Source organism: Streptomyces sp. WAC05374, from assembly GCF_004353505.1.
In the GTDB taxonomy this organism is placed as follows: domain Bacteria; phylum Actinomycetota; class Actinomycetes; order Streptomycetales; family Streptomycetaceae; genus Streptomyces.
In genome coordinates, this window is sequence record NZ_SMNQ01000018.1 from 1 (window position 1) to 56,147 (window position 56,147).

At 73.3% G+C, this 56,147-nt stretch carries 54 protein-coding genes (1 of these 54 running past the window's edge); 21 read left to right on the forward strand and 33 right to left on the reverse strand.

The features are described 5' to 3' along the window. Nucleotides 1-454, reverse strand: a 454-nt coding sequence (locus E2B92_RS26420) for a methylmalonyl-CoA mutase family protein (protein ID WP_235023991.1), incomplete at its 3' end; no start/stop codon positions are given. Nucleotides 455-487: 33 nt separating this feature from the next. Further along, nucleotides 488-1,072 (reverse strand): TetR/AcrR family transcriptional regulator, encoded by a 585-nt coding sequence (locus E2B92_RS26425; protein ID WP_126885384.1) that lies wholly within the window; start codon nt 1,070-1,072, stop codon nt 488-490. A gap of 95 nt (nt 1,073-1,167) precedes the next feature. Here E2B92_RS26425 and E2B92_RS32755 point away from each other — a divergent pair, with 95 nt between their 5' ends. Beyond that, a complete protein-coding gene (locus E2B92_RS32755; RefSeq protein WP_160159788.1) occupies nt 1,168-1,305 on the forward strand; it encodes a hypothetical protein in 138 nt (45 codons plus the stop codon). 73 nt (nt 1,306-1,378) lie between these two features. Here the strand turns inward: E2B92_RS32755 and E2B92_RS26430 are convergent, their stop codons facing one another. Continuing rightward, nucleotides 1,379-1,933 (reverse strand): anthrone oxygenase family protein, encoded by a 555-nt coding sequence (locus E2B92_RS26430; protein WP_126885385.1) that lies wholly within the window; start codon nt 1,931-1,933, stop codon nt 1,379-1,381. Nucleotides 1,934-2,249: 316 nt separating this feature from the next. Here E2B92_RS26430 and E2B92_RS26435 point away from each other — a divergent pair, with 316 nt between their 5' ends. Next, nucleotides 2,250-3,659 carry an MFS transporter gene (locus E2B92_RS26435; protein WP_126885386.1) on the forward strand — a complete coding sequence of 470 codons (1,410 nt, stop codon included), beginning with the start codon at nt 2,250-2,252 and terminating at the stop codon, nt 3,657-3,659. Here E2B92_RS26435 and E2B92_RS26440 read toward each other — a convergent pair. Together E2B92_RS26440 and E2B92_RS33550 are read right to left on the reverse strand one after the other, a co-directional pair. Continuing rightward, a complete protein-coding gene (locus tag E2B92_RS26440; protein ID WP_126885387.1) occupies nt 3,652-5,109 on the reverse strand; it encodes a multicopper oxidase family protein in 1,458 nt (485 codons plus the stop codon). The genes E2B92_RS26435 and E2B92_RS26440 overlap by 8 nt on opposite strands. 160 nt (nt 5,110-5,269) lie before the next feature. Further along, on the reverse strand, nt 5,270-6,022 hold the full coding sequence (locus E2B92_RS33550) for a helix-turn-helix domain-containing protein (protein ID WP_126885388.1): 753 nt from the start codon (nt 6,020-6,022) through the stop codon (nt 5,270-5,272). Between the two features lie 220 nt (nt 6,023-6,242). Between E2B92_RS33550 and E2B92_RS26450 the strand changes: the two genes are divergently transcribed. The 4 genes from E2B92_RS26450 to E2B92_RS26465 all read left to right on the forward strand — a co-directional run bounded on the left by E2B92_RS26450 (nt 6,243) and on the right by E2B92_RS26465 (nt 9,675). Beyond that, complete coding sequence (locus E2B92_RS26450; protein ID WP_126885389.1) at nt 6,243-6,911, forward strand: DUF4097 family beta strand repeat-containing protein; 669 nt, start codon at nt 6,243-6,245, stop codon at nt 6,909-6,911. 28 nt (nt 6,912-6,939) lie between these two features. Further along, nucleotides 6,940-7,908 carry an ATP-binding cassette domain-containing protein gene (locus E2B92_RS26455; RefSeq protein WP_126885390.1) on the forward strand — a complete coding sequence of 323 codons (969 nt, stop codon included), beginning with the start codon at nt 6,940-6,942 and terminating at the stop codon, nt 7,906-7,908. Then, nucleotides 7,905-8,690, forward strand: a complete 786-nt coding sequence (locus tag E2B92_RS26460) for an ABC transporter permease (RefSeq protein WP_126885391.1) — start codon at nt 7,905-7,907, stop codon at nt 8,688-8,690. Before E2B92_RS26455 ends, E2B92_RS26460 begins: the two co-directional genes overlap by 4 nt. Nucleotides 8,691-9,165: 475 nt before the next feature. After that, complete coding sequence (locus E2B92_RS26465) at nt 9,166-9,675, forward strand: hypothetical protein (RefSeq protein WP_126885392.1); 510 nt, start codon at nt 9,166-9,168, stop codon at nt 9,673-9,675. A 746-nt stretch (nt 9,676-10,421) separates the two neighbouring features. Here the strand turns inward: E2B92_RS26465 and E2B92_RS33865 are convergent. Together E2B92_RS33865 and E2B92_RS26480 are read right to left on the reverse strand one after the other, a co-directional pair. Further along, nucleotides 10,422-10,973, reverse strand: coding sequence for a DUF6192 family protein (locus E2B92_RS33865; RefSeq protein WP_185923593.1), 552 nt, complete (start codon nt 10,971-10,973; stop codon nt 10,422-10,424). Between the two features lie 17 nt (nt 10,974-10,990). Next, nucleotides 10,991-11,242 (reverse strand): acyl carrier protein, encoded by a 252-nt coding sequence (locus E2B92_RS26480; protein WP_160159789.1) that lies wholly within the window; start codon nt 11,240-11,242, stop codon nt 10,991-10,993. Between the two features lie 115 nt (nt 11,243-11,357). Between E2B92_RS26480 and E2B92_RS26485 the strand changes: the two genes are divergently transcribed. Genes E2B92_RS26485 through E2B92_RS26495 form a run of 3 tightly spaced genes read left to right on the forward strand, consistent with a single transcriptional unit; the run spans nt 11,358 to nt 13,999 of the window. Further along, nucleotides 11,358-12,722: a pyridoxal phosphate-dependent decarboxylase family protein gene (locus E2B92_RS26485; protein WP_126885394.1), complete on the forward strand. Its 1,365-nt coding sequence runs from the start codon at nt 11,358-11,360 to the stop codon at nt 12,720-12,722. A gap of 21 nt (nt 12,723-12,743) precedes the next feature. Then, nucleotides 12,744-13,367 carry a GNAT family N-acetyltransferase gene (locus E2B92_RS26490; RefSeq protein WP_235023992.1) on the forward strand — a complete coding sequence of 208 codons (624 nt, stop codon included), beginning with the start codon at nt 12,744-12,746 and terminating at the stop codon, nt 13,365-13,367. Then, nucleotides 13,364-13,999 carry a DUF6875 domain-containing protein gene (locus E2B92_RS26495; protein ID WP_126885396.1) on the forward strand — a complete coding sequence of 212 codons (636 nt, stop codon included), beginning with the start codon at nt 13,364-13,366 and terminating at the stop codon, nt 13,997-13,999. The genes E2B92_RS26490 and E2B92_RS26495 overlap by 4 nt, the downstream gene beginning before the upstream one ends. Nucleotides 14,000-14,076: 77 nt before the next feature. Here E2B92_RS26495 and E2B92_RS26500 read toward each other — a convergent pair whose 3' ends face one another. The 9 genes from E2B92_RS26500 to E2B92_RS26540 all read right to left on the reverse strand — a co-directional run bounded on the left by E2B92_RS26500 (nt 14,077) and on the right by E2B92_RS26540 (nt 21,796). Continuing rightward, nucleotides 14,077-14,760, reverse strand: coding sequence for an indole-3-glycerol-phosphate synthase (locus E2B92_RS26500; protein WP_126885397.1), 684 nt, complete (start codon nt 14,758-14,760; stop codon nt 14,077-14,079). Between the two features lie 99 nt (nt 14,761-14,859). After that, nucleotides 14,860-16,005 (reverse strand): acyl-CoA dehydrogenase family protein, encoded by a 1,146-nt coding sequence (locus E2B92_RS26505; RefSeq protein WP_126885398.1) that lies wholly within the window; start codon nt 16,003-16,005, stop codon nt 14,860-14,862. 10 nt (nt 16,006-16,015) lie between these two features. Then, nucleotides 16,016-16,390, reverse strand: coding sequence for an ectoine synthase (locus tag E2B92_RS26510; protein WP_126885399.1), 375 nt, complete (start codon nt 16,388-16,390; stop codon nt 16,016-16,018). A 4-nt stretch (nt 16,391-16,394) separates the two neighbouring features. Next, entirely contained in the window at nt 16,395-17,210 is an 816-nt protein-coding gene (gene trpA, locus E2B92_RS26515; protein WP_126885400.1) for a tryptophan synthase subunit alpha, read from the reverse strand. After that, complete coding sequence (locus E2B92_RS26520) at nt 17,203-18,234, reverse strand: hypothetical protein (RefSeq protein ID WP_126885401.1); 1,032 nt, start codon at nt 18,232-18,234, stop codon at nt 17,203-17,205. The genes trpA and E2B92_RS26520 overlap by 8 nt, the downstream gene beginning before the upstream one ends. A 2-nt stretch (nt 18,235-18,236) precedes the next feature. Next, complete coding sequence (locus E2B92_RS26525) at nt 18,237-18,494, reverse strand: acyl carrier protein (RefSeq protein WP_133087715.1); 258 nt, start codon at nt 18,492-18,494, stop codon at nt 18,237-18,239. Continuing rightward, a complete protein-coding gene (locus tag E2B92_RS26530) occupies nt 18,491-19,333 on the reverse strand; it encodes a MaoC family dehydratase (protein ID WP_133087716.1) in 843 nt (280 codons plus the stop codon). Before E2B92_RS26530 ends, E2B92_RS26525 begins: the two co-directional genes overlap by 4 nt. After that, nucleotides 19,330-20,565 carry a beta-ketoacyl-[acyl-carrier-protein] synthase family protein gene (locus E2B92_RS26535; RefSeq protein ID WP_126885402.1) on the reverse strand — a complete coding sequence of 412 codons (1,236 nt, stop codon included), beginning with the start codon at nt 20,563-20,565 and terminating at the stop codon, nt 19,330-19,332. The genes E2B92_RS26530 and E2B92_RS26535 overlap by 4 nt, the downstream gene beginning before the upstream one ends. Nucleotides 20,566-20,578: 13 nt before the next feature. Further along, a complete protein-coding gene (locus E2B92_RS26540) occupies nt 20,579-21,796 on the reverse strand; it encodes an aminotransferase class I/II-fold pyridoxal phosphate-dependent enzyme (protein ID WP_126885403.1) in 1,218 nt (405 codons plus the stop codon). Nucleotides 21,797-22,133: 337 nt separating this feature from the next. Here E2B92_RS26540 and E2B92_RS26545 point away from each other — a divergent pair, with 337 nt between their 5' ends. Beyond that, complete coding sequence (locus E2B92_RS26545) at nt 22,134-22,988, forward strand: AfsR/SARP family transcriptional regulator (protein WP_126885404.1); 855 nt, start codon at nt 22,134-22,136, stop codon at nt 22,986-22,988. A 72-nt stretch (nt 22,989-23,060) separates the two neighbouring features. Here the strand turns inward: E2B92_RS26545 and E2B92_RS26550 are convergent, their stop codons facing one another. The 5 genes from E2B92_RS26550 to E2B92_RS26570 all read right to left on the reverse strand — a co-directional run bounded on the left by E2B92_RS26550 (nt 23,061) and on the right by E2B92_RS26570 (nt 25,639). After that, nucleotides 23,061-23,264 carry a hypothetical protein gene (locus E2B92_RS26550; RefSeq protein ID WP_126885405.1) on the reverse strand — a complete coding sequence of 68 codons (204 nt, stop codon included), beginning with the start codon at nt 23,262-23,264 and terminating at the stop codon, nt 23,061-23,063. A gap of 5 nt (nt 23,265-23,269) precedes the next feature. Next, nucleotides 23,270-23,473, reverse strand: a complete 204-nt coding sequence (locus E2B92_RS26555; protein ID WP_126885406.1) for a hypothetical protein — start codon at nt 23,471-23,473, stop codon at nt 23,270-23,272. A gap of 163 nt (nt 23,474-23,636) precedes the next feature. Further along, entirely contained in the window at nt 23,637-24,389 is a 753-nt protein-coding gene (locus E2B92_RS26560; protein ID WP_126885407.1) for an SDR family NAD(P)-dependent oxidoreductase, read from the reverse strand. After that, the gene (locus tag E2B92_RS26565; RefSeq protein WP_126885408.1) at nt 24,386-25,372 is read right to left on the reverse strand and encodes a 3-oxoacyl-ACP synthase III family protein; all 987 of its coding nucleotides are present in this window, start codon (nt 25,370-25,372) and stop codon (nt 24,386-24,388) included. The genes E2B92_RS26560 and E2B92_RS26565 overlap by 4 nt, the downstream gene beginning before the upstream one ends. A gap of 12 nt (nt 25,373-25,384) precedes the next feature. Next, on the reverse strand, nt 25,385-25,639 hold the full coding sequence (locus E2B92_RS26570) for a hypothetical protein (protein ID WP_126885409.1): 255 nt from the start codon (nt 25,637-25,639) through the stop codon (nt 25,385-25,387). Nucleotides 25,640-25,808: 169 nt separating this feature from the next. On the opposite strand from E2B92_RS26570, the gene E2B92_RS26575 reads away from it, so the two are divergent. Genes E2B92_RS26575 through E2B92_RS26595 form a run of 5 tightly spaced genes read left to right on the forward strand, consistent with a single transcriptional unit; the run spans nt 25,809 to nt 31,067 of the window. Beyond that, the gene (locus E2B92_RS26575) at nt 25,809-26,687 is read left to right on the forward strand and encodes a class I SAM-dependent methyltransferase (protein WP_126885410.1); all 879 of its coding nucleotides are present in this window, start codon (nt 25,809-25,811) and stop codon (nt 26,685-26,687) included. Between the two features lie 10 nt (nt 26,688-26,697). Then, complete coding sequence (locus E2B92_RS26580; RefSeq protein ID WP_126885411.1) at nt 26,698-28,251, forward strand: flavin-containing monooxygenase; 1,554 nt, start codon at nt 26,698-26,700, stop codon at nt 28,249-28,251. A gap of 19 nt (nt 28,252-28,270) precedes the next feature. Continuing rightward, on the forward strand, nt 28,271-29,767 hold the full coding sequence (locus E2B92_RS26585; RefSeq protein ID WP_126885412.1) for an FAD-binding protein: 1,497 nt from the start codon (nt 28,271-28,273) through the stop codon (nt 29,765-29,767). Nucleotides 29,768-29,778: 11 nt separating this feature from the next. Further along, nucleotides 29,779-30,246: an SRPBCC family protein gene (locus E2B92_RS26590; protein ID WP_235023993.1), complete on the forward strand. Its 468-nt coding sequence runs from the start codon at nt 29,779-29,781 to the stop codon at nt 30,244-30,246. Then, nucleotides 30,243-31,067, forward strand: a complete 825-nt coding sequence (locus E2B92_RS26595; RefSeq protein WP_126885413.1) for an alpha/beta fold hydrolase — start codon at nt 30,243-30,245, stop codon at nt 31,065-31,067. Before E2B92_RS26590 ends, E2B92_RS26595 begins: the two co-directional genes overlap by 4 nt. A gap of 50 nt (nt 31,068-31,117) precedes the next feature. On the opposite strand, the gene E2B92_RS26600 is transcribed toward E2B92_RS26595, so the two are convergent. From E2B92_RS26600 to E2B92_RS26615, 4 genes are all read right to left on the reverse strand, one after another. Next, nucleotides 31,118-32,113: an AraC family transcriptional regulator gene (locus E2B92_RS26600; RefSeq protein ID WP_126885414.1), complete on the reverse strand. Its 996-nt coding sequence runs from the start codon at nt 32,111-32,113 to the stop codon at nt 31,118-31,120. A 112-nt stretch (nt 32,114-32,225) separates the two neighbouring features. Continuing rightward, nucleotides 32,226-32,720: an anthrone oxygenase family protein gene (locus E2B92_RS26605; protein ID WP_126885415.1), complete on the reverse strand. Its 495-nt coding sequence runs from the start codon at nt 32,718-32,720 to the stop codon at nt 32,226-32,228. Nucleotides 32,721-32,772: 52 nt separating this feature from the next. Further along, entirely contained in the window at nt 32,773-33,423 is a 651-nt protein-coding gene (locus E2B92_RS26610; protein WP_126885416.1) for a hemerythrin domain-containing protein, read from the reverse strand. A gap of 132 nt (nt 33,424-33,555) precedes the next feature. Then, nucleotides 33,556-34,380 carry an NmrA family NAD(P)-binding protein gene (locus E2B92_RS26615; protein WP_126885417.1) on the reverse strand — a complete coding sequence of 275 codons (825 nt, stop codon included), beginning with the start codon at nt 34,378-34,380 and terminating at the stop codon, nt 33,556-33,558. A 305-nt stretch (nt 34,381-34,685) separates the two neighbouring features. Here E2B92_RS26615 and E2B92_RS26620 point away from each other — a divergent pair, with 305 nt between their 5' ends. Beyond that, a complete protein-coding gene (locus E2B92_RS26620; protein WP_126889488.1) occupies nt 34,686-35,582 on the forward strand; it encodes an AMP-binding protein in 897 nt (298 codons plus the stop codon). A 66-nt stretch (nt 35,583-35,648) separates the two neighbouring features. Here the strand turns inward: E2B92_RS26620 and ahcY are convergent, their stop codons facing one another. From ahcY to E2B92_RS26660, 8 genes are all read right to left on the reverse strand, one after another. Continuing rightward, nucleotides 35,649-37,067: an adenosylhomocysteinase gene (gene ahcY / locus E2B92_RS26625; protein ID WP_126889489.1), complete on the reverse strand. Its 1,419-nt coding sequence runs from the start codon at nt 37,065-37,067 to the stop codon at nt 35,649-35,651. Next, nucleotides 37,045-37,947 (reverse strand): methylenetetrahydrofolate reductase [NAD(P)H], encoded by a 903-nt coding sequence (gene metF, locus E2B92_RS26630; RefSeq protein WP_126889490.1) that lies wholly within the window; start codon nt 37,945-37,947, stop codon nt 37,045-37,047. The genes ahcY and metF overlap by 23 nt, the downstream gene beginning before the upstream one ends. Further along, nucleotides 37,944-41,414: a methionine synthase gene (gene metH / locus E2B92_RS26635; protein WP_133087717.1), complete on the reverse strand. Its 3,471-nt coding sequence runs from the start codon at nt 41,412-41,414 to the stop codon at nt 37,944-37,946. Before metH ends, metF begins: the two co-directional genes overlap by 4 nt. Next, a complete protein-coding gene (locus tag E2B92_RS26640) occupies nt 41,411-42,406 on the reverse strand; it encodes a carbohydrate kinase family protein (protein WP_126889264.1) in 996 nt (331 codons plus the stop codon). Before E2B92_RS26640 ends, metH begins: the two co-directional genes overlap by 4 nt. 64 nt (nt 42,407-42,470) lie before the next feature. Beyond that, nucleotides 42,471-43,679 carry a methionine adenosyltransferase gene (metK, locus tag E2B92_RS26645; RefSeq protein ID WP_126889263.1) on the reverse strand — a complete coding sequence of 403 codons (1,209 nt, stop codon included), beginning with the start codon at nt 43,677-43,679 and terminating at the stop codon, nt 42,471-42,473. Nucleotides 43,680-43,737: 58 nt separating this feature from the next. Continuing rightward, nucleotides 43,738-45,903, reverse strand: a complete 2,166-nt coding sequence (locus E2B92_RS26650) for a condensation domain-containing protein (RefSeq protein ID WP_133087718.1) — start codon at nt 45,901-45,903, stop codon at nt 43,738-43,740. Nucleotides 45,904-46,029: 126 nt separating this feature from the next. After that, nucleotides 46,030-46,692, reverse strand: a complete 663-nt coding sequence (locus E2B92_RS33570; RefSeq protein ID WP_235023994.1) for a response regulator transcription factor — start codon at nt 46,690-46,692, stop codon at nt 46,030-46,032. 56 nt (nt 46,693-46,748) lie between these two features. Beyond that, nucleotides 46,749-47,624 carry a hypothetical protein gene (locus tag E2B92_RS26660; protein WP_126883852.1) on the reverse strand — a complete coding sequence of 292 codons (876 nt, stop codon included), beginning with the start codon at nt 47,622-47,624 and terminating at the stop codon, nt 46,749-46,751. 380 nt (nt 47,625-48,004) lie between these two features. Between E2B92_RS26660 and E2B92_RS33870 the strand changes: the two genes are divergently transcribed. The 5 genes from E2B92_RS33870 to E2B92_RS26685 form a co-directional block, all read left to right on the forward strand. Continuing rightward, nucleotides 48,005-50,362 carry a LuxR C-terminal-related transcriptional regulator gene (locus E2B92_RS33870; RefSeq protein WP_160159790.1) on the forward strand — a complete coding sequence of 786 codons (2,358 nt, stop codon included), beginning with the start codon at nt 48,005-48,007 and terminating at the stop codon, nt 50,360-50,362. Between the two features lie 152 nt (nt 50,363-50,514). Next, on the forward strand, nt 50,515-50,733 hold the full coding sequence (locus E2B92_RS26670; RefSeq protein WP_126883854.1) for an MbtH family protein: 219 nt from the start codon (nt 50,515-50,517) through the stop codon (nt 50,731-50,733). Nucleotides 50,734-50,772: 39 nt separating this feature from the next. After that, complete coding sequence (locus tag E2B92_RS26675) at nt 50,773-54,153, forward strand: non-ribosomal peptide synthetase (protein ID WP_126883855.1); 3,381 nt, start codon at nt 50,773-50,775, stop codon at nt 54,151-54,153. A gap of 44 nt (nt 54,154-54,197) precedes the next feature. Continuing rightward, a complete protein-coding gene (locus E2B92_RS26680; protein ID WP_126883856.1) occupies nt 54,198-55,214 on the forward strand; it encodes a TauD/TfdA family dioxygenase in 1,017 nt (338 codons plus the stop codon). Beyond that, a protein-coding gene (locus E2B92_RS26685) for a TauD/TfdA family dioxygenase (RefSeq protein ID WP_126883857.1) crosses the window boundary here: on the forward strand, nt 55,211-56,147 show its 5' portion. 62 nt of this gene lie beyond the right edge of the window; 937 of the gene's 999 nt are visible here — the first part of the coding sequence; its start codon is at nt 55,211-55,213; the stop codon falls past the right edge of the window. Before E2B92_RS26680 ends, E2B92_RS26685 begins: the two co-directional genes overlap by 4 nt.

Genomic DNA, 56,147 nt, shown 5'->3' on the forward strand with positions numbered 1-56,147 from the left:
CACCCACCAGTTGGTACAGCAGGAGCAGCAGAGCGGCCGGCGCGTTGATCGTCATCGAGGTGGACACCTTGTCCAGCGGGATCCCGCCGAACAGCACCCGCATGTCGTCGATCGAGTCGATCGCCACACCCACCTTGCCGACCTCGCCGTGCGCGATCGGCGCGTCGGAATCGTGCCCCATCTGCGTGGGCAGGTCGAACGCCACCGACAGACCCATCGTGCCGTTGGCGATCAACTGCTTGTAGCGGGCGTTGGACTCCACCGCGGTACCGAAACCCGCGTACTGCCGCATCGTCCACGGCCGGCCCGTGTACATCGACGGATACACACCACGCGTGAACGGGTACGAGCCCGGCTCGCCCAGCTTCTCCCCGGGCTCCCACCCCGCAAGGGCGTCCGGCCCGTACACCGGCTCGATGGGCAGTCCCGACTCCGTGGCTCTGGCGTGGTCCATGGCCCCAGCCTGGCCGGGCGCGCTCGAGCCGTACTAGGAGGCGTCCCGCGCGCCGCCGAGGAGGCGCCGGCACAGCTCGTCGGTGAGTTCGGCCGCCGAGCCGGCGAGGACGTCGGGCACCGTGAGGTCGTCCACGAGCATGCCGTACATCGCGAGGTACAGCAGGGTGACGGCCACGCGGTCGCCGGGCAGGCCCGCCTCCAGGTGGAAGCGGATGTTGTTCTCCAGCTCCGTGCGGAAGATCTTGTTGAGCTCGGCGCCCAGTTCGGGGCGGCGGGTGCCCTCCAGGCGCAGCTCCAGCATGGCGAGGTAGCTGCTGCGGTCCGCCTCCATGCGCTGGTGGACCTGGCGCAGCAGGAGCGCCACCAGTTCGGGGGAGCGCGGGGCGGCCATGGTGTCGGCGAGCTCGGCCGGGTCGGGCGTCACGCGCTCGTGCGTGCGCCCCATGATCTGCCGGAGCAGTTCGCCGCGGTTGGAGAAGTAGTTGGAGGAGGTGCCGATCGGCACCCCGGCCTCGGCGTCGACGGCGCGCAGCGTCAGCCCGCGCGACCCCTCACGGGCGAGGACTTCGATGGCCGCGTCGAGCAGCGCCGTGCGGCGCGCCGGGTTCTGTCGCATGGAAATTCTCCGGAAGGCGTTGACACCACTGCATGTGAAGTACTACATTCAAAGCACTCCACCAGAGTACAGCGCACCGACACAGGGGAGTCAACATGCGAATCCGTACGACGACTCAGCGCCGCTCCGGCACGTTCACCGAGTTCAACCGGGGTGGCCGCGGCGTCCAGCCGCTCAAGCCCCGTTCCGTTCCCCGGCCGCGCCCGCTGCCCAAGCCCGGCACGCGGCGGTGACCCCGGCCGTCCCCACCCGCTCAGCGCGCCCCGGGTCTGCTCCGTGCATGCCCGGGGCCGCTTGTCGTGCGCGTCAGCGGGCGGAGGTGGCCCGGCCGTGCAGCTTCAGGCCGTGGGCGAGGCAGCCGAGGGCGGCGGTGCACAGCACCGTGCGCATGATGTTGGTGGTCTCCCAGACGCCCTTGAAGCGGTCGACGACGCCGAAGTCCCTGGCCGTGGCCGGGTCGCCGAGGGCGGCCAGCTCGTTGTTGAGGGGGATGTTCACCGTGAAGGTGATGAGCAGCGCCACGACGTAGAGGGCGGCGGCGGCACCGGCCCACAGGGCGGCCCCCCGGCGGCCCGCGCGGTACTCGATGACGGCCGCGGCCGTGGTGGCGGCGAGCGCGCCGAGGAAGGCGAGGACGAACAGGCCGCTGGTGTCGATGGCCTGGTTGAAGTTCTGCATCGCCTCCGCGTAGACCCGGTCGCCGGTGCGGTCGAGGCCGGGCATGACGGAGACGTCGAAGGCGAAGAACACACCGGCCATCAGCCCCATGGTGACGATCGACGCCACCAGCAGCGGGCCTGCCGCCCGGCCCGGCCGGGAGACCGCCTGCGGGGTGGGGGACGGGTACGGGTTGGCGCTCATCGGGGCGTCCTCACTGTGGACTCGGGTGTCTGGCGCGGCTCCTGGGCGTGGGGATCATAGGAGGACCGCGCGGGGCCCGGCCAGGCCGTCCCGAGCGGTTCTGGACCGGTTGCCGAGCGGCCCCACCGCAGCGCGGTACGGGTGACGCGGCCCCGGCCGGTCGCGGGGCGGCGCCGCGCGGTACGGGTGACGCGGTGCCACGGGCGGCCGAACGGCCCCGCGGTACGGGCGAGACGGCCTCGACGGGTTCTCCAGCGGGGCCTGAGAGCGTCGGCGTGACGTTCCCCGTCGCGAGCATCCCCGAGGAGGCCCCGTCATGTCCCTGCACGTGTCGCAGCAGCCGGTGGTGCGGGTGGTTCCCGCGCCCCTCGCGAAGGCGCGGCGCCGGGCGCGCCCCGGTGCCGCCCTGGCGGTGATCGCCCTGTGCAACGCGATGATCCAGCTCGACGACCCGATCGTGAACATCGCGCTGCCGGGCATGCGGGAGGGACTCGGCCTGTCGGCCGTCGGGGCCTCCTGGGTCGTCAACGCCTATCTGCTGGCCTTCGGCGGGCTGCTGCTGCTCGGCGGGCGGGCGGGCGACATCCTGGGGCGCCGGAAGGTGTTCCTCGCGGGCGTGGGGCTGTTCACGGCGGCCGCGGCGCTGCGCGGGCTCGCGCCGTCGGGCGAGTTCCTGGTGGCGGTGCGCGTGGTGCAGGGGGTCGGGGCCGCGCTGGCGGCGCCGAGCGGGCTGGCGCTGGTGCTGAGCATGTTCGCCGAGGGCGCGCCGCGCAAGCGGGCGATCGCCGTCTGCACGGCGGTGGGCGCGGTGTCGACGGCCGGCGGGCTGCTGCTCGCGGGGGCGCTGACCTCGCTCAGCTCCTGGCGCTGGGTGCTGTACCTGGACGTGCCGGTCGGGCTGGCGATCCTGCTGCTCGCGCCGTTCGTGATCGAGGAGACGGCGCGCAACCGGGGCCGGTTCGACCTGGCGGGTGCGCTGGTGTCGGCGCTGGGTGCCGCGTCGCTCGTGTACGGGCTGGCGCAGGCCGCCGAGCGGCCGTGGAGCGACCCGGCCGTCGCCGGGTGCGTGGTGGCGGGCGCCGGGCTGCTGGTGGTGTTCGCGGTGATCGAGCGGCGGGCCGAGCAGCCCATCGTGGTGCCGCGGCTGTTCGGCGACCGCGACCGCGTCCTCGCCTACGCGGCCACGCTGGCGGTGCCGGGCGCGCTGATCGGTACGTACTTCTTCCTCAACCAGTTCTTCCAGGGCCGGCACGGCTGGTCGGCGCTGGCGACGGCGTGCGCGCTGCTGCCGCTGCCGGTGACGATGGCCGCGACGGCGGGCGCCGCGGTGCGCCTGGAGCGGCGGATCGGCGCGAAGCGGCTGATGGCGGCCGGGGCGGCGCTGCTGGTCGCGGGCAACCTGTGGCTGGCGCGGCTCGGCGCGTCGGACGCGTACGCCGCCGACGTGCTGCCGGCGCTGGTGCTGCTCGGGGCGGGCATGGCGTGCTGTGTGCTGCCGCCGACCGTCCTCGCCACGTCGGGGCTGGCACGTGACGAGGCCGGTGCGGCCGCCGCCGTCCTGAACTCCCTGCAGAGCGTGGGCGGTTCGATCGGGCTGGCGGCGCTGGTGGCGGTGACCACGCAGACCGGCGGAATGGCCGGGGGCTTCGTGACCGGGGCGGCCTTCGCCGGGTTCGCGCTGCTGGCCGCGGCGCTGCTGCGGCAAGGTCCGCGGGGCGTCAGTTGATCCGGAGCTGCGCCATCATCCCCATGGCGGAGTGGTCCAGCAGGTGGCAGTGGTACACGTACGTGCCGCGGTAGGTGTCGAACGTCGCCTGCACCTTGACCGTCTCACCGGGCAGGAGCCTGACCGTGTCCTTGAGCCCCGACTCGGACGGGTCGGGCGCCTGCCCGTTGCGTTCCAGGACCCGGAACTGCACCAGGTGCAGGTGGAAGTTGTGCGGCATCACCGTGTTGGGGTTGGTGATCGTCCATATCTCGCTGCTGCCGTGGCGTACGACGGTGTCGACGCGGTCCGGGTCGTAGACCTTGCCGTCGATGTACCCCTTGGGCGCGGCGCCGCCGTCCTCGTCCATGCGCAGCTCGACGGTGCGTGCGCCGGTGGCCGCCGGCAGCGGCGGCAGGGTGCGCAGCACGGACGGGACGCGGCTGGGGTCGGAGGCGGTGCGGACGACGTCGAAGCGCAGGACGTGGCCGGTCTGTTCGGGGGTGCCGGGGCCGACGGTGTTCTCGAGCACCAGCTTCGTGCCGACCGGGTAGCGGGAGAAGTCGATGACGACGTCGGCCCGTTCGGCCGGTGAGAGCCACAGGGCGTCGGTGGTGTGCGGGCGGGGCAGCAGGCCGCCGTCGGAGCCGATCTGGGTGATCTCGCCGCCGTCGGCGAGCCGCAGCCGGAAGAAGCGGAGGTTGGAGGAGTTGAGCAGCCGGAAGCGGTACTTGCGGGCGGCGACCTCCAGGTAGGGGTACGGCTTGCCGTTGGCGAGCAGCGTGGTGCGGCCGAGCGCGTCGTCCATGACGTACACGAGCTGCCCGGCCTCGTCGAAGCGGGCGTCGCGCAGCGCGATGGGGATGTCGTACGCGCCGGAGGGCAGCGGCAGGGCCTGCTCGGTGCCGTCGGTGAGCAGGTAGGAGCCGGACAGCCCGCGGTAGACGTGCTCGGATTCCATGTGGTGGGCGTGGTCGTGGTACCAGAGCGACGCGTGCGGCTGGCGGTTGGGGTAGGTGTAGGTGCGCGTCGTGCCGGGCGCGAAGGTGTCCATCGGGGCGCCGTCGCTCTCGGGCGGCACGGAGGCGCCGTGCAGGTGCACGGAGGCCGGCATGTCGAGGGCGTTGCGGTGGCGGACGACGACGGGGCGGCCGGATCTGGCTCTGATGGTGGGGCCGGGGAAGTGCCCGTTGTAGGTGAGGACTTCCGTCTGGAGGCCGGGCAGGATCTCCTTGCGGGTGCGCCGCAGGGTGATGGCGTAGGTGTCGGTGCCCCCGCTGGTCGAGAGGGGTGCGAGGACCGGCGGCAGCGGCAGCGGGACCCGGAAGGGCTCCACGGCGGGCGCCGCCGGGGCGGCTCCGGCGGCACGTGCGCCGCCGGCGGCGAGCAGGGGGGTCAGCGCGGCTCCGGTGAACAGCCCGGCGCCGGTGGTGGCGAGGGCGGCGCCGAGCAGGCTGCGTCGGGTGACCATGGCGTCCTCCTGGGTGGGACGGCCCGCCCACCGCGGGCGGGCGCACCCAGCGAGTGCAGCAACCCCGACTCGTGGTCGGGTGGAGCGGCCGGCGGGGCCGCCGGGCGCGGTGGTACGCGCGCGGCGGCGGCCCCCGCGCCCTCCGGGGACCGGCGGACCGTCAGTGGTCGTGGCCGGCCTTGGCCGTGGTGTCCCGGTGCCCCTCGGGCCGCACGTAGAGGATGTCGCGGGCCTGCTCGGCGGCGCGGGTGATGCTCTCGGTGATGAAGTCCAGGAAGCGGGCGATGTTCTCCAGGCGGGCGGCGGCCGGGGTGCCGGGGACGAGGACGCCGACGCCCTGCCGCGCGGTCTCGGCGATGTGGGCGGTGCCGCGGGCGCTGGCCATCATCGACTGGTACCAGACGTCGTCGTCGACGACGTAGCGTTCGCGGCGGCGCTCGTCGCGCTCCCGCCGCACCAGGCCCTGGCTCTCGAGGAACGCGATCGCCTTGGAGACGGACGCCGGGCTGACCTGGAGGTGGCGGGCGAGTTCGGCGGCGGTGAGGCTGCCCGTGTCGGTGAGGGTGAGGCAGGCCATCACGCGAGCCATCATCTTGGGCGTGCCCGACGCTATGAAGACGGTGGTGAGTGTCTCCTCGAAGTCCCGTACGGCGCTTGCGTCGCGTCCGTGGGCCATCGGCGGTGCGGCGCGGTCCCGGGGCTCGGCCTGCCGGCGCCGGTGGGCGCGGCGCTCGGTGGCGCGGTGGGCGAGGTCGGCGCGGTAGCCGGTGGGGCCGCCGTTGCGCATCACCTCGCGCGTGACGGTCGAGGTGGGGCGGTCGAGGCGTCGGGCGATCTCCGCGTACGCGAGGCCGTCGGCCAGTCCCAGCGCGATCTGCTGGCGTTCCTGCTGGGTGAGCCTGCCTCCCGGCATCGTGTCTCCTTCGTGGTCCGTGGTGGCCCCAGCATAGCGTTCACCTCCACTCCATTGCAACGACCACACCCTCTGCGTTGCGTTGCGTGTCGATCCATTGCAATGAAATCACCGCTCTGAGCTGCGCTTACGCGGTAACATCGCAACGAGCTTGTAGCCACATCCTTGAACGCAACGTAGCGTTTCTCCTGCCAGAAACGAACGAGCACAGGAGCCCACGATGCAGAAGTTCTCCACCCCCGCCGCGATCTCCGCCGTCCTGGACGTCCCGGCCGGACTCATCCGCCTCATCGCCGCCGACCGGTCCGACACCACGGTCGAGGTGCTGCCCGCCAACGCCGCCAAGAGCCGCGACGTGAAGGCGGCGGAGCAGATGCAGGTCACCTGCGACGACGGCGTCCTGCGCATTCAGGCCCCGGCGGCCGGGAACCGGGTCCTCGGCCCGTCCGGATCCGTCGAGATCACCGTCCAGCTCCCCGCCGGCTCCCACGTCGAGGCAAAGGCGGCCGCCGCCGAGTTCCGCGGCGTCGGGCGGCTCGGGGACGTCACCTTCGGTGACGGCTACCGCTCGGTCAAGCTCGACGAGGCCGCGAGCGCCCGCCTCAGCGCCCTCGACGGCGACATCACCGTCGGCCGCCTGACCGGCCCCGCCGACATCAGCACCCAGCGGGGCGACATCCACATCACCGAGGCCGTGCGCGGCACGGTCACCCTGCGCGTCCAGCAGGGCGACATCACGGTCGGCGCCGCCCGCGGCGTGAGCGCCTCCCTGGACGCCGGCACCGGCTACGGCCGCATCCACAACTCCCTGCAGAACACCGGTGGTCAGGGCGGCCTGGACATCCACGCCACCACCGCCCACGGCGACATCACCGCCCGCAGCCTGTGAACCGCACCTCGCGGAAGGAGCACTCCTCATGACCGACCTGGCCATCGCGGCGACCGGGCTGCGCAAGTCCTACGGCGACAAGACCGTCCTCGACGGCATCGACCTGGCCGTCGAGGAAGGCACGGTCTTCTCCCTGCTCGGCCCCAACGGCGCCGGCAAGACCACCGCCGTGAAGATCCTGTCCACCCTCGTCTCCCCCGGCCCCGGCAGCGGCCGCGTCCGCGTCGGCGGCCACGACCTCGCCACCGACCCGCAGGCCGTGCGCGCCGCGATCGGCGTCACCGGACAGTTCTCCGCCGTCGACGGCCTGATCACCGGCGAGGAGAACATGCTCCTCATGGCGGACCTGCACCACCTCCCCCGGCGCGAGGGGCGGCGCGTCGCCGCCGGGCTGCTGGAGCGCTTCGGCCTCACCGAGGCCGCGTCACGGCCCGCCTCAACCTACTCCGGCGGCATGAAGCGCCGCCTCGACATCGCCATGACCCTGGTCGGCGGACCGCGGATCATCTTCCTCGACGAACCGACCACCGGACTCGACCCGCGCTCCCGTCACCAGATGTGGCAGATCATCCGCGAACTCGTCGCCGGCGGCGTCACCGTCTTCCTCACCACCCAGTACCTGGAGGAGGCCGACGAACTCGCCGACCGCATCGCCGTGCTGAACGACGGCGGGATCGCCGCCCACGGCACCGCCGAGGAGCTGAAGCGGCTCGTCCCGGGGGGACACGTCCGGCTCCGCTTCACCGACCCGGCCGCCCACCGCGGCGCCGCCTCCGTACTGCGCGGGGCCTCTCCGGACGACGAGTCCCTCACGCTCCAGGTCCCCAGCGACGGCAGCCAGCGCGACCTGCGCGGCCTGCTCGACCGACTGGACACGGCCGGCATCGAGGCCGACGAGCTGACCGTGCACACCCCCGACCTCGACGACGTGTTCTTCGCCCTGACCGGCGGCGGCGTCCCCACCCCGTCCCACCTGCCCACGGAGGCGGCCCGATGAGCTCCCTGTCCCTCGCCGTACGCGACTGCACCACCATGCTGCGCCGCAACCTCCTGCACGCCCGGCGCTATCCGTCGCTCACGCTGAACCTGCTGCTCACGCCGGTCATGCTGCTGCTGCTCTTCGTCTACATCTTCGGCGACACCATGAGCGCCGGCCTCGGCGGCGCGGACCGCTCGGTGTACATCGCCTACATCGTCCCCGGGCTGCTGCTGATGACCATCGGAAGCACCGTGGTCGGCACGGCGGTCTCCGTCTCCAACGACATGACCGAGGGCATCATCGCCCGCTTCCGCACGATGGCGATCCACCGCTCCTCGGTGCTCGTCGGACACGTCGTCGGCAGCGTGCTCCAGTCGGTCCTGAGCGTGCTCGTCGTCGGCGCCGTCGCGGTGGCCATCGGCTTCCGCTCCACCGGCGCCACGCCGCTGGAGTGGCTGGCGGCGTTCGGACTGCTGGTGCTCTTCGCCACGGCACTGACCTGGATCGCCGTCGGCATGGGCCTGGTCAGCCCCAACGCCGAGGCCGCCAGCAACAACGCCCTGCCCCTGATCCTGCTGCCGCTGCTGTCCAGCGCCTTCGTCCCCGTCGACGCGATGCCCGCCTGGTTCCGGCCGATCGCCGAGTACCAGCCGTTCACCCCCGCCATCGAGACCCTGCGCGGCCTGCTCCTCGGCACCGGGATCGGCCACAACGGATGGCTCGCCGTCGCCTGGTGCCTCGGCCTCGCGGTGCTCGGCCGCCTCTGGGCGACCTCCCGGTTCCGCCACGACCCGAAGTAACCGTCATGACCGCGCGGGCCACCTCCCGCACCTCGTCCGCCCGGGGCGGCGTACACCGACTCACCATCGGGTACGCCGCCCCGTTCGCGTGCCCGGTCAGTGGGTGTTCTTTGATCCCGTGAGGTGGTCACGGCTGGATGATCGGGGTGTGGGGGCTGGTGAGACGGCTCGGCGGTATTGCCGGGAGTGTGGTGATTCCCTGCCGCGGACGATGGCGGCAGAGGCGGTGTTCTGTTCGGGCCGTTGCCGGGTGCGGGCCTGCCGCTAGCGGCGGGCGTCGCGGAACGGCGTTACGGAAACGCCATAGCCGAACGCCTCGCGAACACCTCTGATAAAGCGCGTCGTACAACCTGATCAGCGCCGGCCTCTAGCCATGCGCCATCAGAGTGCAACAACATCCTGCCTCGATCATGAGGAAGGAACCCGGGGGACACCCCTCCAAAGGCTAGTAAGTCGAGCGCCTCGGGAGGAAACCGTGGACAAGTCACTGTTGACCCACATCGACGCCGCCGCAGGCAGCGGCAAGGTGACGATCTCGGCGGACGATTCCACCATCCTAGGGATCGTCAAGGACGCCATTAGAAACGGCAGGACCGCTTCGTTCTACCTGACGAAAAGTCAGGCCGAAGCGTTCAAGCTCTGGTACTGGACGCCTGAGCGGATCAAATCTGCGGGGCTCCGGGTGGTGTCGGACGACGAGAGGGAACGGATCAAGTCCGAGTTGGGCGTCGATGTGGGCACATTCCGGTGCAGTCGCATTGAGTGCGTGTGCGGACACACATATGGAGGTTTTGAATTCCTGCAACAGGGAATTCGCCAACATGGCCCTGACGCTGTGAGGTCTGTATTCGAGCTGAAAAACTCAAAACTCCTCCAAGTGAACACCACCCTCTTGGCCATCTGCCCAAACTGCGACGAGCTACTGGGGCGTGGCATCACATACGAGGGCGATGAATACGCGGGGTGCTCTTGTTGCCAGGAGTAAGCTCCTGCGCGGGAGAGGGTGAGAGAGAATCCATCATTCTCGTCCAGCGAACGTGACCGGCGCAGTCGGCCGGGATGCACCACCGGTGCGACCGAACTAGGCTGGAACCTCCCACAGTGACGCGCTGATTGGCTGCAACGCCTTCCGTTCGGCGGACTGCAGCCGACGTGTGGAGGTTCCCAAGATGCGAACTCACGAACCAAGAGAGTTCTTGTCCAGGCTCTCAAACCACGAGTTGCCGGACCCCGCAGAGCTCAGCGTAGTCGGCATGGTGAAGATCAACGAGAACGATCCTTCGGTGATTTCTTTCACGCAACATGTCACATGCGAAAGATGGCTTTCTCTACCTATAGACCTGGTGGCGTCGTTCACACACTTGAAGAACCTTAGATGCCAAGATCACGAGCACCCTCTCGTCAGGGTCAAGTTCAAGCACCCAGAGGAAGTTTCCAAGGATCTTGGCTTCCTTCTGAGCTTGTGCTCAGAGCTTCAAACTTCCTTGTCTCGCGCCGCATCCAGCATTCGGAAGTCCACTAAGGCACGGAAAGTCAAAGAAGATGGCGTGAGTCACCCACGAGCTGACTGCCAAGTCGTGGGCACGCCAGAGGGTGCAGTCGTCTGTTGCATATTCCCTGGCGGCACCGGCACTGACTTCGAAGTAGAGTGCACGGGAATCGCGTGAAAACCTCCAGTGAGCGATCTGGGGACGCACGTGGTCCCGTCGCTGCCCTATCGGGCCGTCTCCTCTACCTGCTCAAGGAGTTCCACGCGCCCGTCACCGCCTCGCGGACGATCGCCGTTCCGGCAGGTGAGTCGCGGCGGGCGCCGCGCTCGGGGGTCTGATTCTGCCGCGGGCCGACGTGCGGCACACCTTCCTGGCCGGCGGGCTGCTGAGCGTCGGGGCCCGCGCGGTACTGCTCGGCGGGCGGCTGCAGCGTCCTGGACCGGAGTCCACCAGGCCGCTTCAACAGGTCGGTGGCAACCTGGGCCGTGACCTCGTCGTCCCGGGTCAGATCGGCGACGGCCTGGACCTTCCCATCCACCGTGACCGGCCGGTCGACCCGTTGGCCGACGACCGGCTTCGCGCCGTCCGGCGTCCACTGCCGGGCTCCCGTGCGCGGGTTGAACGGCGCCTCCTCGAGCGCTGCCCACCGTTCGTCCTCGTCCGCGACCGACGAGAGGATGCGGTGAACGGTGAACGACACGCCCTCCTTGCGGCGCCCCTCGGGCCATCGGTTGGCGTTCTCCTGTCGCGACCCGAAGAAGACCGCGCAACAACCGATTACGGGATGCAGCATCGGACGAAAACGACACCTCAGTGGGGCGCGGCGTCCAGGTAGGCGGTCAGGGTGCGGATGGTGGGGTGGCGGAAGAGGGCCGTCAGGGGGATGTCGCGGGCCAGCGCGGTGCGCAGGGCGCGGTGGGCGCGCAGGGTGCGGGCGGAGGTCGCGCCCGCGTGGGGGAGGAAGAGGTCGGGGTCCAGGGCGGGGACGCCCAGCTCGGTGGTCCAGATCCGTGTGACCGTCCGGGCCGTCGTGCTCGTCGTCGCGTCGAAGTCGGCTGCCACGGGCCGAGTGCAGCACGTACGCCTCGGGTCCCGCTCGAGCGCGCGGGTTGCGCGGGTGTTGCGGGGGCGTCCGTATACCTGGACCGACAGATGCGCCGTCCCGGAAGGCACTCCCGTGGATCTTCGCTACTGGCTTCCGCGCGCGGTGGAGGTGATCGAGCGCTTCGGCGAGCGGTTCGGACCGTACGAGCCGCATCCCTCGCACCGGGTCGGTGACGCCGACTTCGCCCCGGTGTTCGAGCGGTTCGCCAAGCGCCTCGACGACAACTACCCCTTCTTCCACCCCCGTTACGCGGGCCAGATGGTCAAGCCGCCGCATCCGGCGGCCGTCGTCGGCTACACGACGGCGATGCTGTTCAACCCCAACAACCACGCCGCCGAAGGGGGCCCCGCCACCACCGAGATGGAGCGCGAGTGCGTCACCGCCCTCGGTGGGATGCTCGGCATGCCCGCCGCCCTGGGCCACCTGACGACCAGCGGCACGATGGCGAACCTGGAGGCCCTGTACGTCGCCCGCGAGTCGCACCCTGGCCGGGGGGTGGCGTACAGCACCGAGTGCCACTACACGCACGAGCGGATGTGCCATGTCCTCGGCATGGAGGGGTACCCGGTGCCGGTCGACGCGCACGGCCGCATCGACCCCGGCGCGCTGGAGCCGCTGCTGGCCTCCGGCCGGGTCGGCACGGTCGTGCTGACCACCGGGACGACCGGCCTCGGCGCGGTCGACCCGGTGCACGAGGTGCTGCCGCGGGCCCGCCGCCACGGCGTGCGCGTCCACGTCGACGCGGCGTACGGCGGCTTCTACGCGCTGCTCGGCCTCTCCGACGAGCCCGAGGGCGTCGACGTACGCCCGTGGCGGGCCGTCGGCGCGTGCGACTCGGTGGTGGTCGACCCGCACAAGCACGGGCTCCAGCCGTACGGCTGCGGGGCGGTGCTGTTCAACGACCCTCGGGCCGGCCGGCACTTCGCGCACGACTCCCCGTACACCTACTTCACCGACGCCGAGCTGCACCTGGGCGAGATCAGCCTGGAGTGCTCGCGGGCCGGTGCCGCGGCCGCCGGGCTGTGGCTGACGCTGCAACTGCTGCCGCTGACCCGGGACGGCTTCGGCCGGATGCTCGCGGCGAGCCGCCGCGCCGCGGTGCGCTTCGCCGGGCTGCTGGCCGGGTCCGAGGCGCTGGAGCTGTACCAGCGGCCCGACCTCGACATCGTGACCTACGTCCCCGCCGCGCGCCCGTGGTCCCTGTCCGCCGTCGACGCCGCCTCCGAGCGGCTGCTGCGGGAGGGGATGCACGCGAGTGAGGACCCCGTCTTCCTGAGCGTGCTGCGCGCGGACGCCGATGCGTTCGCGCGGCGCCATCCCGGGATCGTCCGGGACGCCGGCGCGGCGCGGGTGATGCGCAGCGTGCTGATCAAACCCGAGGCGGAGCTGTACCTCGACCGGCTGCACGCCCGGATCGAACAGCTCGCCACCCGCTGACCGACCGTGAAGGGTGCTTTCTTGTCCTCCATCCCGGTTCCCGTGGGGCGCGGCGTGGTACGCCGGGCGTCGCGGGCCGACACCGACGAGCTGGCCGCACTGCTGGCCGGCGCCTTCCTCGACGATCCGCTGACCCGCTGGATCACCCCGGACACCCGGCGCAGGGAGCGGGTCCTGCCCGGCTTCTTCCGCGTCTTCCTCGACCTGTCGTTCGCGTACGACGGGGTCCTCACCGACGAGGACCGCGACGCCGTCCTGCTGTTCCTGCCGCCCGGCGCGTGGGAGGAGACGGAGGCGCGCGGGGACGAGTTGCACCAGCGGTTCGCCGCGGTGCTCGGCGACGACGCCGGGGCGCTGGCGACCATCGGCGCGCTCCAGGCACGGCACCACCCGGCCGGACGGCCGCACTACTACGTCTCCTTCGGCGCGGTCCGGCCGTCCGCCCAGCGGGGCGGGCTGATGACGGCGCTGCTGGAGCACCTGGTGGCGCGTGCCGACGCGGCCGCCTGCGGTACGTACGCCGAGGCCAGCTCGCCGGGCGGCGAGGCCGCGTGCCGGCGCCTGGGCTTCGGGCGGTTCGGCGGGGACATCGCGCTGCCGGACGGCGGTCCCGTGCTGCGGCCGATGTGGCGGGACGCCCGGTGAGGGGCGACGAACGGCTGCTGATCTGGTCGCCGGAGGAGATCGACGCCGGCCTGGCGCCGCACCGCCACCTGCCGGCCCTGCGCCACGTCCTCGACTGGAGCCGCCGGGTACTGGTGTCGGGCCACCCGGAGCTGGGCCGCACCGGCCCGGTGTGCCCCTACACCCAGCCGTCGCTGCGCAAGGGCCTGTTCCTGCTGGCGCTCCCCGCCCAGGAGGGCGGCGGCACGCCGGCGGAGGCGGTGGCGGGGCTGCGGGACTGGTACGAGAAGCTGTCGGCGGACCTCACGGAGGAGGACCGCGAGCTGCTGACCGTGCTGATGCTGCTGCCGTGGCTCGACCCGTCGGACTCGGGCGAGCTGGACGAGGTGCAGCGGGCGGCGAAGGACACGTTCGTCGCGGACGGGCTGATGATCGGCCAGTTCCATCCGGTCTGTGACGAACCGGGGCTGTGGAACGAGGACTTCCGCCCGTTGCGGGCGCCGGTGCCGCTGCTGGCGGTGCGGCGGCTGCTCGTCTTCGACCTGCCGTTCCTGGTGGGCGCGGACCGGCATCTGGACGCCTACCTCCAGCGGTTCGCGCCCGAGATCCCGGCGCGCGTGCGCGACCAGCTCGTCAACCGGGTGGTGAGCTGAGGCGGCTGGACGCCGCAGAGGGCCGGGGCCGCGGTGGCGGTCCCGGCCCTCGTCGTACGGGCGGGCGGCGGGCGGTGTCAGCCCACGGGCGCGGCGGTGGGCCAGGTGAGCGGGTCCGCGGCGCGCAGCAGTGCGGTGCCGATCAGCAGGCCGCGGTATCCGGCGTCCAGCAGGCGGGTGGCCGTCACGGGGGTGTCGATGGCGCTGGCGCTGACCGGGCAGGGGGTGCCGGCCGCCTGGAGCGCGGGCAGCAGCGCGAGGCTGCGGCCGATGTCGCCGGCGTCCCGCTCGCGCGTCCGGATGTCCTTGTTGTTGACGGCGATGACGCAGTCGGCGGCGTGCGGGACGGCCGCCACCTCCGCCTCGCAGGTGACTTCGACGAACGGGGTGAGCCCGGTGCGCAGCGCGGCCTCCACCAGGGTGCGCAGGGCGCTCACGGGCAGCAGGGCGGCGGTGAGCAGGACGGCCGAGGCGCCGAGTTCCCCGGCGGTGGTGAGCTGGTCGCGCCGGGTGATGAAGTCCTTCTGGAGCAGCGGCAGGTCGGTGAGCCGGGCGACGTCCCGGAGCAGGTCGGGAGTGCCGCCGAACCAGCGTCCGGTCACCACGGAGACGCACGGCGCGCCGGCGGCCTCGTATGCGGCGACGATGTCGGCGGGGGTGCGTCCGGCGATGAGGTCGATGCCGTGTGCGTCACGCCGCTTGATCTCCATGATGAGCGGGCGTTCGGCCGTCAGCAGGGCCTCGATGAAGCGGGAGGTCATGGGTGCTGCTCCTTCGGTACGGGGCTCGGGGCGGCGGTGGCGCGGCCGCCGAGGGGGCGGCGGCCGCGCGGCCCGGGAGAACCCGTGCGGGTGCCGTGGTCACTTACCCAGTCCCAGCATCGAGGCGATGCGGTTGTACTGGATCTCGTTGGTGCCCGAGTAGATCGTGCCGCCCACGGCGTTGCGCACGTCCTGTTCGAGCCCGTACTCGGTCATGTAGCCGTGCCCGCCGAAGATCTGGACGGCGGCGAGGCTGCTGGCCACGTTGGCCTCGCTGGTGATCAGCTTGGCGATGGCCAGGTCCGTGGTGACGTTCTCGCCGGAGACGAGCCGTTCCGCGGTGTCGTACAGCCATTTCCGTGCCGTCTCCAGCCCGATTTTCGTATCGACGATCTTGTTGGCGATGGACTGGTACGCACCGATCGGTTTCCCGAACGAGCGGCGCGTCTGCGCGTAGTCCACGACCTGGGCGAGCCGCCGCTGCATTTCCCCGGCATTGACGATGAACGAGAAGAGGACTTCACGTTTCATCACGTGGTCGAGAACGATGAATCCTCCGCCGACGCGGCCGAGGACGCGGTCCGCGGGAATACGGCAGCCGTCGAAGTACAGCTCGCTCAGCGGGGAGGTGCGCAGCCCCATCTTCTTGATGGGCCGGCCGACCGTCAGCCCCGGGGTGTCCCGGTCCACCAGGAACGCGGTGACCCCGAGCGGGCCGCCGTCCGGGCGCGTCCGCGCGTACACCACGATCACGTCGGCGACGGGGCCGTTGCTGACGAACGTCTTGGCCCCGGTCAGGACGAAGTGGTCGCCGTCCCGCTCGGCGCGCGTGGTCATCGCCATCGCGTCGGAGCCGCCCTCGGACTCGGTGATGGCGTGGGCGCCGATCAGCTCGCCGGAGCAGATCCCGGGCAGGTACCTCTCCTTCTGTCCGGCCGTGCCGAACTTCTCCAGGGGTACGCCGGTGCTGGCCAGGGTGGTGGTCACCGAGAAGCTCAGTCCGGCGTCACGGCAGTGCTCGCCGAGCCCCTCCAGGACGTACATGGTGGTCAGGAGCGACTGGCCGAGGCCGCCGTACCGTTCGTCGAAGGGCAGGGCGAGGATGCCGGTCTCGCGGACGAGCTTCCACTTGTCCCACGAGAACACGGCCCGTTCGTCGTGTTCTATGTGGTCGGCGCTGAGCGCCTCACCCCACCGGACCAGGCCGTCCCGGAGGGCGGCCTGGTCGGTGTTCCATCGGATCACTGGGGACCGCCTAGTACGCGGAGGAGACGTGCTCGTCGAGGCTGTGCACCTCGTCGCCCTGAAGGGCCGGGCTGAAGACGCACACCAGGCGGAGGTCCTCGTCCGGCGAGGCCACCAGGTAGTGCGGGTCGTGCTGGTCGAGCGCGTACAGCACGCCCGGGGTGATCGGGTGCGAGGTGCCGTCGAGCTCGATCACCTCCCCGGAGCCCTCGATGCAGTAGCAGGCCTCGAGGTGGTTGCGGTACTGGAGGCGGGACTTGGTGCCGGCCCGGACGACGGTGTCGGTGAGCGAGTAGCCGACGCCGTCCGAGGCGAGCAGGAAGCGGCGGCTGAGGCCGTTGCCCCACTCGACGGTCTTCACGTCCTCGATGTCACGGATGATCATTTTCTCAACTCCCGGTTCGGATCTGGACGGGCGGGCGGACGGACCGGACGAAGTCGCGGAAGCCGGTGACCGGGTCACTGCCCTCGTCGAGGGCGCGCTCGATCCGTTCGACGCCCGCCGAGCCGATGATCACCGCATCGGCTCCGCAGGCGTGGACGGCCTCCACGTCGTCACGGGTCCTGACCCCGAAGCCGACGGCTATCGGGGACGTCGTACGGGCCCGGAGCGCGGCGACCGTGCCGGCCAGGGCGGCGTGCCCGGCGGCGGGGGCGGTGCCGCTGCGCCCGTAGTGGGCCACGAGATACAGGTAGGCGGAGGCGTGGGCGGCGGCCTCCGCCATGGTCGCCTCCGAACTGCGCTGGTAGCAGGTGGTCACCACGGGCAGCGCGGCGTCGCGGGCCGCCACGTGGTACGTGGTGCGCAGCCGGGGCGGCAGCGCGTGGACGAGGAGCCCGTCCGCGCCGCTCGCCGCGATGTCGCGGGTGGCGCCGGCCAGGTCCCGGTGCTTCAGGGAGTGGCTCCAGTCGGCGAGCAGCGCGATGCGCAGGTGGCGCAGCCGGGGGCGTACGCGGGCGATGAATTCCAGGACGCCGTCGAGGCCGGTGCCCCGGTCCAGGGCGCGGCGCGCGGAGCGGCGGACGACCGGCCCGTCGGTGACGGAGTCGGGGAAGGGCACGGCCAGTTCCAGGCACTCGACGCCTTCCTCGTCGAGCATGAGGACGAGGTCCTCCAGGACGTCGGGCGGCGGGTCGCCCGCGTTGAGGAACAGGGCGAGGCCGGGCCCGGCGGTGGCGGCGTCGCGGGGGAAGAACTCAGCCACGGCGCACCCCCGCGGCGGTGGGGCGGGCGGCGCGCATCCGTTCCGCGAGTTCGCGGGCGGCGCCGGTGGCGACGGCCCGTTCGGCGGCGGCGAGCGCGGTGGGCCAGTCGGTGGCGTGGCCGCTCGCCACCGCGAGCGCGGCGGCGTTGAGGCACACGGTCCGGGTGGCGGTGGCGCCGGCGGCGCCGGACAGGACGTCGAGGAAGTGGCCGGTGGCGGCGGCGGGGTCGGCGGGCCGCAGCTCGTCGAGCGATCCGCCGGCCGGGAGGAGCTCCCCCGCCTTCAGCACGAGGGTGCCGGTGGCGGTGTGGAGGGTGTTGTCCGCGAAGGGCAGCAGTTCGTCGGCGCCCTCGGTGCTGGTGGTCAGCCACACCCGGCGGTCCGTCACCGTGGCCGCCAGGTCCCGCAGCGCGGGCAGGGGCATGGTGTGGGAGACGCCGGTGACCTGGGCGGTGACGGGCAGATCGGCGAGGAAGGGCCCGAGGGCGTTGAGGAAGCCCCCGAAGGGCTTCATGCCCAGCGGCGCCACCGTGCGGGCCAGCCGGGCCAGTTCGGCCGGGTAGACGAAGGGCCCGGCGAAGGCGATGCCGTACTCCTCCAGGGTGCGCTCGGTGTGCGCGTACGACGCCGTGGGCCGTACCCCGAGCCGTTCCAGCAGGTCGACCGACCCGAGGCGGGAGGTGTAGGCGCGCGAGCCGGTCTTGACGACCCGTACGCCCGCCGCGGCGGCCACGAACGCGGACGCGGTGGAGATGTTGAAGGTCGCCGGGCCCCCACCGGTGCCGACGACGTTGACGGTCGCGCCCCAGCGGCCGGCGGGCGCGGCGGGCCGCCGTTCGAGGAGCGAGTCCAGCAGGGCGCGCAGCGTCTCGGGGCCGGGGAGCCGGGTCGTCAGGGAGGCCAGCAGGGCGACGGCCTGCTCCTTTCCGAGCGTGCCGTCGCCGAGCCGGTCCCACAGTGAGCGCCAGGTCTCGCGCTCGGCCACCGGGCGCCGCGCGAGCAGGCCGGTGAGCGCGTCGTGCATGGTCAGCCGCCCACGCCCTGGCGGGCGCCGGCGATGAACGCGTCGATCGCCGCCACGCTGCGGAAGTTGTCGGGGTCGAGGTCGGCGTCGCCGACGGCGAGCTGGAAGTGGTCCTCGACCCAGGCGATCAGCTTCAGCACGCCGAGGCTGTCGATGACACCGTCGGAGAGGAGGTCGTGGTCGTCGGCCAGCTCGTGGGCGCCGAGGTCCGGCAGGAACTCCTCGATGACGAACTTCTTGATGGTGTCGGTGTTGCTCATGACGTCCTTTCCTTGCTCGCGGGGCTGAGGCGGGCCCAGCCGGCTTTGACCGCGGGGCCCTTGGGGGTGCGGCAGGTGAAGCGGACGACGGTGGGGCCGGCGTCCGGCTGGAGGGTGATGTCGAGGGGTTCGTCCGGGAGGACGGGGCCGGAGAAGCGGCAGCCCAGCGCGGTCAGGCGGGTGATGTCGCCGTCCGCGTACCGGTCGGCGATCTCCTCGCACACCAGGGCGACGACGCTCATGCCGTGGGCGATGACGCCGTCGAATCCGGCGGAGCGGGCCGCCCCGGGGTCGAGGTGGATGGGGTTGAGGTCGCCGGAGGCGTGCGCGTAGGCGCGGATGCCGCCGGGGGTCGGCCGGTGGGTGGCGGTGGCGGGTTCACCGGCGGGGCCTTCGGGGGCGGGGGCGCCGCCGGAGGGGATGTCGCCGAAGGGTTCGATGCCGCTCACGCCCACGAGCAGGGCACCGGTGACCAGCTCGGCGAAGGGGGCGGCCCCGTCGGCGCCGGTGAGCCGGGTGCGCACCGCGACGCGGGTGCCGCGCGGTTCCCGGCGGGCGCCGAGCACGTCGACGGCGACGGTCACGGGCTCCCCGGGGCGTACCGGCCGTTCCAGTTGGATGTCCTGGCCGAGGTGGACCACCGATGCCTCCTCGCCGCCGGTCAGGGACCGCACGGTGCGGTCGGCGGCGGTGTGGGCGAGGACGAAGGCGTGCACGGGCGAGGGCTGCGCGTGGGCGGCCGGGGGCAGCCCGGCCCGCGCGGCGGCACGGTAGGCGGCGATCTCCGCGGCGGTGGCGGTACGCCGGTCCGTGCGGGTGGCCTCGGGGGTGGTCGTCATGCCGGCACCACGACCACGGAGGCGTTGTGGCCGCCGAAGCCGAAGGAGTTGGACAGGGCGGGGCCCGAGGGGATCGGGCGGGGTCGGGTGTGGACCACGTCGATGTCCATTCCTGGCTCCAGGCGTTCGTGGTTGGCGGTGGGCGGGACCTCGCGGGCGCGCATCGCCAGCACCGCCGCGATCGTCTCGACGGCGCCCGCGGCGCCGATGAGGTGGCCGATGACGCCCTTGGGCGCGGTGACCGGGGGGCCGGAGGTGCCGAAGACCTTGGCCAGGGCGGTGGCCTCGGCCCGGTCGTTGTGCGGGGTCGAGGTGCCGTGGGCGTTGACGTGGGCGATGTCGGACGGGGCGAGGCCCGCCCCCGCGATGGCGGCCGCCATGGCGGCGGCCGCGCCCGCGCCGTCCGGCAGCGGCATCGACAGGTGGTGGGCGTCGGAGGTGGCGGCGTACCCGGCGACCTCGGCGTAGGGGCGCGCGCCCCGGGCCCGGGCGTCGTCGGCCCTTTCCAGGACGACGAAGCCGGCGCCCTCGCCCATCACGAACCCGTCCCGGTCGGCGTCGAAGGGCCGCGACGCCCGCTCGGGCGCGTCGTTGCGCAGCGACACGGCGTTGAGGTTGCCGAACCCGGCGAGCGTGACGGGTGTCAGCGTCGACTCGCAGCCACCGGCGACGACCACGTCGGCCCGGTGGGTGCGCAGCAGCAGCATCGCCTGGCCGATGGCGTCGGCCCCGCTGGCGCAGGTGGTGGCGATGGTGGTGGCGGGCCCGGTCCACCCCAGCCGCATGGCGATCTGCGCGGCCGCGGCGTTCGGCATGGTCATCAGCGGCATCAGGGGGTTGACGCGGTGCGGGCCGTCGGTGGTGAAGTGCGCGGACTCCCGGTCGCTGGTGGCCCGTCCGCCCACGGCGTTGCCGACGACGATCGCGGTGCGGGCCGGGTCGGGGGCGGGGGCCCCGGCGTCCCGGTGGGCGGCGAGCGCCGCCGTCGTCCCGTACAGCGCGAAGGGGTCCATCCGGCGGGCTTCCTTGGCGGGCACCAGGTCCAGGTCGTCCAGGCCGCGGACCCGGCAGCCGATGCGGACCCGGTGGCGGGCCAGGTCGAGGTGGGTGAGCGCGGCGGCGGTGGAGCGGCCGGCGCGCAGGGCGGCCCACAGCTCGCCGGGGGTGCAGCCGGCGGGGGTGACCACGCCGATGCCGGTGATGACGACGGGCGGCCCGGGGGATGTCGACACGGTGTCCGTCCTCTCAGGCCGGGAGGATGCCGCACTCGCGGGCGGAGGTCAGGAACGCCTCGGCCGCGAAGTCGATGTCGGCCTCGGTGTGCCGGGCGGTGACGGCGATCCGCAGCCGCGCCAGGTCGTTGGGGACGGCCGGGGTGACCACGGGCAGGCCGATGACGCCGTTGCGGCGGCAGGTGGTGGCCAGGTCGTACGCCGCCTCGTCGGAGCCGGCGATCAGGGGCAGCACGGCGGTCTCGCTGTCCTGGGTGCGCAGGCCCCCGGCGTTGAGGGCCCGGCGCAGCCGTTCGGACTGGTGCTGGATGTGGGCGACCCGTTCCGGTTCGCGCTGGAGGATGCGCAGCGACTCCAGGGCGGCGGCCGCCTGGGCGGGGCCGAGGGCGGCGGAGAACAGGAACGGCCGCGCCGCGTACCGCAGGTGGCCGATCAGGTCGGCCGGTCCGGCGACCCAGCCGCCCATGGAGGGGATGGCCTTGGAGAGGGTGCCGAGCTTGATGTCGACCCGGGCCCGCCCCTCGAAGTGCTCCTCGATGCCGCGTCCGGTGGCGCCGATGACGCCGAGGGCGTGGGCCTCGTCGACCATGAGCAGCGCGTTGTGCTCGTCGCACACCTTGCGCAGCTCGGGCAGCGGGGCGATGTCGCCGTCCATGGAGTAGACGCTGTCGACGACGACCAGGCGTACGCCGTCGGGTCCGGCGGCCCGCAGCCGCCGGTCGAGGTGGTCGACGTCGTTGTGGCGGAAGCGGGTGACCGTGGCGCCGGACAGGCGGCAGCCGTCCACGATCGAGGCGTGGTCGTACTTGTCGATGAAGACGGTGTCGCCGGGGCCGACGAGGCCGCCGACGGTGCCGACGTTGGCGGCGTAGCCGGACCCGAAGACCATGGACGTCTCGCGGTCGGCGAACCGGGCGACCTCGGCCTCCAGCTCCTCGTGGAGCGGGATGGTCCCGGCCAGGGCGCGCACGCCGTGGTTTCCGGTGCCGTACAGGTCGACGGCGGCCTTGGCGGCGGCGACGACGCGCTCGTCACCGGCCAGTCCGAGGTAGCTGTATCCGGACATCATCAGCAGCCGGCGCCCGTCGAGATCGGCGTAGGCGCTGTCGCGTTCGACGGTGTACGCCACGAAGCTGTTGCGGCGGCCGGGCTCCGACTCGAGCGCCCGCACCCGCCGTCGGGTGGCCGCCAGCTTCGGCTCCAGGCGATCCCATGCTCCGGGTGCGTTCACGTGCGTCTCCTCATCCACGGCAGCTCGTCCTTCTCGCTCTGACCCAACGCGACGTCATTTCTAGGCGGCGGCCGCAAGACGCGCGCAATTTGCCATTCCGGAGCGCCCGGACAGGAGAGCGGGAAATACCGGACGGGAGGGTTCCGACTATTCACGGCGGTATGTTTCCGGCCATGGTTGAACAGTTCTACGAGACGCCGGTACGGTCGAATGGACGGGAAAGGGAGTGGGAAAGGGAACCGGTCTCACGATCGGCCCGATAATGGTCCGCGGCCCTTTTCACGCGGCGCTCACGCGCTTTCGGCCAGGGGCCGCCGATGTCTTGGGGGATTCAGCTTTGCTGATCAGACTCGTAGGACTCGTCACCATCGAACACGACGGTGCTCCGCCTCAGCACCTGTCGAGCGCCCAGGCCCAGGTGGCCTTCGCCCGGCTGGTCCTGGAACGCGCGGCGGGCACCGGGCGCGACCAGCTCGCCGACACGGTGTGGCCGGACGGGCTGCCGGACACCTGGGCGTCGGCCCTGCGCAGTGTCGTCAGCCGGGTGCGCGCCTATGTCACCAGCCCGCACCAGAAGCCGGGCGAGACACCGCTGATCGCCCGCAGCGGCCGCTACCTGCTGCGGCTGCCGGGCGACACGGCGGTCGACGTGGAGGCGGCCGAAGTGGCGGTCGCCGAGGCCAGGGAGGCGTTCGCGGAGGGCGCCCACGCCGTGGCGCGGCAACTGGCCGCCGGCGCGGTGTCCAACCTGCGCGGTGCGTTCCTGCCGGCGCACGACGGCGAGTGGGTCGGCGCCGTGCGCGAGCGGGTGGACGAACTGCGCCTGTCCGCCCTGGAGCTGGCGAGCCTGTCCGCGTCCGCCCTGGGCGACGAGCACCACGGGCTGCGGTACGCGGACGAGGCGGTGCGCCGTGCGCCGTTCCGGGAGAGCGCCTACCGCTGCCGGATGACCGCGCACGCCTCGGCGGGCAACCGGGCCGACGCGCTGCGCGCGTACCACCAGTTGCGCGAGGTGCTCGCCGAGGAGCTGGGCATCGACCCGGCGGCCGAGACCCAGCGGGCGTACCTGGACCTGCTGCGCGCCTCCGGCCCCTCCCCGCGGCGCCGCCCCGCCCGCCCGGAGCCGGGCGTCCCGGACGCCGTGGACCCGGTGCTGCTGGGTGCCTTCGAGGCCCTGTCGCCGCCGCGCTGAGGCGCCCCGAGCGGCCGGTCCCGGCGCTGCCGCGAGCCGGTTGGCGGACCCGGGCTTCCCGGCCCGGGTCTTCTACGCGGCGCCGCTCGGGCGGGGGCCGGGACCCAGGTGCCGTCGTGCGGCCGGCCGCTGCTCCGGTTCCCGCCCCGCGGGGGCGGGGGCCGGGGCGAGGCCGGCCGCGAGTTCCGCCACGGTGCGGCCGCGCCGGTCGCGGTCGTCCGTCGTCGTGGAGTCGGGGCGGGGGCCGGGGCCCAGCGGGCGGCGCGTCGTCGTCACGGGTGTCAGTGTGTCAGGGCGTGTGCGTCGAGCACGCCCCGGTGCCGCAGCTCGTCCAGGTCCGGCAGGTTCAGGTCCCGCAAGGGGGCGGTGTCCAGGTCGGCCTGAGCGGCCATCAGCCTGGGCCGCCCGTGCGGGGAACTCGGGCCCGCGGGGCGCGCGGCGGTGTCGGGTCCACGCCCGAGGAGTCGGCGTCTGTGATCGGTCACGAGCGCTGATCGTAAGGCGCCGCGTCCAGGTGTTCGAAGCATTTTCCGGCGCGTCGCGCATGACCGGCCGCCGCCCCGCCCCGCCGTCAACGGCGCCTGTGGCCGCGCGCCATGCCGCGGGGCCCGGACACCATGTGCGTGCCCGGGCCCCGTCGTCACCGTGTCAGGTGATGGAGACACCGCTGTCGATGCTGATCACCTGGCCCGTCATGCAGTCCTGGTCCAGGAAGAGGGAGGCGCTGCGGGCGACCTCCTCCACCGTGACGAACCGGGGCACGGGGGCCTTGGACTCCATGCCCTCCTTGACGCGGTCGGGGAGGTCCTGCGTCATGCCGGTGATCATGAAGCCCGGCGAGAGGGCGTTGACGGTGACCCCGCGCCTGCCGCACTCGGCGGCCAGTGTGCGGGTGAAGCCGATCAGGCCGGCCTTCGACGCGGAGTACGCCGTCTGGCCCGCCGTCGCGATCAGCCCGGACGGCGACACCACGTTGATCACCCGCCCCCACCGCTGCCGCAGCATGTGCGGCACGGCCACGCGGGCGGTGTGGAAGGAGCCGATCAGGTTGGTGCGGATCACGTCCGCCCAGTCCGCCGGCGACTGCATCGCCATCAGCGCGTCCTTGCGGATGGCGCCGTTGTTGACCAGCACGTCGACGGGTCCGAGCCGGTCGGCGATCTCCCCGTACATCGCCGTGACGGCCTCGTACGAGCCGACGTCGCCGCCCACCACGACCGAGTCGTGGGTGAGCTTGTCCTGGACGGCCCGGGCGCGCTCCTCGGAGCTGTTGTAGTGGACCGCGACCCGGCAGCCGAGGGCGTCCAGTTCGATTGCCAGGGCCTGACCGAGCCCGCCGGACGCCCCCGTGACGAGGGCGACCGGCCGCTCGGGGCGGCTGCCCGCGGGCTTGGCGCTCATCGCTTCACCCCGCCCCACTCCAGCAGGACCGACCCCCAGGTCATGCCCGCCCCGAACCCGGCCAGCAGCACCAGGTCGCCGTCCTTGACGCGGCCTTCGTCCAGGGCCTCGGTCAGCGCGATCGGGATGGAGGCGGAGGCCGTGTTCCCGTACTTGTGCAGGTTGGCGACGAGCGCCTCGGGCCGCAGCCCGGTGTGGCTCAGGATCGAGTTGATGATCCTGATGTTCGCCTGGTGCGGGATGACGTGGTCCACGTCCGCCGCCTCGACCTTCGCCTCGGCCAGCGTCTCGCGCACCGTGCGCACGGTGTACCGCACGGCGTTGAGGTAGATCTCGTTGCCGTTGATCTGCGCGTAGTGCAGCCCCTGGCGCACGGTCTCCTCGGTGGTGGGCATCCGGCTGCCGCCGGCGAGCACCTTGAGGCTGCCCGTGCAGCTCCCGTCCGCGCCCAGGTTCCAGGCGAGGACCCGGTCCTGGGCGGCCGGCCGGAGCACGACCGCTCCCGCGCCGTCGCCGACGAGGATCGACAGGTCGCGGTCGGCCGGGTTGGCCGTCAGGGTGTGGGTGTCGGAGCCGATCAGCAGGATCGGACGCGGATCGATCTTGATCAGCGCCATGGCCTGGACCAGCCCGTAGACGAACCCGGCGCACTCGGAGTTGACGTCGTGCGCGCTGCCGGCGATGCCCAGTTCGTGGTGGACGAACGCGGACGTCGCCGGCGAGGGCTGCTCGGGCGTGGCGGTGGCGACGATCAGGTGCGCGATGTCGCCGCCGTCCAGCCCGGCCTTCTCCAGCGCACGCCGGCCGGCCTCGACGGCCAGGGAGGCGGTCGTCTGGCCCGGCCCGACGGCCCGCCGCTCACGGATTCCGCAGCGGCTGACGATCCAGTGCTCGTCCACGCCGAAGCGCTGCGCCAGCTCCTGGCTGGAGACGACGCGCTCGGGTACGGCCATGCCCCACCCGGTGATGTCGAAGCCGTTCACGGGCGGTCCCGCTCAGGCCCGCGCCGGCACGAGCGCGACGATGCGGTCGTAGACGACGCGCAGCGTGGTCGTGTCGTCGATGTCCGCGAAGAGCGACTCGTCGGCGGGGATGTGGGGGTACGCGTTCTGGAAGCCGTACAGCCACTCCATCAGGTCCAGCGAGTCGACGTCCGCGATGTGCTGGAGCGGGTGGTCGGGGTCGACCTTCTCGGCGCCCGACACGGCCTCGAGCTGGCTCGCCAGTTCTTCGATGGTGGGCAGGGACATGAGGTGGGTCCTCTCTCGCGGGGCTCGGTCGTTCGGGGGGAATCGAAGCCCGGGCCGCGCAACGCGTGCGCAACACGGCGTCCGGGCGCTCGTCTTGCACATCTGTTGCGAGCGACCCGCTTTCCTCGTCGGCGACAGCGCACGCCGCCAGGAGGAGTTGAGGACGCAGATGACGACGGTCGCAGACAGGTCGGTCCCCGAGGTCGACGCGATCAGGCACCACTACGAGGTGAGCAACGACTTCTACCGCCTCCTGCTGGGCCCCACGATGATGTACTCCGGCGGGTACTGGGAGGAGGGCGAGGGCCTGACCGAGGCGCTCGACGAGGCCCAGGAGCGCAAGCTCGACACGTTCGTCGAGCTGGCGCGCGCCGCCGGGGCCCGCCGGGTGCTGGACGTCGGCTGCGGCTGGGGCACCATGCTCAACCGGCTGACCACCGTCCACGGTGTGGAGCAGGCCGTCGGCCTCACCCTCAGCCGTACGCAGGAGCGGTTCATCGCCGGCCTGGACAACCCGCGCATCACCACCCGGGTGGAGTCGTGGGAGGACCACGCCACCGACGACCCGTACGACGCGGCGTTCTGCATCAACGCGCTGGAGCACTTCGTCTCCTCCACGCTGCCGCCGCGCGAGCGCACCAAGAAGTACCGGGTGTTCTTCGGCAAGGTGGCCGCCGCCCTCAAGCCCGGTGCCCGGTTCGTGCTGCACACCATGACCGCCGAGGCGCTGCCGATGAACCGGCAGCTCCTGGACGACCTGAAGTTCCTCCAGCGCTCCGAGTTCGAGAACTGCCACATCCCGCACCTGCACGAGCTGACGCAGGCCGCCGAGGGGCTGTTCGACGTCGTCGAGATCGTCAACGAGCGCGAGTCGTTCGCCGTCGCCTGCCGCGCGTGGCTGAAGCTGCTCGCCGAGCGCCGGGACGAGGCCGTCGCCCTGGAGGGCGAGGAGGTCGTCGCCCGCTTCGAGCGCTACCTGGACATCTTCGCGTACACGCTCGAGGACAAGTTCTTCAACAACTTCCGCGTCACCATCGCCCGACGCTGAGGAGGCCGACGTGACGAGCATTCTCGAACCCCCTTCGGCCGTCCCGACCGGCGGCGGCACGGGCGGCGGCCCCACCCGGCACCTGCGGGTCGCCGTGATCGGCAGCGGCTTCTCCGGCCTGGGCATGGCCGTCCGCCTGCTCCAGCGCGGGATGGACGACTTCCTGGTGTTCGAGCGGGCCGACGAGGTGGGCGGTACCTGGCGCGACAACTCCTACCCGGGCGCCGCGTGCGACGTGATGTCGCACCTGTACTCGTTCTCCTTCGCGCAGAACCCGGGCTGGAAGTCCACGTTCGGCAAGCAGGAGGAGCTGCTGGCGTACCTGCGTGACGTGGCCGACCGGTTCGGTGTGCGCCCCCACATCCGCTTCGGCCACGAGCTGCTCGCCGCCCGCTGGGACGAGCCGACGCGCCGCTGGTACATCGAGACGTCCCAGGGCGACTACACCGCCCAGGTGCTGGTGTCCGGCACGGGCTACCTCTCCGAGCCGGCCGTCCCGGACATTCCGGGGCTGGCGGACTTCACGGGCACGGTGTTCCACTCCTCGCGGTGGGACCACGAGCACGACCTGACGGGCCGCAGCGTCGCCGTCATCGGCACCGGGGCCTCCGCCATCCAGTTCGTACCCAAGATCCAGCCCCAGGTGGGGCGGCTGGACCTCTACCAGCGCACCCCGGCGTGGATCGGGCCCAAGAACGACAAGCCCACCAGCGCGCTCCAGTCGGCGCTGCTGCACAAGGTGCCCGGCTACCAGAACTTCCGGCGCAACTTCAACATGTGGGGCCGCGAGGTGCTGGCCTTCGTGATGAAGCGGCCCAAGGTCGCCGGGAAGATGCAGAAGATGGCGAGCGACCACCTGAAGAAGTCGGTCGCCGACCCGGAGCTGAGGCAGCGGCTCACCCCCGACTACGTCATGGCGTGCAAGCGGCTGCTGTTCTCCAACACCTGGTACCCGGCGATCCAGCAGCCCAACGTCGACCTGGTCACCGACGCGATCGCCGAGGTACGGCCCACGTCGATCGTCACCGCCGACGGCACCGAGCGCGAGATCGACACGATCATCCTCGGCACCGGCTTCAAGGCCACCGACCGGCCCATCGCGGGCCGTGTCACCGGCCGCGGCGGCCGACTGCTGCGGGACGTGTGGCGCGAGCACGGCATGGCGGCACACCGCGGCACGACGGTCGCCGGCTTCCCCAACCTGTTCCTGCTGCTGGGCCCCAACACCACGCTGGGGCACTCCTCCCAGGTGGTGATGATCGAGGCGCAGATCGGGTACGTCCTCGACGCGCTGGCGCAGATGGACAAGCGGGGCCTGGCCAGTGTGGAGGTCCGCGAGGAGGCCCAGCGCGCCTGGAACGACGAGGTGCGCCGGCGGCTCGACGGCACGGTGTGGAACGCCGGCAACTGCCGTAGCTGGTACCTCGACGAGCACGGCCGCAACCCGTCGATCTGGCCCACCTACACCTGGCGGTTCCGCCGCCGCACCCGCCGGTTCGACCCGGCCGAGTACCGGCTCGCCACGAGCGTCGGCGCCGGAAGACCCGCCCTTGACCACGCATGACCGAACGGGAGACACGCAGATGAAGACCACGCTCTCGCGGCGCAGGGTACTGGGCGGGTTCGCCGCCACCGCCGCCACGGTCGTCGGCTGGAGCGCCGCGAGCCAGTCGTGGGCGACCGCCGCCGAGGTGGCCGACGGCGTCGCCGTGGCCGAGGCCCCGGCGCTGGACGGCACCCTGACGACCTCGGCGGCGGAGCTCGAGCGCTTCCGCCACGACTTCGGCCGGATGAAGACCTCGGCGCCCTGGGCCGTGCTGCGGCCCGGCTCGGACCGGGACATCGTCCGGATGGTCAACTACGCCCGGGCCAACAACCTGAAGATCGCCGTCAACGGGCAGGGCGGCACCAACGGCGACCAGGAGTCGCACTCCGTCTACGGCCAGGCGGCCGTGCCCGCGGGCGGCATCTCGATCGACGCCCGCGCGATGTCGAGGATCATCAGCGTCAACGCCACCAACGCCGTGGTGGAGGCGGGGGTGACCTGGGGCCAGCTCACGGACGCCGCCCTGAAGGTGGGCAAGACCCCGCCCGCGCTCCCCGACTATCTGCACCTGTCCATCGGCGGCACCCTGTCCATCGGCGGCATCGGCGGCACCGTGCAGAAGTACGGGCTGCTGTGCGACAACGTCCACTCGCTGGACGTGGTCACCGGCACCGGCCAGTTGCTGACGGTGTCCGCCTCCGCGTACCCGGACCTGTTCCACTCGGTGCTCTCGGGCGGCGGCCAGACCGCCATCATCCTGCGGGCCAAGGTGAAGCTGGTCGCCGCCCCGCAGCGGTCGGTGGTCTTCAGCCTCTTCTACGACGACCTCGCCACCTACCTCGCCGACGGCGAGAAGGTCATGGCGGAGAACCGCTTCCACGTCCAGGCCGGCGAGATGCTGCGCAGGCCGGACGACTCGGGCTGGCGCTACAAGATGGAGGTCGCGGCCAACTACTCGGGCACGGCCGTCCCGGACCGGGCGGCGCTGCTCGCGGGGCTGCGCGACAACCGCGCCCAGGCGGTCGTCGAGGACGTCGCCTACCGGGACTACATGTTCCGGCTGGACGGCTACGAGACGTACCTCAAGGAGAGCGGCCACTGGTACCAGCCCAAGCCGTGGCTGAGCCTGTTCCTCCCGGCCTCCAAGACCAAGGCGTTCATGGAGGTCGTCGAGCGCGAGCTGACGGCCGGCAGCCTCGGCGGCGGGTTCCTGCTCTTCTACCCGTACTACACGCGCAAGGTGACCCGCCCGCTGGCGGTGCAGCCGAACGAGTCGGTCGGCTACCTCTTCGACCTGCTGCGGTTCCCCGACCCGGGCGAGACCGGCATCCCGCGGATGCTGGAGCAGAACCGGCAGCTCTACGACCGGGCCGTGGCGCTGGGCGCCAAGCGGTACCTGGTCGGCGCCATCCCGGGGATGACCCCGGCCGACTGGAAGGCGCACTTCGGGACCCGCTGGGAGGAGTTCTACCGGGCCAAGCGCCGCTGGGACCCGGCGAACGTCCTCACGCCGGGCCAGGGCTTCTTCGGTTAAGGAGACGCTGGATGAACGGGTACGACCTGATCGACGAGGCGGTCGTGGACGCGCCGCCGGACGTCGTGTGGGACGCGCTGCTGGCGGAGTTCCGCGGCGGGGCGCGCTGGTGGGTGCCGGCCAACACCTTCGCCGCCCGGTCCGGCGCGCCGGACGAGGTGGGCGGCGAGGTCGCGGTCACCGTGCACACCAAGGGCGTCGACAAGGGCGGCCTGAAGCTGCGGTTCACCGCCCGGACGACGGCGGTCGAGCCGGGCCGGCGGCTGTCGGTCGAGTACGTCGACGGGGTCTTCCGGGGCCCCTCGGACTTCGTGCTCGACCCGCTGGACGGGGGGCGCCGGACCCGGATCGGGATGCACTTCCGGGGCCGCCCGCACGGCTGGCTGAAGGCGCTGGCGAAGGTGGCCGACATCGGCGCCGAGCACTCCCGGGCGACGAGCGCGGCGTTCGTGGCGCTGAACGGGGTGCTGACGCGATGACGACGTACGCCCCGTCGGCCGCGGAGACGGCGGTACGCACGTCCGACGGCGCCCTGCTCGCGGTCACCGTCCTCGCCCCGCTCGGCGCCCCGTCGGGCTCGACGGTGGTCCTCGCGCACGGCTGGGCGGCCGCCCGCCGGGTGTGGGGCACCGTCGCCGACCGGCTGATCCGCTCCGGGCACCGGGTGGTGCTGTACGACCAGCGCGGCCACGGCGCCTCGTCGGCGGGCCGGGAGCCGTTCGGGATCGCCCGGCTCGGCGCCGACCTCGGGGCGGTCGTGGACCATGTGGACGCGCCGGACGCCGTGGTGGTGGGCCATTCCGGCGGCGGCTTCGCGGCCCTGTCGTACGTGTCGTCCGGGGCCCGGGCGCTGCGCGGGCTGGTGCTGCTGGGCACGGCCGCGCACGACCAGGACACGCCCGACAGCGAGGTGCGGATGATGGGCAGCGCCCTGTTCTCGCGGGCGCTGCGCCGGCCGGCGCTGGGCCGGCTGCTGCTGGGCCAGACCATGGGCAAGGGCGCCGACCGGCGGGCCATGGAGGTCAACCGGCAGATGTTCGCGGCCACGGCGCCGTCGGTGCGGGCGGACGCGTTCCGCTCCTCGCGCGGCATGGACCTGCGCGAGGCACTGGGGTCGGTGCGCGTTCCCGCGGTGGTCCTGGCGGGGGCGGGCGACCGGGTGATCGCCCCGGCGCTGGGGCGTGCCGTCGCCGAGGCCCTGCCGAAGGCCCGGTTCGAGGAAGTGCCGGGCGCCGGGCACATGCTGCCGCTGGAGGCCCCGTGGGCGGTCGTCCGGGCGGTGCGCGACCTGGCCGGCTGAACGGCCGCGTTCCACCGGGAGGTCCTGCCTCCGTGCCTGGTCCCGGGGCGTCAGCGCCCCAGGACCACCGTCTGCGACGGGCCGGCCGGGGGCAGGGCCTCCTTCGCCGTTCCCCCGGTGCGGTACTCCTGCGGGCTCATGCCCCTCACCCGCTTGAACGCCGCGCTGAGCGCGAACGCGCTGCTGTAGCCGACCTGGCGGGCCACGGTCGCCACCGTCGCGTCCGGTTCGCGCAGCAGGTCGGCGGCGAGGGTCAGCCGCCAGGTCGCCAGGTACGCCATCGGGGGCTCCCCCACGACGGCGGCGAAGCGGCGGGCCAGCCCGGCGCGCGAGACACCGACCTTGCGGGCCAGCGACTCCACGGTCCAGGCGTGGCCCGGGTTCTCGTGCAGCAGGCGCAGCGCGGGGCCGACCGTGGGGTCGGACTGGGCGCGGTACCAGGCGGGCGCGCCCGCCGACGGCTCGGCGAGCCAGGCGCGCAGCACGCTCACGAAGAGCAGGTCCAGCAGCCGGTCCAGGACCAGTTCCTGGCCGGGCTCCTCGCGGCCCATCTCCTGGGCGAGCAGGGCGACGAGGGGGTCGTGGCCGCCCGCGTCCCGGGGGCGCACGACCAGGGCGGGCAGGGCGGCCAGCAGCCGGCGGCCGACCTCGCTGGGCGCCTGGTAGGTGCCGCTGAGCATCACCGACGAGCCCTGGCCGAGGGCGTCGCCCCAGGTGCGTACGCCCAGCGCCATGGACTCGGTGACGTCCTCGCCGTCGGTGGTGTTGCAGCGCTGTTCGGGTCCGACGACGACCTGGACGGGGGTGCCGGGGGCGTCGGCGATGGTGTACGCGTCGGGGCCGCGCAGCACCGCGACGTCACCGGGCCTGATGAGGACGGGTGAGCCGTGGTCGGGGAGCACCCAGGCGTCGCCGTGCACCATGGTGACCAGGGAGATGGGGGCGCGGTCCTCGACGCGCAGCGCCCACGGCGGGGTGAAGACGGACCGGAGCAGGAACGCGCCGCGCGCCTTGGGGCCTTCGAGCAGGCCGGTGAGTGCGTCCATGGGACGGCCCCTTTCGTTCGGGCGGAGAGGTGCGCCCGCCCTCCGTGCGGGGGATGTGCCGGAGGGCGGGCGCGGCTTTCGGGTGCGCCGTGCCCGGCGCGCCGGTGGGGCCTCAGGCGCGGGAGGAGGCGAGCGCCCGGCCGAGGCAGGCGAGCGCGGCGGTGCAGGCGAGGGTGCGCACCGCGTTGGACGGTGTCCACCGGGTGGTGAACGCCCGGCGCAGCGCCGCGAGTTCCCCGGCGTTCGCGGACGGCCCGGAGGCGGCGGCGAGGCGCCGGTTGAGCGGGACGTTGACGCGCAGGGTGAGCGCCACGGCGGCCGTGTAGAGGGCGAGCGCGGCCCAGGTCCAGCGGGCGGCGGTGCGCCGGCCGGTGCGCTGGAGGCGGCCGCCCGCGACACCGGTGGCGAGGAAGGCGCCGAGGAAGACGAGCCCGAACAGCCCGTTCTCGATGGCGTCGTTGATGTGGTGCATGGCGGTCAGGTACGCCTCGTCGTCGCCCCGGGCGAGCCCCGGCAGCACGGACACGTCGAAGGCGAAGTACAGGCCGGCGCTGAGGCCCATGGCGATGGTGGCGGCGGTGAGCGCGGGCTGGGCGGCCTCGGGCATCGGCGGGGTCCTTCCGTGCGTGCGTACGGGGTCGGGCGGGGCGGCGGGGCGGTCAGGCGGGGTCGGTGACGGCGCGGAGGCCGGCCTCGTAGCGGCGGCGCAGCGCGGTGCGGCCCAGCAGCCGCACGGGCGGCGGCATGGTCGCCGCGACCAGGGCCACGGACCGGCGGGGCGCGCCGTCGGCCATCCACGGCGGCAGGTGGGTGAGCACCCGCAGGGGCGCGGTGCGCACCAGGCGCTGTTCCAGAGCGAGGTAGTCGCGGGGCGCGAGCCGGGCGAAGACGGGGAAGACGATCCTCTCCTCGTCCGCCAGGTGGTCGTGGAGGACACGGGCGAAGGCGGCGGCGGCCGGGGCCACGGCCGCGGGGTCGCCGCCCGGCCGCAGCGCGGCGCCCACCGCGTCCATGGCCCGGTCCAGCGCGGTGTGGTCACCGGCCAGCTCGCGGGCCCCGTCGGTGAACTCCGGCAGGCGGCGCAGCAGTTCGGGCCAGAGCAGGTCGTCCTCGCTGTGGTGGTGCCAGTCGATGACGTCCCGCAGGCGGCGCCACCACTCGCCCGCCGGGCCGAGGCCCGCCGGGGTGAGCCGGGGTGCCGCGGCGGTCAGCCTGGCCGCGTCGCGGCGCATCGCCACGTGCATGAGGGCGAAGCCGTGGAAGTGGTCCGGCAGGGTGCCGAGGCGTTCGCTGGACATGGTCGTGGTCATGACGGCCTCCCGGTGTGGTCCGGTCGCCCGGCCTTCGGGCTGGGGTCCGGCGCCGCCGGCGCGGGTGCGTCCTGTGAACCGGGCGGGCGGCGCCGGAGGCGTGGGGTGCGGGGTGTGGGGTGTCGGGCGGGGTCAGACGTTCCAGACACCACTGGCGGCGGCGTCCTTCGCGAAGTCGGAGAAGTCCTTCGGCTTGCGGCCGATGGCCTCCTCGACGCCGTGGACGACGCTGGCGTTGCGCCCGTCGAGGATCAGCCCGAACAGGTCGGCGAACTCGACCGGGAGGCCGTTCTCCTGGAGCACCGCGCGGTAGTCGTCGAGGGAGACGGGGACGTAGGTGATCTGGCGGCCGGTGGCCTTGGACAGTTCGGCGGCCACGTCGTGGAAGCTCAGCAGCCGGGGGCCGGACAGCTCGTAGGTCTTGCCGATGTGCTTGTCGTCGGTGAGCGCGGCGGTGACGACGTCGGCGATGTCGTCGGCGTCCACGAACGGCTCGACGGCCTCGGCGGTCGGCAGGGCCAGCTCGCCGGCGAGGACGGGCTCGAGGAAGAAGCTCTCGTTGAAGTTCTGGTTGAACCAGTTGGCCCGGACGACGGTCCAGTCGGCGCCGGACTCCTTCAGCTTGTCCTCGCTGATGACCGCGCCCTCCTCGCCGCGGCCGGAGAGGAGCACCAGGCGCCGCGCGCCCTTGGCGACGGCGGCCTTGGAGAACGCGCCGACGGCCTCGGCGGCGCCGGGGAAGGCGAGGTCGGGATAGTAGGTGACGTAGACGGAGCCGACGCCCTCCAGTGCGGCGTCCCAGGTGCCCGGGTCCTCCCACACGAAGGGGATCTCGGCGCTGCGGGACCCCACTCGCACCGGCAGGCCGCGTGCGGTGAGCCGCTCGGCGACGCGGCGGCCGGTCTTGCCGGTGCCACCGATGACCAGCGTGGTCTGTGCGTTCTGTGTGTTCGTCATGCCGATCAGTCAACTCCTGTGCGGTGAGACGAGCCATAGCCGCAGCACTCAACTCCATATGCGTGCGTCTACGGAGGAGCGAGCCGAAGCGCGAACGCACCGAGCGTAGGCAGCGGCACGCCGGTCCGCCATCGGGCCGGCGCGATCCTCCGGCGGGCCGCGAGCGGGACTCGAGGGCGGGGGTGCCCCGGACGGGCGGGCGGCGGGTTCCACCGCCGCTCGAGCGGCGGGCGCCACGCTGCGGGCACAGCCGTGCACGACCCTCACCCACCCCGTCGTTCACCCGCCCCATCGGGAGGCCCTCGATGAGCACCCCCTCCGGCCCCGGGCCGGCTCCGCAGCCGGGCGCGCTGCCCGAACTGGACCGGCTCGCCGCGGACGTGGACCGGCTGCTCGCACTGATCGGCGAGGGCGCCGACCGGCTCGACGCGCGGTTCGCCCGCACCGCGGCCCGCTATGCCGCCCGTACCGCCGTGTCCGACGCGGACGGCGAGGTGACCTTCCTCGAACTGGACTGGCTCGCCACCGAGACCGCCCGCCGGCTGGAGGGCCGTGCCCGCCCCGGCTCCCCGGTCGCCCTGCGCCTGTCGGGCTCCCGGCACGCCCCGGCGGCAGTGCTGGGCGTCCTGCGGGCCGGGTTCACCCCCCTGCCCGCCGCCCCGGACGCGACCGTGGGCGGTGCGCTGGTGGTCACCGACCTGGGGCCGGCCGCGGACGAGACCCCGCTGGCCAAGTCGGGGCCCTTCGTCATCGCCGGGCGCGAGGCCCCCGCCGACGGCCAGGCGGTCGGTACCGCCCGCGTACTGGCCCGTCTCGACGGCTCGGCCGCGCTGCTGGGGACCGGTCCGGACGACGTCTGGCTGGCGGCGCACCCGCCGGGCAGCGCTCCCGCGGGCCGGGAGCCCTGGGAGCCGCTGCTGAACGGCGCCCGGCTCCTTCTGGCCGACCCGCACGACGAACCCCCGCACCTGGCACGGCTCGTGGAGCGCGGCGGGGTGACCGTCTTCGACGGTACGCCCGGCCTCTTCGCCGCCCTGGTGGCCGGGGCCGTCGCCGGTCACGTCCGGCTGCCCGCCCTGCGCCGCGTCGTCGTCACCGGCGGCCCGCGCCCCACGGACGTCGAGCGCTGGCGGGACGCCGCCGTCGCCCCGGACGCGGTGCTGCTGGGCTGGGACGCGGAGGGCGTGGCGTACGAGGTGTGACACCGGCGGGCCGCACGAAGGCCGCCGTCCGCGCTCGGGGCGCGGGCGGCGGCCTTTCGTACGGGCTCAGTAGCGGTAGTGGTCGGGCTTGTAGGGGCCTTCGACGGGGACGCCGATGTAGGAGGCCTGCTCGGGGCGGAGGGTGGTGAGCTTGACGCCGAGCGCGTCGAGGTGGAGGCGGGCGACCTTCTCGTCGAGGTGCTTGGGGAGGGTGTGGACACCGACCGGGTACTGCGCGGGCTTGGTGAACAGCTCGATCTGGGCGAGGGTCTGGTCGGCGAAGCTGTTGGACATCACGAACGAGGGGTGGCCGGTGGCGTTGCCCAGGTTGAGCAGGCGGCCCTCGGACAGCACGATGATCTTCTTGCCGTCGGGGAAGGTCCAGGTGTGGACCTGCGGCTTGACCTCGTCCTTGACGATGCCGGGGATCTTCGCCAGGCCGGCCATGTCGATCTCGTTGTCGAAGTGGCCGATGTTGCCCACGATCGCCTGGTGCTTCATCTTGGCCATGTCCGAGGCCATGATGATGTCCTTGTTGCCGGTGGTGGTGATGAAGATGTCCGCCTGGCCGACGACCTCGTCGAGGGTGGTGACCTGGTAGCCGTCCATCGCCGCCTGGAGCGCGCAGATCGGGTCGATCTCGGTGACGATCACCCGGGCGCCCTGGCCGCGCAGCGACTCGGCACAGCCCTTGCCGACGTCGCCGTAGCCGAGCACGACGGCGGTCTTGCCGCCGATGAGGACGTCGGTGGCACGGTTGATGCCGTCGACCAGCGAGTGGCGGCAGCCGTACTTGTTGTCGAACTTCGACTTGGTGACGGCGTCGTTGACGTTGATGGCCGGGAACAGCAGGGCGCCGTCGCGGTGCATCTCGTAGAGGCGGTGGACACCGGTGGTGGTCTCCTCGGTGACGCCGCGGATGCCGGCGGCCAGCTCGGTCCACTTCAGGGCCGAGCGGTTCAGCAGCTCCAGGACGACGCGGAACTCGTCGTTGTCGGCCGTGGCGGGGTCCGGGACGGCGCCGGCCTTCTCGAACTCGACGCCCTTGTGGACGAGGAGGGTGGCGTCACCACCGTCGTCCAGGATCATGTTCGGGCCCGCCTCGCCGGGCCAGGTCAGGGCCTGCTCGGTGCACCACCAGTACTCCTCCAGCGTCTCGCCCTTCCAGGCGAAGACCGGGATGCCGGCGGCGGCGATGGCGGCGGCGGCGTGGTCCTGGGTGGAGAAGATGTTGCAGGAGACCCACCTGACCTGGGCGCCGAGGGCGACCAGCGTCTCGATCAGGACGGCCGTCTGCACGGTCATGTGCAGGGAGCCGGTGATGCGGGCGCCCGCCAGCGGCTGGGCGGCGGCGTACTCCTCGCGGATGGCCATCAGGCCCGGCATCTCGTGCTCGGCGAGGGTGATCTCCTTGCGGCCGAACTCGGCCAGGGAGAGGTCCGCGACCTTGAAGTCCGTGAAGTCAGCGGGCGGCTGCGAGGACATGTGCACTCCTTGAGTTCTGGATGTTCTGGTGGATCTCGAGCGTCGCGGTGGACCGGTTGAGCGTGATGTAGTGCAGCCCCGGGGCGCCTTCGGCGAGCAGCCGGTCGGCCATGGCGGTGGCGTACTCCACGCCGATGCGGTGACCGGCCGCCGCATCGTCCCGGGCCGCGTCCAGGCGCCGGGCGAGAGGGGCGGGGAAGGTGGCGTGGGACAGCTCGGCGAACCGGCTGATCTGGCGCACGTCGGTGGCCGGCATGATCTCGGGGATGATCGGGGTGTCGCAGCCCGCCGCCGCGACCCGGTCGCGCAGCCTCAGGTAGTCCTCGGCGTCGAAGAACATCTGGGTGATGGCGTAGTCCGCGCCGGCCCGGCACTTGGCCACGAAGTGGCGGATGTCGCTCTCCCAGTCCGGTGAGCGCGGGTGCCGCTCCGGGAAGGCCGCGACCCCGACGCTGAAGTCGCCGAGTTCCCGTACGAGCGAGACGAGTTCGTGGGCGTGGGTGAAGCCGTCCGGGTGGGGCGTCCAGGGCGCGTTGGGGTCGCCGGGCGGGTCGCCGCGCAGGACGAGCACGTCGCGCACGCCCGCGTCGGCGTACTGGCCGATGATGCGGCGCAGCTCGGCGGTGGAGTGGCCCACGGCGGTGAGGTGCGCGACCGGGCGCAGCGTCGTCTCGGCGGCGATCCGCTGGGTCACCTCGATCGTCCGGTCGCGGGAGGAGCCCCCGGCGCCGTAGGTGACCGAGACGAACGTCGGTGCCAGGGGCTCGATCCGGCGGATCGCCTGCCACAGGGTCCGGGTTCCGGCGTCGGTGCGGGGTGGGAAGAACTCGAACGAGAACGAGGGCGTGCCGGCCGCGAGGATGTCGCGCAGGGTGGTCATGACCGGTGGCCTCCCGCGTTGAAGTAGCTCGCTTCGGGGTGGTGGACGACGATGGCGTCGGTGGACTGTTCGGGGTGGAGCTGGAACTCCTCGGAGAGGTGGACCCCGATCCGCTCCGGCCGGAGCAGCTCGGCGATCTTGGCGCGGTCCTCCAGGTCCGGGCAGGCCGGGTAGCCCAGCGAGTAGCGGCAGCCCTGGTACTCGGTGCGGAACATGCCGTCCAGCGAGGCGGGGTCGGCGGCACCGATGCCGAGTTCGGCGCGGACGCGGGCGTGCCAGTACTCGGCGAGGGCCTCGGCGAGCTGGACGGACAGGCCGTGGAGTTCGAGGTAGTCGCGGTAGGAGTCGGAGGCGAACAGCTCGGCGGTGGCCTCGCCGATGCGGGAGCCGACGGTGACGACCTGGAGGCCGACGACATCGGTCTCGCCGGACTCCTCGGGGCGGAAGAAGTCCGCCAGGCACAGCCGGCGGCCACGGCGCTGGCGCGGGAAGGTGAACCGGGTGCGCTCGGAGCCGTTCTCGTCGAGGATGATGAGGTCGTCGCCCTTGGACACGCACGGGAAGTAGCCGTGGACGACGGCCGCCTCCAGCAGGTTGTTGGTCTGGAGGTGGTCCAGCCAGCCGCGCAGCCGGGGCCGCCCCTCGGCCTCGATGGTGTCGGCGCCCTTGAGTCCCCACTGGCCCTTGAACAGGGCGTTCTCGTCGAGCCAGGAGGCGTACTCCTTGAGCTGGATGCCCTTGACGACGCGGGTGCCCCGGAAGGGCGGCGCGGGTACGGGGTTGTCGGTGGCCACGTCCGAGCGCGCGGGCCCGTCGTCGGGCTCCTCGTCGTGGACGGCGACCGTGGTGGCCTTGACCCTGCGCTGCTTGAGTTCGGGGAGGGTGGCGCCGGGGACGCCGCGCTTGACCGCGATGAGGGCGTCCATCAGGCGCAGGCCCTCGAACGCGTCGCGGGCGTAGCGCACTTCGCCCTGGTAGATCTCGTGCAGGTCCTGCTCGACATACGCCCGGGTCAGGGCCGCGCCGCCGAGGATGACGGGGTAGTCGGCGGCCAGGCCGCGCTGGTTGAGCTCCTCCAGGTTCTCCTTCATGATCACGGTCGACTTGACCAGGAGACCCGACATGCCGATCACATCGGCCCTGTGCTCGTCCGCGGCTTCGAGAATGGCCGAAACAGGCTGCTTGATGCCGAGGTTGACGACGTTGTAGCCGTTGTTGGACAGGATGATGTCGACGAGGTTCTTGCCGATGTCGTGGACGTCGCCCCGCACGGTGGCCAGGACGATGGTGCCCTTGCCCTCGTCGTCCGACTTCTCCATGTGCGGTTCGAGGTGGGCGACCGCCGTCTTCATCACCTCGGCCGACTGCAGCACGAACGGCAACTGCATCTGGCCGGAGCCGAACAGCTCACCGACCACCTTCATGCCGTCCAGCAGCGTGTCGTTGACGATGTCGAGAGCCGGACGCGACTGGAGCGCCTCGTCCAGATCGGCCTCCAGGCCGTTGCGCTCACCGTCGATGATGCGCCGCTTCAGCCGCTCCTCCAGCGGCAGCGCCGCCAGCTCCTCCGCCTTGCCCGCCTTCAGCGACTTCGCGGTGGCACCCTCGAACAGCGCCATGAGCTTCTGCAGCGGGTCGTAGCCCTCGGCGCGCCGGTCGTAGATCAGGTCGAGGGCGGTGTTCACCTGCTCCTCGTCGAACCGGGCGATCGGCAGGATCTTCGACGCGTGCACGATCGCCGAGTCCAGGCCCGCCTTCACGCACTCGTCCAGGAACACGGAGTTCAGCAGGATACGGGCGGCCGGATTCAGACCGAAGGAGATGTTCGACAGACCAAGAGTGGTCTGGACGTCGGGGTGGCGCCGCTTCAGCTCCCGGATCGCCTCGATGGTGGCGATACCGTCCTTGCGCGACTCCTCCTGACCCGTACAGATGGTGAAGGTGAGACAGTCGATGAGGATGTCCGACTCATGCACCCCCCAGTTCCCCGTGAGATCGGCGATGAGGCGCTCGGCGATGGCCACCTTGGTGTCGACCGTCCGGGCCTGGCCCTCCTCGTCGATGGTCAGCGCGATCAGCGCCGCACCGTGCTCCTTGGCCAGCGCGGTCACCTTGGCGAAGCGTGATTCGGGGCCGTCGCCGTCCTCGTAGTTGACCGAGTTGATCACCGCCCGGCCACCCAGCTTCTCCAGACCGGCCTGGATCACATCGACCTCGGTGGAGTCCAGCACGATCGGCAGCGTGGACGCGGTCGCGAACCGACCCGCCAGCTCCTCCATGTCCGCCACACCGTCACGGCCCACATAGTCCACGCACAGGTCCAGCATGTGGGCGCCCTCGCGGATCTGGTCACGGGCCATCTCCACACAGTCGTCCCAGCGGCCCTCCAGCATCGCCTCACGGAACTTCTTCGACCCGTTCGCGTTCGTCCGCTCACCGATCGCCATGTACGAGGTGTCTTGCCGGAACGGCACCGTCTGATACAACGACGCCGCACCCGGCTCCGGACGCGGATCACGCGGCACCGCAGCCAGACCCCGCACCCGCTCGACGACCTGGCGCAGGTGCTCAGGCGTCGTACCGCAACACCCGCCCACCAGCGACAGCCCGTACTCGCGCACGAACGTCTCCTGCGCGTCCGCCAGCTCCGGCGCCGCCAGCGGGTAGTGCGCACCGTCCTTGCCCAGCACCGGCAGGCCCGCGTTCGGCATGCACGACAGCGGCACCCGCGAGTGACGCGCCAGATAGCGCAGGTGCTCGCTCATCTCCGCCGGACCGGTCGCACAGTTCAGACCGATCATGTCGATGCCCAGCGGCTCCAGCGCGGTCAGCGCCGCACCGATCTCCGACCCCAGCAGCATCGTCCCCGTCGTCTCCACCGTCACCGACACGATCAGCGGCAGATCCGTACCGGTCGCCTCCAGCGCGCGGCGCGCCCCGAGGACGGCCGCCTTGGTCTGGAGCAGGTCCTGGGTGGTCTCCACCAGCAGCGCGTCCGCACCACCGGCGATCATGCCCTCGGCGTTCCGCTGATAGGCATCCCGCAGCTTGACGTAGGGAGCATGCCCCAGGGTCGGCAGCTTGGTGCCGGGGCCCATCGAGCCCAGCACCCAGCGCTGCTGCCCCGTGGAGGCGGTGAACTCGTCGGCCACCTCACGCGCGATCCGAGCACCGGCCTCCGACAGCTCGAAGACCCGCTCCGGGATGTCGTACTCCCCCAGCGCCGAGAGGTTCGCGCCGAAGGTGTTGGTCTCCACGCAGTCCACACCGACGGCGAAGTACTCCTCGTGCACCGACCGCACGATGTCCGGCCGCGTCACGTTGAGGACCTCGTTGCACCCTTCGAGGTTCTGGAAGTCCTCGAGGGTGGGGTCCTGCGCCTGGAGCATGGTGCCCATGGCCCCGTCGGCCACCACCACACGGGTGGCCAGCGCCTCGCGCAGCGCGTCCGCCCTGGTGCCGGTCATGAGCGGTCCTCCGCCCCGCCCAGGCCCGGCGCCAGGAGCCGTGCCGCTTCGGCGCCGTAGGCGCGGGCGGCCGTCGCCAGCAGGCGTTCCGGGTCGATCCGGTACGCCTGTGAGCCCACCGCGCCCAGCGCCTCGGCCGCCACGACGCAGCCCAATCGGGCGGCGGACTCCAGGGACAGGCCCCGCGCGACGGCGGCCAGGAAGCCGGCGCGGAAGGCGTCGCCGACGCCCGTCGGATCGGTGACCGGGGCCTCGGGCACGGCCGGGACGGTGAGCGGCTCGTGGCCGCTCCGGTCGATCCGTACGCCCGCCTCGCCCAGGGTGGTGACCCAGGCGCCCACCGTGCCGAGCACCGTCTCGCGGTCCCAGCCGGTGCGTTCCAGGAGCAGGGCGGCCTCGTACTCGTTGGTGAACAGCCACCGCGCGCCGTCCACCAGGTCCCGTACCTGCGGGCCGTCCAGCCGGGCGAGCTGCTGGGAGGGGTCGGCGGCGAAGGGCAGGCCCAGTTCGCGGCACTGCGCGGTGTGGCGGACCATCGCGGCCGGGTCGTTGGGGCAGACCAGGACGAGGTCGGGCCGGTCCGCGCCGGGGGCGGTCAGCGGTCGCAGGTCGATGGTGCCGGCCTCCTGCATGGCGCCCGCGTAGAACGCCGCGATCTGGTTGGCGTCCTCGTCCGTGATGCACATGAACCGGGCGGTCTGCCGCTCCGCCGAGACGTGGACGGCCCCGGTGTCGACCCCGTGCTCCTTGAGCCAGACCTCGTAGTCGGCGAAGTCGCCGCCCACGGCCCCGACCAGCAGCGGTGACAGGCCGAGGCCGCCGAGCCCGAAGGCGACGTTGGCCGCGACCCCGCCCCGGCGCACCTCGAGGGCGTCGACCAGGAAGGAGAGCGACACATGGGCGAGCTGGTCGGGGATCAACTGATCCGCGAACCGGCCGGGGAAGACCATCAGATGGTCGGTGGCGATGGAACCGGTGACAGCGATGCGCACGTCGGCATCTCCTCGGGGATACGGAGCACGGGGCACGGGTACGGGCACGGGGTGCGCCGGTGGGTCAGAGACCGGCCGCGGCCTTGAGCTGCTCGGCCCGGTCGGCCCGCTCCCAGGTGAAGTCGGGGAGCTCGCGGCCGAAGTGGCCGTACGCGGCGGTCCGGCTGTAGATCGGCCGCAGCAGGTCGAGGTCGCGGATGATGGCGGCCGGGCGGAGGTCGAAGACCTCGCCGATCGCCTTCTCGATCCGCTCCTGGGCGACCGTCCCGGTGCCGAAGGTCTCGACGAACAGGCCGACCGGCTCGGCCTTGCCGATGGCGTACGCGACCTGGACCTCGCAGCGCTCGGCGAGGCCGGCCGCGACGACGTTCTTGGCGACCCAGCGCATGGCGTAGGCGGCCGAGCGGTCGACCTTGGACGGGTCCTTGCCGGAGAAGGCGCCGCCGCCGTGGCGGGCCATGCCGCCGTACGTGTCGATGATGATCTTGCGTCCGGTGAGGCCGGCGTCGCCCATCGGGCCGCCGATCTCGAAGCGGCCGGTCGGGTTGACCAGCAGCCGGTAGTCGTCGGCCTCCAGCTTGATGCCGTCCTCGGCGAGATGGGCGAGGACGTGCTCCACGACGTGCTCGCGGATGTCCGGGGTGAGCAGTGCGTCGAGGTCGATGTCGGCGGCGTGCTGCGAGGAGACGACGACCGTGTCGAGCCGGACCGGGCGGCTGCCCAGGTATTCGATGGTGACCTGCGTCTTGCCGTCGGGACGGAGGTAGGGGACGGTGCCGTCCTTGCGGACCTCGGTCAGGCGGCGCGACAGGCGGTGGGCCAGGTCGATCGGCAGGGGCATCAGGGACGGCGTCTCGTTGGTGGCGTACCCGAACATCAGGCCCTGGTCGCCGGCGCCCTGCCGGTCGAGCTCGTCCCCCTCGCCCTCGACGCGCCGCTCGTACGCGGTGTCGACGCCCTGCGCGATGTCGGGCGACTGGGCGCCGATGGAGACGGAGACGCCGCAGGAGGCGCCGTCGAAGCCCTTGGCGGACGAGTCGTAGCCGATGGACAGGATCGTCTCGCGGACCAGGGCGGGGATGTCGGCGTACGCGGACGTGGTCACCTCGCCCGCGATGTGGACCTGGCCGGTGGTGATGAGCGTCTCCACGGCGACGCGGGAGGCCGGGTCCTGGCGCAGCAGCGCGTCCAGGATGGCGTCGCTGATCTGGTCGGCGATCTTGTCGGGGTGGCCCTCGGTCACGGACTCCGAGGTGAACAGGCGACGGGACATGGTTCTCCAGAGGTGTGAGGTCGGTTGCGCGACGGATCGTCGGCTCGGTGGGCGGTGGTCATCCGGCGCGTTCCGCGACGGCTTCGAGGAGCCGGGCGAGGTCGGCGGCGGCGGTGGAGGTGCCGGTGAGCACGACGAGGGGCGGCCGTCCGCCGTGTGCGGCGATGCACCGGGCGATCCGGTACGCGCCGGCCCCGGAGCCGGAGTGGCCGCCGAGGACCAGGTGTCCGCCCGCGTCGGTCAGCGGCCGCAGGGCGGTGTGCAGGGCGTGGGGGTCGTCGGGGACGGGGCCGCCCAGCAGTACGACGGCCTCGGCCCCCCCGTAGGAGCGGGCGAGCAGCTCGTAGGCGAAGCGCGGGTTCCCGGGTGCGGCGAGGAGGCAGACGGTGCCGGCGCCGGGGTGCCGGGCGGGGCGGAGGGTGACGAGGGCCGGCGGCGCGGCGGGGGCGGCCTCCTCGCCGTCGGTCGCGGTGACGGCACCGGTGGCGTCCGCCTCGGCCACGGGGGCGCCGGCGCCCCGGGGGGCGGTGGTCGCGGTGCCGGCGTCCGCCAGCAGCGCCATGATGTCCGCGACGGTGGTCGACGCGCCCGGCATGAGCGGCAGTTCGTGGAGCAGGTACCCGGCCCGGGCCATGACGTCGGCGACGCCGGGGGCCAGGCCCCGGTCGTGGGAGACGGTCAGGACGAGCCCGCCGTGCTGGTCGTGCTGCGCGGCCAGCGTGAGGGGGAACGCCGTGCGGGCGGCGAGCGTCACGGGCGCGTCCACGCGGATGCCCTGGGCGGCGAGGTCGGGTGCGAGGCCGTCGCCGTCCGCCGGCCGCGGCGGGCTCTCGAACACGACGAGGGTGCCGGGCGGGGCGGACGGCAGGTCCGGGCCGTGCGTCCAGGCATGGATCTGGCCCGCCGTGACCCACTCGTACGCCGCCGTCTCCAGTGCCCGGTCGCGCAGGTCGGCCAGCAGGTCCGGCACCGTGGCGCGGGGGTCGACCACCAGGGAGAGCGGCAGCGGGTTGCGCAGCGCGCCGGGCAGGCGCTCCACGCCCTCGAAGGGGATGCCGCGCCCGGGGACGGCCACGCTGAAGCGGACCGGCTCGGGCCCGGCGGACCCGGTGGCCCGGTACAGCAGCAGCGCCCACACCGCCTGGAGCGCTCCGCTCTCGGTACCGCCCCAGCCGGCCGCCCAGGCGGCGAGCCGCTTGGTCTGGGCCGGGGTGAGCCGCAGCCGGGCGCGCCCGGTCCCGGTCCCTGTGGCGCCGGGGGCGGGGGCGGCCGCGGGCAGCGGTGAGTGCGCGGCGCCGGGCGGCGGTGCGGCCGCCGTCCAGAAGTCCCGCGCGGCGGCGGTGTCCTGGCGCGCGAGCCAGTGGGTGTAGTCGCCCATGTCGGGGCGCCGCTCGCCGCCCGGAAGCCGCCCGCCGGCCAGGTAGGCGCGGGTGAACTCCCGCAGCAGCAGGCGGGCGCTGAAGTCGTCGAGCAGGGCGTGGTGGTAGGTGAGGAGCAGGCGGGTGGGCGGTGCGGTGACGGACAGGACGGGCCCGCCGCCCAGCACGGTGACGCGCAGCGGTCCGGGGCTGCGCGGGTCCAGGCCGCGCCGCCGGTCGCCCTCGACGAGCGCCGTCCAGTCGGCTGCGCCGTGCGGCAGCCGTACGACGTCGGCCCGGACGTGGTCGTGCACGACGATCCGCGGCTCGGGCCCGCTGCCGAAGGCGGAGCGCAGCACGCTCTCCCGGTCGACGAGGGACTGCCAGGCGGCGGTGAAGCGTTCGGGGTCGAGCGGCCCGTGCCACACGCAGGCGAGCTGCCCGACGTGCCGGCCGGTGGCCGGACCGGTGTCCGCGTCGGCGTCGGCCAGCAGGTCGCGCTGGAGCGGGCTCGGTGCGAGGCTCCTGACGAAGGGGCCGGCCGACGGGGCCGTGGCGCCGGTGAGCAGGTCGGCCAGCAGGCCGACGGGGAAGTCGCCGGACGCGTCGCACGCCGTCAGGGTGAGGGTGTGGTGGCCCGGTCCGTGGCGCCGGAGCCGGGGCTCGCAGGACGGGCCGTCCGGTAGGCGGGCGGCGACGCGTTCCAGCGCGGCTCGTACGGCCGCTTCCAGGGGGCCGGTCTCCAGGGGGCCCCGGAGCTCCAGTACGGGCGGGGCGTCGTAGGGCGGCTCGCCGGGGTCGACGACGACGGCCATCGGCGTGCCGGGAGACACCGGGTAGGTACGTGAGAAGTCGTCCGTGGTCATGATGCGTACGGGGCGCGCACCCCCTCCCTCCCCTCTCTCGCGTGCTCGTGCCGAGTATGCGAGGCACCGCCCATACGGGCCTGATACGGCGCTGACACCGTGGTCGGCCGGGAGGTGGAGCGCCGTTCAGCGGGGCGTGCGCAGGCCCGTTTCGAACGCGTAGACCACCGCGTGGACCCGGTTGCGCAGCCGCAGTTTGCCCAGCAGGTTCTGCACGTGGGTCTTCACCGTGTGCTCGGAGAGCGTCAGCGAGCCGGCGATCTCCGCGTTGGACAGGCCGTCCGCCATCAGGCGCAGGACCTGGCGCTCACGGTCCGTGAGCTGCTCGGGGCCGACGCCCGACACGGCGGGCGGCCCGGTGGGCGGGCCGGTGGGGCGGGCGGCGCCGGGCGGGGCGACGGTGTAGCCGGCGGCGGCCAGGACCAGCGCCGAGGCGAGCTGGGGGGCGGTGGCCGTGGCGGGCAGCCTGCCGTGGCCCGGTTCGGACCCGCCGACGGTGAGCGTCCGGCAGTGGGGCGGGAGCGGTCCGGGGGCGGGGGCGGCGCCGTGGGCGAGGACGACGTCCGCCCGCGTGGCGGTGATCTCGGCGGGTGCGGCGGGTCCCGGTTCGCCGTCGCCCACGACGTGGACGGCGGGCTGGCCGGTGAGCAGCGCCCTGATGCCGCCGCGTGCGAGGGCGTCGGCGCCCAGGACGTACACGCGCACCGCCGAGGGGGCGGCCGCGCCGCCGGGGATCATCTGGAGGGTGGTGCGGCGGGCCGTGAGCACCGAGAGGTCCCGTTCTCCCACGACGGCCTCCTCTCCGGGCGGTGTGCCCCGTGTTCGTTCGTGCGTCGTCCGGCACGCTAGCGGCGCGCGGGGGGCGGTTCCGGTTCTCTCCAGCCGCCCTGGACGGGTTCGCGAACCAGCCTGGACAGGGCGGCACCGATCTGGGCGGCCACGTGCGCGGGGTGTGCCGTCTCGTCGGTGACCGTCAGGTCGGTGAACCGGGTGTAGGCGAGGGTGCCGTCCGCGGCGGGGATGCCGTCGCTGACGCGGACGAGGGACCAGGCGGAGTCGCTGCGGTGGAAGTTCCACTCTTCGCCGGCGTGCCGGAAGTCGACGTCGCAGCCGCAGCCGTAGCCGTCCGGGGATTCCCCGACGATGACGTAGTCGCCGGGACGGTGGCGCTGGTTGAGCACGGCGTCCTCGCCGAGCAGTGCGGCGACCCCGGCCAGGGTCTCGTGGGCGTTGAGCGGCAGGACCGGGGCGGGCGGCGCGTCGCGGAGGGCGGCGGTGGCGGGCGGCGCGTGGCGCAGGGTGTACGCCAGCTCCTCGGCGGCGGTGGCCAGGTGCCGCACGGCGTCCGCGCGGGCGTCGTACCGGTTGGCGTCGTACGCGGCGTCGTAACGGCCGGCGTCGTACGCCCGGGCCGGGTCGCCCGCCCCGGCGCGGTGGTCGTCCGCGCGGGCCGGGCCGTCCGGGCCGGTCATCGCGGTCAGGACACCGGCCAGTCCGTGCAGCGCGCGGGCCACGGAGGCGGCCTGGGCGAAGAGTTCCGCCGCGACGGCCGCGGCCTGGCCGGGCGTGTAGAGGGCCCAGTCGTCCTGGAGCGACGCCGCGAGGGTGTCCGTGGTGCGGGCGGCCGTGCGCGCGAGCGCCACGACGCCGTCCGGGCCGGCCGCCCCGGGGGCGTGCGCCGCTTGCGGGGCGCGGTCGTCGTGGCGTCCTGACTGGTCCATGGGGCCGGCTGGTCCTCTCCCGTTGCCTCGCGCCGGACGGCGCGCGGTGCGACTGGTGGTCGCCGGGAGGCTAGCCGTGTCGGCGGGGGCGGCCCGGGGGTGCTCGAGGCGCTCTGGACCGGATCTCTCGTGTGCCGCGCCCGCCCCCGTGACGGGGGACTGACGGTGGGCGAACGCGGCGGGAGCAGTCTGTCGGCCCCCACCTGAAGGATGCCTCGACGCCCGCTCGAGGATCGGCGCCCCGGGCCGCCGAACGGTTAGCGTCGGCCCCTCCCGAACCCCCGGACGACTTCGCAACTCACCGCTCTGCTCCCCCACTTCATGTCCCGTGCAGCGATGAATCCCGGAAGCGATTATTGATGACACTCGGCTCGGCATTGGTGCCCCAGGGGCACACGGACGACTCCCCTCCCCCGGTGGTGCGCGGCGGTGAGGACCTGGGCGCACGACTGGGACTGGGGGCGGGTACGCCGGGCACGGCGAGCGTCGTGGAGATCGTCGGCGGCCGGTGGTCGGGCAAGACCACGCTGCTCGCCGACCTGACCAGGACGGCTCAGTCCCACGGCTGGACGGTCGCGTCCGCCACCGCCGCGCCCGGCCGCAGGGACACGCCCTTCGGGCTGTTCGTCGACGCGCTCGACGCCCTGGTGGAACGCTTCGACCCGGACCGGCTCGGTGGCCGCGCACCGGACCACCTGGCCCGGCTGGCCCCCTACTTCCCCGCCGTGGCGGCCACCGCCGCGCCGCCCGCCGGACCGGCGGCGCCCGGTGACCCGTACTACGTCTGCCGCGCCCTGCGCGCCCTCGTGGAGGCGCTCGCCCCGGAGGGCGGGCTGCTCATCGCGCTGGACGACCTGCACTGGGCGGACCAGGAGTCGCTGCGGCTGCTGGACCACCTCGTCGAACACCCCGTCCAGGCGCCCGTGGTGGTCGCCGTGGCACGGCGGCAACGACGGGCGGACGGCACCCTCAACGGCGTGCTGTCGCGCTGCGCGGCCCGGGGCGGTTCGCTGCGCGTGCGCCCGGCGGAGCCGACCGAGGAGGAGGCCATCGCCCTGCTCCCGGCGGACCTGAGCCGGGTGCACTGCGAGACGCTGCTGACCGAGTCGGGGCGCAACCCCGGCCTGCTGCGCGCGTTCGCCGGTCTCGGCAGGGTCCCGGGCCACACCGACGCCTGGTCCCGGCCGCTGCCGCCCGATCTGCTCGCGCACACGCTGCGGGACTTCCGGGCGCTGTCGCCGGAGGCGTGGAAGGTGGTGCGCGCGGCGGCGGTGCTGCACGAGCCGTTCGAGCCGGCCGACCTCAAGGAGGTCGCGCAGATCGACGAGACGGCCCTGTGGGCGGCGCTGGACGAGCTGATCGGCGAGGAGCTGCTGCGCCCCGGTGAACGGCCGTGGCAGCTCGGCTTCGACAACCCGCTGCTGCGGGTGGCCGCCTACCAGTCGGCGGGGCCGGGCTGGCTGCTGGGCGCCCACGCGCAGGCGGCCGGGCTGCTGTCGGGGCGGGAGCACCGCCCGGAGGACCTGGCGCACCACCTGGAGCGCAGCGCCGCCATCCGGGACGTGAGCGGCGCCCGGGTCCTGCTGGACGCGGCCGCCCGCCGGTTGTGGCAGGCGCCCGCCCAGGCGGTGTCGTGGATCAGGACGGCGATGACGCTGGGCATGGAGACGGAGGCGGGCACCGGCCCCCGGGACCGGCTGCTGTTCGGCAAGGCGCTGGCCCTGGCGGGGCGGTTGTCGGAGAGCCTGACCGTGCTGGCCCCGCTGACCCGTGGCGGTCCGGGCGAGCACGGGATACGGGCCGAGGCGGTCGAGTGGCGGGCCCTGGCGCACCGGCTGCTGGGCCGCCCCGACCGGGCGGAGGCGGAGCTGGCGGCGGCGCTGCGGGACGCGGGCGGCGACACGGCCGCGACGGGCGACGCGCTGCGGCACGCGTGGCTGGAGCACGCCCTGCACACCCGGCGCGCGGACGTGGACGTGCCGGCCGGGCACCCGCCGGTGCCGGCGGACGCGCCGCGGGCGGTGCGGGGCAGGCTGCTGGCGCAGCTCGCGGCGGCGGCCGCCCGCGGGGGCATGACGGAGGCGGCGGAGCGGCACGCGGCGACCGCGCGGCAGCTCCTGGAGTCCGTACCGGCCACCGAGCCGGCCGAGCAACTGGACGGGCTGTACTGGCTGGGCGCGGCGGAGGCGACGCTCGGCCGGCCGGGGGCGGCGTGCGGGCACTACGAGCGCGGGCTGCGCATCGCGGAGACGTACCGGCTCGTCGGGAAGGTGCCGCTGTTCGCGATGGCCCTGAGCGCGCTCCAGCAGCACACCGGCGACCTGGTGGGCGCGGCGCGGCACGCGGCGTGCGCGGAGGCGGGCGCGTCGGCGACGGACAGCGCGTTCCTGCTGGCCCAGGCGGCGCGGCTGCGCCAGGAGACGGCCGGTGCCGCCGCCGGGCGCGCCCCGGGCGCGGCGGTGTCGCTGCCGGGCCAGCGCAGCCGCCCTGCGGGCGGGACGGCGGTGGCGCTGGACGAACTGAGCAGGCGCGAGCGGGAGGTGGCGGTCCTGGTGAGCGCGGGCCGGACGAACCAGCAGATAGCGCGGGAGCTGGAGCTCAGCCACAAGACGGTGGAGACCTACCTGGGCCGGATCTTCCAGAAGCTGCGCGTCCAGTCGCGGGCCGAGGTGGCGGCGACGGTCGGCCGGGCGGACCGGCTCGGGCTGATCGACGGCGGTGTCGCGATGCCGTCGTAGACCCGCGCCGCGCGGTCCGCCCGGGCCGCCGCGGTTGCCGGTCGGGAGAACTCCCGACACCACAGGGGCGGGCGGATGGTCCAGGTTGGAGAGCCACGGACGCCGCGCGCCCGGCCCGGCCCAGCCAGTCGCATCACCCACCGGAGGAGCACATGACCGAGGAGATCGGCGCCGCCACGTACGCGGTGGTGGTCAACGACGAGCAGCAGTACTCGATCTGGCGCGCCGGCGCCGAGCTGCCGCCCGGCTGGCACGCCGAGGGCACCACGGGTCCTCGCGAGGCGTGCCTGGCCCACATCGACGAGGTGTGGACCGACATGCGCCCGCTGAGTCTGCGACGCGCGCTGGAGGAGCGGGCGAGCCGCGCCTGACGGCCTTCCCCGCCCCATCGACACCCGGAGGAACGATCCATGCAGACCCAGACCGCCCAGCTCTCCGACGAACAGCGCAGGCTGCTGGAGCAGTTGCTGGACGAGGACGGCGTCGGCCGGAACGTGGAGCGCGTGCCGCGCCGCGCCGGAGACCCGTCCCGCGCGCCGCTCTCCTTCGGTCAGGAGCGGCTCTACTTCGTGGACAAGCTCCAGCCGGGTTCGCCGATGTACGTCGGTACGGGCGCGCTGCGGCTGCGCGGCGCCCTGGACGTGGAGCTGCTGCGCGCCGCCGTCGGCCGGCTGGTGGACCGCCACGAGGTGCTGCGCACCGGGCTGGTCGAGGCCCCGGACGGGACCGTGGAGCAGCGCGTCCACGCGCCGGGTTCGGTGCGGGTGGAGCTCCCGGTGGTGGCCACCGGGCGCGGCGCGGTCCAGGACCGGGTGCGCGAGGCGGCGTCGGCCGGGTTCGACCTGGCCGTGCCGCCCCTGCTGCGTGCGGTGCTGCTGGAGCTGGACGGCGACGGTGAGGGCGGGAGCACGGTCGCGGAGTACGTCCTGGTGCTGTCGGTGCACCACATCGCCGTCGACGGCTGGTCGCTGGGGCTGCTGATGACCGAGCTGGGCGTGGTGTACGCGGCGCTGGCCGAGGGGCGGGAGCCCAACCTTCCCGAGCTCGCGGTGCAGTACGCGGACTTCGCCGTCTGGCAGCGGCAGTGGCTGGAGCAGGGCGTCCTCGCCGAGCAGCTCGCGTACTGGCGCGAGCGGCTGGACCGGGTCCCCACCACGGAGGTGCCGACGGACCGGCCGCGTCCCGCCGAGCGGTCCTACGCCGGTGACACGGTGCCGCTGGCCCTGCCGGAGAAGGTGACGGGGGCGCTGCGGTCCCTGACCGACTCGGAGCAGTCGACGCTGTTCATGGCGCTGGCGGCGGCGTGGGCGGCGGTGCTGGGCCGGTTCTCGGGCGGTGACGACGTGGTCGTCGGCACGCCGGTGGCGGGCCGCACCCGCACGGAACTGGAGCGCACGGTCGGCTTCTTCGTCAACACGCTGCCGCTGCGCATCGCGCTCGGCGCCGGTGACTCCTTCCGGGCGCTGCTGCGCCGCACGCGGGAGGTGTGCACGGAGGCGTACGCGCACCAGGACGTGCCCTTCGAGCGGATCGTCGCCGAGCTCCAGTCGGACCGGGACGCCTCGGGGCAGACGGCGATCGCGCGCCACTGGCTGGCCCTGCACAACACTCCGGTGCCCGACTTCGCCATGCCGGGCCTGGAGTGCGAGGCGCTGCCCGCCCTGATCGGGACCGTGCGGTGCGACCTGTCGGTGCAGCTCGCGCCGGACGGTGCCGGAGGGCTCGCGGGGCGGCTGGAGTACTCCACCGAGCTGTTCGACCGGCGCACCGCCCTGGCGCTGGCGTCCGCGTTCGAGACGCTGCTGGCGGCCGCCGCGGCGGGCCCGGACCGGGCGGTGGCCGGGCTGCCGGTGCTGACGGACGCGGAGCGGGACACCGTGGTGCACGAGCTGTCCGGTGCCCGTGCCGGGGCGCTGACCGGGCCGTCGGTGCCGGAGTGGTTCGCCGCCCGGGTGGCCGCCGCCCCGGACGCCGTGGCCGTCGTGGGCGACGCGGGCGAGGACGGCGACGGCACCGACCGGGTGACGTATGCCGAACTGGACGTGCGCTCCAACCGCGTGGCGCACCTGCTGGTGGCGCGCGGCATCGGCGCCGAGGACCGCGTCGGGGTGTGCCTGCCGCGCGGTTCGGAGCTGGCGGCCGCCGCCCTGGGCGTGCTCAAGGCCGGTGCCGTGCTGCTGCCGCTCGACCCGGCGTACCCGCCGGCGCGGCTCGCGCGGCTGGTGGCCGACGGCGCCCCGCGCCTGGTGCTGTCCGGCGAGGGGCTGGGCGCCCTGACGCCCGGCGCGGAGGTCGTCGAGCTGACGTCCGACGGGCTCGCGGCGCAGCCCGGGCACCCGGTGGACGTTCCCGCGCCGCACCCGGACGGCGGCGCCTACCTGCTGTTCACCTCGGGCACCACGGGCCGTCCGAAGGGCGTGCTGAACACCCACGCGGGCCTGGTGAACCGGCTGCGCGGCATGGCGGACGCCTTCGCGCCCGGCCCGGGCGACCGCGTCCTGCAGAAGGCGCCGCTCGGCTTCGACGTGGCCGTGTGGGAGCTGCTGCTGCCGCTGGTGACGGGCGCCACCGTGGTGGCCGCCCGGGACGGCGGGCACCGTGACCTGGAGTACCTGCACCGGCTGATCGACCGCGAGCGGGTGACCGTCTGCCACTTCGTGCCGTCGCTGCTCCAGGTGTTCGCGGACGCGCCCGCCGGTGCGCACCCCTCGCTGCGCCTGCTGCTGAGCGGTGGCGAGGAGCTGCCGGGCACGCTGGCCGACCGGCTGCTGGAGCGTTTCCCGCACGCCGAGCTGGTGAACCAGTACGGGCCGACCGAGGCGGTGATCGACGTCAGCTCCGGCACCGTCGTGCGCCCGGAGGGCGGCGGGACGGGCCGGGTGCCGATGGGCCGCCCGGTGCCGGGCGCCGAACTGTACGTCCTGGACGCGGCGATGAACCCGCAGCCGGTGGGCGTGGCGGGCGAGCTGTTCATCGGCGGCGTGCAGGTGGCCCGGGGCTATGCGGGCCTGCCGGGGCTGACCGCCGAGCGGTTCGTCCCGCACCCGTTCGCCGCCGGTCGGCGCCTGTACGCCACCGGTGACCGGGCCAGGATGCTCGCGGACGGGTCGCTGGAGTTCCTCGGCCGCGCGGACGACCAGGTCAAGATCCGGGGCAACCGTGTCGAGCCGGGGGAGATCGCCGCCGTACTGCGCGAGCACCCGGACGTCACCGGCAGCCTCGTGACGGTCCACCGGGGCGAGGAGGGGCAGCCCGCGCTGCTCGGTCACGTCACCTCGGAGCGGGACGCGGAGGGCCTGCTGCCCGGGCTGCGGGACTTCCTGCGGGAGCGGCTGCCGGAGGCGATGGTCCCGGCGCACCTGTTCGTGCTGCGGCAGTGGCCGGTCGGCGCGCACGGCAAGGTCGACGTGTCGGCGCTGCCCCGGCCGGACGACGGCGCGGCGCGCCGTGAACAGGCCGCGTACGAGGCTCCGGTCACCGAGGTGCAGACAAAGCTGGCGGAGCTGTGCGCGGAGCTGCTCCAGGTGGAGCGGGTCGGCCTGCACGACTCGTTCTTCGACCTGGGCGGGCACTCGCTGCTCGCCATCCGGGCGATCTCCCGCATCCGGGCGCAGTTCGGCGTGGGGCTGAAGATCGGCCAGTTCTTCAAGGCGCCGCACGTGGCCGGGCTGGCGGCGGCCGTGGAGGAGAAGCTCGCCGCCGCCGACCGCGCGGCGTCCGGCGGCCAGGCCGCCGGCCCGGTGGGACAGACGCCCATTCCGCGGATCGACCGGACCGCTCACCGCCGTTGACCGGCCGCCGACCGCCGACCGCCCTCAGGAGGGGAACACCCAGGATGACCACTTCCTTGCAGACACCGGTCCGCACCTTCCAGGTGTGGGAGGGCCGGTCCCTGCCCGCGCTGGTGCGGGCGCACGCGCCGGGCGCGCCGCTGCCCGAGTGGGTGGCCGCGAACCGTGACCGGATCGACGAGCTGGCACACCGGGCCGGGGCGGTGCTGTTCCGCCAGTTCGGCGTGGCGGGTCCGGACGACTTCCGGGCCGTGATGGACGCGCTGTCGCCGCAGGTCCTGGCGTACGGGGAGCGCTCCTCCCCGCGCAGCAAGGTCTCCGACGGCGTGTACACGTCCACGGAGTACCCGGCGGACCAGCCGATCCTGCTGCACAACGAGCAGTCGTACACCGCCAAGTGGCCCACGCGGATCGTGTTCTTCTGCGAGCGGGCGGCCACCAGCGGCGGGCGTACGCCGCTGGCCGACTCGCGCCGCGTGCTGGCCCGGCTGCGGCCGGCCACGGTGGCGAAGTTCGAACAACTGGGCGTGCGGTACGTGCGCAACTACCTGCCGGGCATCAGCCTGCCGTGGCAGGAGGCGTTCCAGACCGAGCGGCGGGCCGACGTCGACGCGTACTGCGCGGGCGCGGACATCACCGCCGAGTGGGTGGACGACGACCACCTGCGGACCGCGCAGGTCCGCCCGGCGGTCCGCACGCACCCGGTGACCGGGGAGCGGACGTGGTTCAACCACGCGCTGTTCTTCCACGTCACCTCGCTGCCCGAGGAGGTGAGCACGGGGCTGCGGGAGGTGCTGGACGAGGAGGACCTGCCGTACAACACCTATTACGGGGACGGCTCGAGGATCGAGGACGACGTCCTGGCGGAGCTGCGGGCGGCGTACGAGGCGGAGACCACGGCGTTCGACTGGCAGCCGGGTGACGTGCTGCTGGTGGAGAACATGCTGGTGGCGCACGCCCGGGAGCCCTTCGAGGGCCCGCGCCGCATCCTGACGGCGATGTCCGACGCCGTCTCCGCCGGCGCCGTCGTCTCCGGCGCGGCCGCCGGGAGCGCCGCGTGAGCGCCGCCGCCGTGGTGACGGACGGTGCCGTCACGAGCCGCCCGCTGGACGACGAGCCGTTCCTGCTGGAGGTCCGCGCCCACGAGCCGGGCCTGGCCCTGGACGCCTGGATCGCCGGGCGCCGCGAGGAGCTGCGCGCCGGCCTCGACCGTTACGGGGCGCTGCTGCTGCGGGGCTTCGACGTCCCGGACCCGGAGGCGTTCGGACGGGCGGCCCGGGCCGTCTCGCCGGAGCTGCTGGGCTACCTGGAGCGGGCGGCGACGCGTACGGAGGTCGCCGACAAGGTCTTCACGTCGACCGAGCTGAGCGCGGACCAGTGGATCCCGTTCCACCACGAGATGTCGTACTCCCACAACTGGCCGAGCCTGCTGTACTTCTACGGCGATCTGCCCTCACCGGTCGGCGGCGCCACGCCGGTGGCCAGCGAGCGGACGGTCCTGCCGCGCATCCCGGCCGATGTGCGCGAGCGGTTCGAGCGGCACGGCGTGCGGTACGTGCGCAACTACGGCCCCGACCTCGACCAGCCGTGGCAGGAGGTCTTCCAGACCACCGACCGCGCCGAGGTGGAGGCCTACTGCCGCCAGTCGGGCACCGACTTCGAGTGGACCGCCGACGACGGGCTGCGGACGTCCGCGGTGCGCCAGGCGGTGTCCCGCCACCCCCGTACCGGCGAGACGGTGTGGTTCAACCACGCGCACCTGTTCCACGTCTCCAACATGCCGCCCGAGGTCGCCGAGGTCCTCGTCGAGGAGTACGGCGTCGAGGGTCTGCCGCGCAACGCGTACTACGGCGACGGCGAGCCGATCGAGGACGAGGTCGCCGACCTGATCCGGGGCCTGTACCGCGAGGCGTCCGTGTCCTTCCCGTGGGAGCGGTCCGACGTGCTGATCGTGGACAACTTCCTCGCCGCGCACGCCCGTGCGCCGTTCACCG

Coding starts and splice junctions, on each gene's coding strand:
- E2B92_RS26425 (WP_126885384.1), bottom strand. CDS start 1,072: ATGCGACAGAACCCGGCGCGCCGCACGGCGCTGCTCGACGCGGCCATC.
- E2B92_RS32755 (WP_160159788.1), top strand. CDS start 1,168: ATGCGAATCCGTACGACGACTCAGCGCCGCTCCGGCACGTTCACCGAG.
- E2B92_RS26430 (WP_126885385.1), bottom strand. CDS start 1,933: ATGAGCGCCAACCCGTACCCGTCCCCCACCCCGCAGGCGGTCTCCCGG.
- E2B92_RS26435 (WP_126885386.1), top strand. CDS start 2,250: ATGTCCCTGCACGTGTCGCAGCAGCCGGTGGTGCGGGTGGTTCCCGCG.
- E2B92_RS26440 (WP_126885387.1), bottom strand. CDS start 5,109: ATGGTCACCCGACGCAGCCTGCTCGGCGCCGCCCTCGCCACCACCGGC.
- E2B92_RS33550 (WP_126885388.1), bottom strand. CDS start 6,022: ATGCCGGGAGGCAGGCTCACCCAGCAGGAACGCCAGCAGATCGCGCTG.
- E2B92_RS26450 (WP_126885389.1), top strand. CDS start 6,243: ATGCAGAAGTTCTCCACCCCCGCCGCGATCTCCGCCGTCCTGGACGTC.
- E2B92_RS26455 (WP_126885390.1), top strand. CDS start 6,940: ATGACCGACCTGGCCATCGCGGCGACCGGGCTGCGCAAGTCCTACGGC.
- E2B92_RS26460 (WP_126885391.1), top strand. CDS start 7,905: ATGAGCTCCCTGTCCCTCGCCGTACGCGACTGCACCACCATGCTGCGC.
- E2B92_RS33865 (WP_185923593.1), bottom strand. CDS start 10,973: ATGCTGCATCCCGTAATCGGTTGTTGCGCGGTCTTCTTCGGGTCGCGA.
- E2B92_RS26500 (WP_126885397.1), bottom strand. CDS start 14,760: ATGACCTCCCGCTTCATCGAGGCCCTGCTGACGGCCGAACGCCCGCTC.
- E2B92_RS26510 (WP_126885399.1), bottom strand. CDS start 16,390: ATGATCATCCGTGACATCGAGGACGTGAAGACCGTCGAGTGGGGCAAC.
- E2B92_RS26520 (WP_126885401.1), bottom strand. CDS start 18,234: ATGCACGACGCGCTCACCGGCCTGCTCGCGCGGCGCCCGGTGGCCGAG.
- E2B92_RS26525 (WP_133087715.1), bottom strand. CDS start 18,494: ATGAGCAACACCGACACCATCAAGAAGTTCGTCATCGAGGAGTTCCTG.
- E2B92_RS26530 (WP_133087716.1), bottom strand. CDS start 19,333: ATGACGACCACCCCCGAGGCCACCCGCACGGACCGGCGTACCGCCACC.
- E2B92_RS26560 (WP_126885407.1), bottom strand. CDS start 24,389: ATGAGCGCCAAGCCCGCGGGCAGCCGCCCCGAGCGGCCGGTCGCCCTC.
- E2B92_RS26570 (WP_126885409.1), bottom strand. CDS start 25,639: ATGTCCCTGCCCACCATCGAAGAACTGGCGAGCCAGCTCGAGGCCGTG.
- E2B92_RS26575 (WP_126885410.1), top strand. CDS start 25,809: ATGACGACGGTCGCAGACAGGTCGGTCCCCGAGGTCGACGCGATCAGG.
- E2B92_RS26585 (WP_126885412.1), top strand. CDS start 28,271: ATGAAGACCACGCTCTCGCGGCGCAGGGTACTGGGCGGGTTCGCCGCC.
- E2B92_RS26590 (WP_235023993.1), top strand. CDS start 29,779: ATGAACGGGTACGACCTGATCGACGAGGCGGTCGTGGACGCGCCGCCG.
- E2B92_RS26595 (WP_126885413.1), top strand. CDS start 30,243: ATGACGACGTACGCCCCGTCGGCCGCGGAGACGGCGGTACGCACGTCC.
- E2B92_RS26600 (WP_126885414.1), bottom strand. CDS start 32,113: ATGGACGCACTCACCGGCCTGCTCGAAGGCCCCAAGGCGCGCGGCGCG.
- E2B92_RS26605 (WP_126885415.1), bottom strand. CDS start 32,720: ATGCCCGAGGCCGCCCAGCCCGCGCTCACCGCCGCCACCATCGCCATG.
- E2B92_RS26610 (WP_126885416.1), bottom strand. CDS start 33,423: ATGACCACGACCATGTCCAGCGAACGCCTCGGCACCCTGCCGGACCAC.
- E2B92_RS26615 (WP_126885417.1), bottom strand. CDS start 34,380: ATGACGAACACACAGAACGCACAGACCACGCTGGTCATCGGTGGCACC.
- E2B92_RS26620 (WP_126889488.1), top strand. CDS start 34,686: ATGAGCACCCCCTCCGGCCCCGGGCCGGCTCCGCAGCCGGGCGCGCTG.
- ahcY (WP_126889489.1), bottom strand. CDS start 37,067: ATGTCCTCGCAGCCGCCCGCTGACTTCACGGACTTCAAGGTCGCGGAC.
- metF (WP_126889490.1), bottom strand. CDS start 37,947: ATGACCACCCTGCGCGACATCCTCGCGGCCGGCACGCCCTCGTTCTCG.
- metH (WP_133087717.1), bottom strand. CDS start 41,414: ATGACCGGCACCAGGGCGGACGCGCTGCGCGAGGCGCTGGCCACCCGT.
- metK (WP_126889263.1), bottom strand. CDS start 43,679: ATGTCCCGTCGCCTGTTCACCTCGGAGTCCGTGACCGAGGGCCACCCC.
- E2B92_RS26650 (WP_133087718.1), bottom strand. CDS start 45,903: ATGACCACGGACGACTTCTCACGTACCTACCCGGTGTCTCCCGGCACG.
- E2B92_RS26660 (WP_126883852.1), bottom strand. CDS start 47,624: ATGGACCAGTCAGGACGCCACGACGACCGCGCCCCGCAAGCGGCGCAC.
- E2B92_RS26670 (WP_126883854.1), top strand. CDS start 50,515: ATGACCGAGGAGATCGGCGCCGCCACGTACGCGGTGGTGGTCAACGAC.
- E2B92_RS26675 (WP_126883855.1), top strand. CDS start 50,773: ATGCAGACCCAGACCGCCCAGCTCTCCGACGAACAGCGCAGGCTGCTG.
- E2B92_RS26680 (WP_126883856.1), top strand. CDS start 54,198: ATGACCACTTCCTTGCAGACACCGGTCCGCACCTTCCAGGTGTGGGAG.